The 57,671-nt window shown below is 35.0% G+C and carries 46 protein-coding genes, 4 tRNA genes and 5 rRNA genes (2 of these 55 running past the window's edge); 23 read left to right on the top strand and 32 right to left on the bottom strand.

Annotation, left to right across the window (positions count from 1 at the left end; genetic code table 11):
* The 7 genes from NAB20_RS08735 to rrf (NAB20_RS08765) all read left to right on the top strand — a co-directional run.
* Positions 1-2,465: ribosomal RNA gene (locus NAB20_RS08735) — 23S ribosomal RNA — on the top strand (it extends 441 nt beyond the left edge of the window).
* Between the two features lie 199 nt (positions 2,466-2,664).
* A 5S ribosomal RNA gene (gene rrf, locus NAB20_RS08740) occupies positions 2,665-2,773 on the top strand.
* 335 nt (positions 2,774-3,108) lie between these two features.
* A 16S ribosomal RNA gene (locus NAB20_RS08745) occupies positions 3,109-4,624 on the top strand.
* A 96-nt stretch (positions 4,625-4,720) separates the two neighbouring features.
* A tRNA-Ile gene (locus tag NAB20_RS08750) sits at positions 4,721-4,794 on the top strand.
* Between the two features lie 113 nt (positions 4,795-4,907).
* A tRNA-Ala gene (locus NAB20_RS08755) sits at positions 4,908-4,981 on the top strand.
* A gap of 207 nt (positions 4,982-5,188) precedes the next feature.
* Positions 5,189-8,099: ribosomal RNA gene (locus tag NAB20_RS08760) — 23S ribosomal RNA — on the top strand.
* Between the two features lie 201 nt (positions 8,100-8,300).
* A 5S ribosomal RNA gene (gene rrf / locus NAB20_RS08765) occupies positions 8,301-8,409 on the top strand.
* Together the 16S, 23S and 5S rRNA genes with 2 tRNA genes alongside form the textbook arrangement of a ribosomal RNA operon.
* Before the next feature lie 123 nt (positions 8,410-8,532).
* Here rrf (NAB20_RS08765) and NAB20_RS08770 read toward each other — a convergent pair.
* Positions 8,533-8,769: a transposase gene (locus NAB20_RS08770; protein ID WP_375604988.1), complete on the bottom strand. Its 237-nt coding sequence runs from the start codon at positions 8,767-8,769 to the stop codon at positions 8,533-8,535.
* A gap of 77 nt (positions 8,770-8,846) precedes the next feature.
* Between NAB20_RS08770 and NAB20_RS08775 the strand changes: the two genes are divergently transcribed.
* Positions 8,847-9,233: a hypothetical protein gene (locus NAB20_RS08775; RefSeq protein ID WP_088390055.1), complete on the top strand. Its 387-nt coding sequence runs from the start codon at positions 8,847-8,849 to the stop codon at positions 9,231-9,233.
* A gap of 58 nt (positions 9,234-9,291) precedes the next feature.
* The gene (locus tag NAB20_RS08780; protein ID WP_375604989.1) at positions 9,292-10,185 is read left to right on the top strand and encodes a transposase; all 894 of its coding nucleotides are present in this window, start codon (positions 9,292-9,294) and stop codon (positions 10,183-10,185) included.
* A gap of 45 nt (positions 10,186-10,230) precedes the next feature.
* Here the strand turns inward: NAB20_RS08780 and NAB20_RS08785 are convergent, their stop codons facing one another.
* Both NAB20_RS08785 and NAB20_RS08790 read right to left on the bottom strand, forming a co-directional pair.
* A complete protein-coding gene (locus tag NAB20_RS08785) occupies positions 10,231-10,539 on the bottom strand; it encodes a transposase (RefSeq protein WP_375605781.1) in 309 nt (102 codons plus the stop codon).
* A 358-nt stretch (positions 10,540-10,897) separates the two neighbouring features.
* Positions 10,898-13,588, bottom strand: a complete 2,691-nt coding sequence (locus NAB20_RS08790) for a TonB-dependent receptor (RefSeq protein ID WP_105195180.1) — start codon at positions 13,586-13,588, stop codon at positions 10,898-10,900.
* 165 nt (positions 13,589-13,753) lie between these two features.
* On the opposite strand from NAB20_RS08790, the gene NAB20_RS08795 reads away from it, so the two are divergent.
* The 3 genes from NAB20_RS08795 (at position 13,754) to NAB20_RS08805 (ending at position 18,961) form a co-directional block, all read left to right on the top strand.
* Positions 13,754-15,616 (top strand): DNA topoisomerase IV subunit B, encoded by a 1,863-nt coding sequence (locus NAB20_RS08795; protein WP_105195181.1) that lies wholly within the window; start codon positions 13,754-13,756, stop codon positions 15,614-15,616.
* A gap of 264 nt (positions 15,617-15,880) precedes the next feature.
* Positions 15,881-16,204: a GxxExxY protein gene (locus NAB20_RS08800; RefSeq protein ID WP_375604990.1), complete on the top strand. Its 324-nt coding sequence runs from the start codon at positions 15,881-15,883 to the stop codon at positions 16,202-16,204.
* Between the two features lie 51 nt (positions 16,205-16,255).
* Positions 16,256-18,961 carry a DNA gyrase/topoisomerase IV subunit A gene (locus NAB20_RS08805; RefSeq protein WP_375604991.1) on the top strand — a complete coding sequence of 902 codons (2,706 nt, stop codon included), beginning with the start codon at positions 16,256-16,258 and terminating at the stop codon, positions 18,959-18,961.
* Positions 18,962-19,246: 285 nt separating this feature from the next.
* Here the strand turns inward: NAB20_RS08805 and NAB20_RS08810 are convergent, their stop codons facing one another.
* From NAB20_RS08810 to nadA, 15 genes are all read right to left on the bottom strand, one after another.
* The gene (locus tag NAB20_RS08810; RefSeq protein ID WP_375604992.1) at positions 19,247-20,572 is read right to left on the bottom strand and encodes an IS110 family transposase; all 1,326 of its coding nucleotides are present in this window, start codon (positions 20,570-20,572) and stop codon (positions 19,247-19,249) included.
* Positions 20,573-20,956: 384 nt separating this feature from the next.
* Positions 20,957-21,697, bottom strand: a complete 741-nt coding sequence (locus tag NAB20_RS08815; RefSeq protein WP_127823255.1) for an acyl-[acyl-carrier-protein] thioesterase — start codon at positions 21,695-21,697, stop codon at positions 20,957-20,959.
* A 1-nt stretch (position 21,698) separates the two neighbouring features.
* The gene (miaA, locus tag NAB20_RS08820; RefSeq protein WP_375604993.1) at positions 21,699-22,628 is read right to left on the bottom strand and encodes a tRNA (adenosine(37)-N6)-dimethylallyltransferase MiaA; all 930 of its coding nucleotides are present in this window, start codon (positions 22,626-22,628) and stop codon (positions 21,699-21,701) included.
* A gap of 9 nt (positions 22,629-22,637) precedes the next feature.
* Positions 22,638-23,267, bottom strand: a complete 630-nt coding sequence (locus NAB20_RS08825) for a CatB-related O-acetyltransferase (RefSeq protein WP_375605782.1) — start codon at positions 23,265-23,267, stop codon at positions 22,638-22,640.
* 56 nt (positions 23,268-23,323) lie between these two features.
* Complete coding sequence (locus tag NAB20_RS08830) at positions 23,324-24,685, bottom strand: exonuclease domain-containing protein (RefSeq protein WP_375604994.1); 1,362 nt, start codon at positions 24,683-24,685, stop codon at positions 23,324-23,326.
* 793 nt (positions 24,686-25,478) lie between these two features.
* A complete protein-coding gene (locus NAB20_RS08835) occupies positions 25,479-25,847 on the bottom strand; it encodes a four helix bundle protein (protein WP_088392065.1) in 369 nt (122 codons plus the stop codon).
* A 36-nt stretch (positions 25,848-25,883) separates the two neighbouring features.
* Positions 25,884-26,546, bottom strand: a complete 663-nt coding sequence (locus NAB20_RS08840) for a YggS family pyridoxal phosphate-dependent enzyme (RefSeq protein ID WP_375604995.1) — start codon at positions 26,544-26,546, stop codon at positions 25,884-25,886.
* A 1-nt stretch (position 26,547) separates the two neighbouring features.
* The gene (locus NAB20_RS08845; RefSeq protein ID WP_105195190.1) at positions 26,548-27,603 is read right to left on the bottom strand and encodes an acyltransferase; all 1,056 of its coding nucleotides are present in this window, start codon (positions 27,601-27,603) and stop codon (positions 26,548-26,550) included.
* A gap of 94 nt (positions 27,604-27,697) precedes the next feature.
* On the bottom strand, positions 27,698-28,018 hold the full coding sequence (locus NAB20_RS08850) for a hypothetical protein (protein WP_105195191.1): 321 nt from the start codon (positions 28,016-28,018) through the stop codon (positions 27,698-27,700).
* A 27-nt stretch (positions 28,019-28,045) separates the two neighbouring features.
* Positions 28,046-29,278: a DUF1015 domain-containing protein gene (locus NAB20_RS08855; protein ID WP_105195192.1), complete on the bottom strand. Its 1,233-nt coding sequence runs from the start codon at positions 29,276-29,278 to the stop codon at positions 28,046-28,048.
* Positions 29,279-29,343: 65 nt separating this feature from the next.
* Positions 29,344-30,234, bottom strand: a complete 891-nt coding sequence (locus NAB20_RS08860) for a 3-hydroxyacyl-CoA dehydrogenase family protein (protein ID WP_105195193.1) — start codon at positions 30,232-30,234, stop codon at positions 29,344-29,346.
* Positions 30,235-30,288: 54 nt separating this feature from the next.
* Complete coding sequence (locus tag NAB20_RS08865; RefSeq protein ID WP_105195194.1) at positions 30,289-31,290, bottom strand: YhcG family protein; 1,002 nt, start codon at positions 31,288-31,290, stop codon at positions 30,289-30,291.
* Positions 31,291-31,332: 42 nt separating this feature from the next.
* On the bottom strand, positions 31,333-32,298 hold the full coding sequence (locus tag NAB20_RS08870; RefSeq protein WP_375604996.1) for a Gfo/Idh/MocA family protein: 966 nt from the start codon (positions 32,296-32,298) through the stop codon (positions 31,333-31,335).
* A gap of 49 nt (positions 32,299-32,347) precedes the next feature.
* Positions 32,348-33,922: an L-aspartate oxidase gene (gene nadB / locus NAB20_RS08875; protein WP_235878199.1), complete on the bottom strand. Its 1,575-nt coding sequence runs from the start codon at positions 33,920-33,922 to the stop codon at positions 32,348-32,350.
* On the bottom strand, positions 33,922-34,914 hold the full coding sequence (gene nadA / locus NAB20_RS08880) for a quinolinate synthase NadA (protein WP_375604997.1): 993 nt from the start codon (positions 34,912-34,914) through the stop codon (positions 33,922-33,924). The genes nadB and nadA overlap by 1 nt, the downstream gene beginning before the upstream one ends.
* A 120-nt stretch (positions 34,915-35,034) precedes the next feature.
* Between nadA and NAB20_RS08885 the strand changes: the two genes are divergently transcribed.
* Complete coding sequence (locus NAB20_RS08885) at positions 35,035-35,676, top strand: protein-L-isoaspartate(D-aspartate) O-methyltransferase (protein ID WP_105195198.1); 642 nt, start codon at positions 35,035-35,037, stop codon at positions 35,674-35,676.
* Between the two features lie 10 nt (positions 35,677-35,686).
* On the opposite strand, the gene smpB is transcribed toward NAB20_RS08885, so the two are convergent.
* Positions 35,687-36,142, bottom strand: coding sequence for an SsrA-binding protein SmpB (gene smpB, locus NAB20_RS08890; protein ID WP_375604998.1), 456 nt, complete (start codon positions 36,140-36,142; stop codon positions 35,687-35,689).
* Between the two features lie 120 nt (positions 36,143-36,262).
* Between smpB and NAB20_RS08895 the strand changes: the two genes are divergently transcribed.
* Together NAB20_RS08895 and NAB20_RS08900 are read left to right on the top strand one after the other, a co-directional pair.
* Positions 36,263-37,774 (top strand): S8/S53 family peptidase, encoded by a 1,512-nt coding sequence (locus NAB20_RS08895; protein WP_127823245.1) that lies wholly within the window; start codon positions 36,263-36,265, stop codon positions 37,772-37,774.
* A 137-nt stretch (positions 37,775-37,911) separates the two neighbouring features.
* On the top strand, positions 37,912-38,472 hold the full coding sequence (locus NAB20_RS08900; RefSeq protein WP_235878196.1) for a hypothetical protein: 561 nt from the start codon (positions 37,912-37,914) through the stop codon (positions 38,470-38,472).
* A gap of 130 nt (positions 38,473-38,602) precedes the next feature.
* Here NAB20_RS08900 and NAB20_RS08905 read toward each other — a convergent pair whose 3' ends face one another.
* A complete protein-coding gene (locus NAB20_RS08905; protein ID WP_375604999.1) occupies positions 38,603-40,054 on the bottom strand; it encodes an amino acid permease in 1,452 nt (483 codons plus the stop codon).
* Positions 40,055-40,629: 575 nt separating this feature from the next.
* Here NAB20_RS08905 and NAB20_RS08910 point away from each other — a divergent pair.
* From NAB20_RS08910 to NAB20_RS08945, 8 genes are all read left to right on the top strand, one after another.
* Entirely contained in the window at positions 40,630-42,021 is a 1,392-nt protein-coding gene (locus NAB20_RS08910) for an RtcB family protein (RefSeq protein WP_375605000.1), read from the top strand.
* A gap of 8 nt (positions 42,022-42,029) precedes the next feature.
* Complete coding sequence (locus tag NAB20_RS08915; protein WP_375605001.1) at positions 42,030-42,659, top strand: hypothetical protein; 630 nt, start codon at positions 42,030-42,032, stop codon at positions 42,657-42,659.
* Positions 42,644-43,396 carry a peptide chain release factor H gene (prfH, locus tag NAB20_RS08920; RefSeq protein WP_375605002.1) on the top strand — a complete coding sequence of 251 codons (753 nt, stop codon included), beginning with the start codon at positions 42,644-42,646 and terminating at the stop codon, positions 43,394-43,396. Before NAB20_RS08915 ends, prfH begins: the two co-directional genes overlap by 16 nt.
* A gap of 44 nt (positions 43,397-43,440) precedes the next feature.
* Complete coding sequence (locus NAB20_RS08925) at positions 43,441-43,971, top strand: hypothetical protein (RefSeq protein ID WP_375605003.1); 531 nt, start codon at positions 43,441-43,443, stop codon at positions 43,969-43,971.
* Between the two features lie 643 nt (positions 43,972-44,614).
* Positions 44,615-45,160 (top strand): exonuclease domain-containing protein, encoded by a 546-nt coding sequence (locus tag NAB20_RS08930; protein ID WP_375605004.1) that lies wholly within the window; start codon positions 44,615-44,617, stop codon positions 45,158-45,160.
* 97 nt (positions 45,161-45,257) lie between these two features.
* Entirely contained in the window at positions 45,258-46,202 is a 945-nt protein-coding gene (locus NAB20_RS08935; protein WP_375605005.1) for a peptidase, read from the top strand.
* A 110-nt stretch (positions 46,203-46,312) separates the two neighbouring features.
* Entirely contained in the window at positions 46,313-47,605 is a 1,293-nt protein-coding gene (locus tag NAB20_RS08940; protein ID WP_375605006.1) for an ATP/GTP-binding protein, read from the top strand.
* 18 nt (positions 47,606-47,623) lie between these two features.
* Positions 47,624-48,397, top strand: coding sequence for an RloB family protein (locus tag NAB20_RS08945; RefSeq protein ID WP_375605007.1), 774 nt, complete (start codon positions 47,624-47,626; stop codon positions 48,395-48,397).
* Positions 48,398-48,468: 71 nt separating this feature from the next.
* On the opposite strand, the gene NAB20_RS08950 is transcribed toward NAB20_RS08945, so the two are convergent.
* The 12 genes from NAB20_RS08950 to tpiA all read right to left on the bottom strand — a co-directional run.
* Entirely contained in the window at positions 48,469-48,774 is a 306-nt protein-coding gene (locus tag NAB20_RS08950) for a YfaP family protein (RefSeq protein ID WP_375605008.1), read from the bottom strand.
* 61 nt (positions 48,775-48,835) lie between these two features.
* Entirely contained in the window at positions 48,836-49,387 is a 552-nt protein-coding gene (locus NAB20_RS08955) for a transposase (RefSeq protein ID WP_375605009.1), read from the bottom strand.
* Between the two features lie 195 nt (positions 49,388-49,582).
* Positions 49,583-51,724 carry a methylmalonyl-CoA mutase gene (scpA, locus tag NAB20_RS08960; RefSeq protein WP_375605010.1) on the bottom strand — a complete coding sequence of 714 codons (2,142 nt, stop codon included), beginning with the start codon at positions 51,722-51,724 and terminating at the stop codon, positions 49,583-49,585.
* 93 nt (positions 51,725-51,817) lie between these two features.
* Positions 51,818-52,048, bottom strand: coding sequence for a hypothetical protein (locus NAB20_RS08965; RefSeq protein WP_088390454.1), 231 nt, complete (start codon positions 52,046-52,048; stop codon positions 51,818-51,820).
* A gap of 124 nt (positions 52,049-52,172) precedes the next feature.
* Entirely contained in the window at positions 52,173-52,463 is a 291-nt protein-coding gene (locus tag NAB20_RS08970) for a hypothetical protein (protein ID WP_375605011.1), read from the bottom strand.
* Positions 52,464-52,474: 11 nt separating this feature from the next.
* Positions 52,475-53,806 carry a methylmalonyl-CoA mutase subunit beta gene (locus NAB20_RS08975; protein ID WP_105196390.1) on the bottom strand — a complete coding sequence of 444 codons (1,332 nt, stop codon included), beginning with the start codon at positions 53,804-53,806 and terminating at the stop codon, positions 52,475-52,477.
* 177 nt (positions 53,807-53,983) lie between these two features.
* The gene (locus NAB20_RS08980) at positions 53,984-55,939 is read right to left on the bottom strand and encodes a S9 family peptidase (protein WP_105196391.1); all 1,956 of its coding nucleotides are present in this window, start codon (positions 55,937-55,939) and stop codon (positions 53,984-53,986) included.
* Between the two features lie 81 nt (positions 55,940-56,020).
* Positions 56,021-56,350, bottom strand: a complete 330-nt coding sequence (locus NAB20_RS08985; protein ID WP_105196392.1) for a septum formation initiator family protein — start codon at positions 56,348-56,350, stop codon at positions 56,021-56,023.
* 43 nt (positions 56,351-56,393) lie between these two features.
* Positions 56,394-57,002, bottom strand: a complete 609-nt coding sequence (gene udk / locus NAB20_RS08990) for a uridine kinase (protein ID WP_088390444.1) — start codon at positions 57,000-57,002, stop codon at positions 56,394-56,396.
* A 104-nt stretch (positions 57,003-57,106) separates the two neighbouring features.
* Positions 57,107-57,181, bottom strand: a tRNA-Pro gene (locus NAB20_RS08995).
* Positions 57,182-57,210: 29 nt separating this feature from the next.
* A tRNA-Pro gene (locus NAB20_RS09000) sits at positions 57,211-57,285 on the bottom strand.
* A 348-nt stretch (positions 57,286-57,633) separates the two neighbouring features.
* Positions 57,634-57,671, bottom strand: partial view of a triose-phosphate isomerase gene (gene tpiA, locus NAB20_RS09005; protein WP_088390442.1) — the 3' portion only. Its footprint extends 712 nt past the window's final position; 38 of the gene's 750 nt are visible here — the last part of the coding sequence; the start codon falls outside the window, past its right edge; its stop codon occupies positions 57,634-57,636.

A 57,671-nucleotide genomic window follows, 5' to 3' on the forward strand; every position in this document is an offset into this window, starting at 1 on the left:
GCTAAGGCTAAATACTCCTGAGAGACCGATAGTGAACCAGTACCGTGAGGGAAAGGTGAAAAGAACCGTGAATAACGGAGTGAAATAGAACCTGAAACCATACGCCTACAAGCGGTCGGAGCAGCATAAGCTGTGACGGCGTGCCTTTTGCATAATGAGCCTACGAGTTACCGTTGCTGGCAAGGTTAAGTGATTAAGTCACGGATCCGTAGCGAAAGCGAGTCTGAATAGGGCGCGATTCAATCTAAGGGATTGAAAGCGTATTTATACGCTTAAGTCAGTAGTGGTAGACGCGAAACCGTGTGATCTACCCATGGACAGGATGAAGCTTTGTTAACCCAAAGTGGAGGTCCGAACCCGTTGACGTTGAAAAGTCTTGGGATGATCTGTGGGTAGGGGTGAAAGGCCAATCAAACTCGGAAATAGCTCGTACTCCCCGAAATGCATTTAGGTGCAGCGCTCAAGTTAAGTTATATAGAGGTAGAGCTACTGATTGGATGCGGGGGCTTCACCGCCTACCAATTCCTGACAAACTCCGAATGCTATATAATATATTGAGCAGTGAGGGCTTGGGTGCTAAGGTCCAAGTCCGAGAGGGAAAGAACCCAGACCATCAGCTAAGGTCCCCAAATGTATGCTAAGTTGAACAAACGCGGTTTGATTGCATCGACAGCTAGGATGTTGGCTTGGAAGCAGCCATTCATTTAAAGAGTGCGTAACAGCTCACTAGTCGAGCGATCGAGCATGGATAATAATCGGGCATAAGTATACTACCGAAGCTATGGACAGAATATTCTGTGGTAGGGGAGCATTCTAACATCGCTGAAGGTGTCTCGTGAGGGATGCTGGAGAGGTTAGAAAAGAAAATGTAGGCATAAGTAACGATAAGGGGTGCGAGAAACACCCCCGCCGAAAAACTAAGGTTTCCGCAGCTATGCTAATCAGCTGCGGGTTAGTCGGGTCCTAAGGCAAATCCGAAAGGAGTAGTCGATGGCCAACGGGTTAATATTCCCGTACTAGTTATAATTGTGATGGAGTGACGCAGTGGTGAAAGTACCGCGAACTGACGGAATAGTTCGTTAAAGCACTTAGCTAAAGGCCCGGTAGGCAAATCCGCTGGGACTGGTGAAATGCGATAGTACTCGGATTCTTCGGATGAAGGGATAGTGTACCTAAAGGCTGCCAAGAAAACCTTCTAAACATAGATTATAAGTACCCGTACCGTAAACCGACACAGGTAGTTGAGGAGAGTATCCTAAGGCGCTCGAGAGATTCATGGCTAAGGAATTAGGCAAAATAGACCTGTAACTTCGGGAGAAAGGTCGCCAGCGCAAGCTGGCCGCAGTGAAAAGGTCCAGGCGACTGTTTATCAAAAACACAGGGCTCTGCAAAATCGTAAGATGACGTATAGGGCCTGACACCTGCCCGGTGCTGGAAGGTTAAGAGGAGATGTTATCTTCGGAGAAGCATTGAATTGAAGCCCCAGTAAACGGCGGCCGTAACTATAACGGTCCTAAGGTAGCGAAATTCCTTGTCGGGTAAGTTCCGACCTGCACGAATGGTGTAACGATCTGGACACTGTCTCAGCCATGAGCTCGGTGAAATTGTAGTATCGGTGAAGATGCCGATTACCCGCAGTGGGACGAAAAGACCCTGTGCACCTTTACTATAGCTTAGTATTGGTCTTGGATAAGTGATGTGTAGGATAGGTGGGAGACTGTGAAATGGCGTCGCCAGGCGTTGTGGAGTCATTGTTGAAATACCACCCTTTGCTTATCTGAGGTCTAACTCCTAAAAAAGGAGGACATTGCTTGGTGGGTAGTTTGACTGGGGTGGTCGCCTCCAAAAGAGTAACGGAGGCTTCTAAAGGTTCCCTCAGCACGCTTGGTAACCGTGCGTAGAGTGCAATGGCAAAAGGGAGCTTGACTGAGAGACATACAGGTCGATCAGGTACGAAAGTAGAGCATAGTGATCCGGTGGTTCCGCATGGAAGGGCCATCGCTCAAAGGATAAAAGGTACGCCGGGGATAACAGGCTGATCTCCCCCAAGAGCTCACATCGACGGGGGGGTTTGGCACCTCGATGTCGGCTCGTCACATCCTGGGGCTGGAGAAGGTCCCAAGGGTTGGGCTGTTCGCCCATTAAAGTGGCACGCGAGCTGGGTTCAGAACGTCGTGAGACAGTTCGGTCTCTATCTACTGTGGGCGTTAGAAATTTGAGTGGATCTGACTCTAGTACGAGAGGACCGAGTTGGACCAACCGCTGGTGTATCTGTTGTTCCGCCAGGAGCACCGCAGAGTAGCTACGTTGGGAAGGGATAAGCGCTGAAAGCATATAAGCGCGAAACCCACCACAAGATGAGATTTCTTTTAAGGGTCGTGGAAGATGACCACGTTGATAGGCTATAGATGTAAAGGCAGTAATGTCAGAGTCAAGTAGTACTAATAACCCGTAAGCTTATTGTAAGAGCCCCCTAACCCCCAAAGGGGGAACCACTGGGGGCTCGTAAATTCTTTCGATTCCTAAATAGGATTATAAACAAATTTGAATATTTATCTCAATATGTTAAAATATTAGCCATTAGGCAAAAGGCATAAGCCAAGAGTTTAATGGAAAAGCACAAACTAGTGGCTTATGGCTATTAGCTAATGCCTTTAAAAACCTTAAGGTGGTTATTGCGGCGGGGCTCACCTCTTCCCATTTCGAACAGAGAAGTTAAGCCCGCCAGCGTCGATGGTACTGCATATTGTGGGAGAGTAGATCGCTGCCTTTCTTTATTCCAAAATAGTTGGAATCGACATAAAATTCCCCTGTAGATCAGGGGATTTTTTATCCTCGCAAAGTACAAAAGTTCCTAAATAGATTGAAAACCAAGAATTTTAAAATTTTTGAAAAAAAATAAGAAAACCCTTGGAAATACTAAAAGAAACACTATCTTTGCACCCGCTAAGACGCTAAGTCAAAAGCGAAAAATAAGAATAAAAAGTTCATAGACATATTGGATTGACAGCACGTTTTAATAGAGATATTAAAACAATAAAATTTAAGAGAGTAAGAAAACTAGCATTCTTTGTCCACAATATTTAACCTTAGGGTTACAAAAGATATACGATGAAGAGTTTGATCCTGGCTCAGGATGAACGCTAGCGGCAGGCTTAACACATGCAAGTCGAGGGGTAGAAGGAGCTTGCTCCTTTGAGACCGGCGCACGGGTGCGTAACGCGTATGTAATCTACCTTGTACAGGGGGATAGCCCAGAGAAATTTGGATTAATACCCCATAGTATTATGATGTGGCCTCACATTATGATTAAAGTTCCAACGGTACAAGATGAGCATGCGTCCCATTAGCTAGATGGTAAGGTAACGGCTTACCATGGCCACGATGGGTAGGGGTCCTGAGAGGGAGATCCCCCACACTGGTACTGAGACACGGACCAGACTCCTACGGGAGGCAGCAGTGAGGAATATTGGGCAATGGTCGCAAGACTGACCCAGCCATGCCGCGTGCAGGATGACGCATCTATGGTGTGTAAACTGCTTTTGTACAGGAAGAAACACTCCCTTGCGAGGGAGCTTGACGGTACTGTAAGAATAAGGATCGGCTAACTCCGTGCCAGCAGCCGCGGTAATACGGAGGATCCAAGCGTTATCCGGAATCATTGGGTTTAAAGGGTCCGTAGGCGGTTTTATAAGTCAGTGGTGAAATCTGGTCGCTCAACGATCAAACGGCCATTGATACTGTAAGACTTGAATTACTTGGAAGTAACTAGAATATGTAGTGTAGCGGTGAAATGCTTAGAGATTACATGGAATACCAATTGCGAAGGCAGGTTACTACGAGTGTATTGACGCTGATGGACGAAAGCGTGGGGAGCGAACAGGATTAGATACCCTGGTAGTCCACGCCGTAAACGATGGATACTAGCTGTTTGGGGCAACCTGAGTGGCTAAGCGAAAGTGATAAGTATCCCACCTGGGGAGTACGCTCGCAAGAGTGAAACTCAAAGGAATTGACGGGGGCCCGCACAAGCGGAGGAGCATGTGGTTTAATTCGATGATACGCGAGGAACCTTACCAAGGCTTAAATGGGAAACGACAGATTTGGAAACAGATCTTTCTTCGGACGTTTTTCAAGGTGCTGCATGGTTGTCGTCAGCTCGTGCCGTGAGGTGTCAGGTTAAGTCCTATAACGAGCGCAACCCCTGTTGTTAGTTGCCATCGAGTAAGGTCGGGAACTCTAACAAGACTGCCGGTGCAAACCGTGAGGAAGGTGGGGATGACGTCAAATCATCACGGCCCTTACGCCTTGGGCTACACACGTGCTACAATGGACGGTACAGAGAGCAGCCACTACGCAAGTAGGCGCGAATCTAAAAAACCGTTCTCAGTTCGGATCGGAGTCTGCAACTCGACTCCGTGAAGCTGGATTCGCTAGTAATCGCAGATCAGCCATGCTGCGGTGAATACGTTCCCGGGCCTTGTACACACCGCCCGTCAAGCCATGGAAGCTGGGGGTACCTGAAGTCGGTGACCGCAAGGAGCTGCCTAGGGTAAAACTGGTAACTAGGGCTAAGTCGTAACAAGGTAGCCGTACCGGAAGGTGCGGCTGGAACACCTCCTTTCTAGAGACAAAAAAAAGGATGTGATTTAAAATTAAAATTAAATTAAAATCTTACTCTCGCTGTTAATTCAAAAAAAAGAAAAGGCTTAAAATACAGAGTCTCGTAGCTCAGCTGGTTAGAGTACTACACTGATAATGTAGGGGTCGGCAGTTCGAGTCTGCCCGGGACTACTATTTAAAGTTATAAAAAAGGAAATTCTAGAAGCGAATTTTGAATTATAAATTTTAAATGATGAATTTGAAAAATAATTCAAAAAAATAATTCAACATTCAAAATAGACAATGGGGGATTAGCTCAGCTGGCTAGAGCGCCTGCCTTGCACGTAGGAGGTCATCGGTTCGACTCCGATATTCTCCACAACAGCCCCTCCTAACCTCCCCAAAGGGGAGGAATATAGAGCAATCGGCTCTCCCCCTTCGGGGGAGCTGGAGGGGGCTCAAAGTTCATTGACATATTGAGATAAACATACAAACAAGTAGAAAGAACATCTTTAGTGATTAGTAAAAAAGCAATAGGCACTAGTGGCTTATGGCTATTGACTAATGGCTAAAATAATAAAGAAAACAATAAGCAAAATAAGGGCGTATGGGGAATGCCTAGGCTCTCAGAGGCGAAGAAGGACGTGATAAGCTGCGAAAAGCTGCGGGGATCGGCACATACGAATTGATCCGCAGATATCCCAATGGGGCAACCCACTATGTTGAAGACATAGTATCCGATAGGAGGCGAACCCGCTGAACTGAAACATCTAAGTAGGCGGAGGAGAAGAAAACAAAAGTGATTGCGTAAGTAGTGGCGAGCGAAAGCGCATTAGCCCAAACCGTTGTTGTTACGGCAATAACGGGGTTGTAGGACCACAATATTTCTTGTAAACTGAATTAGAATAACCTGGAAAGGTTAACCCAAGAGGGTGATAGTCCCGTATAAGTAAAGAATATAAAGAATAGTGTTATCCTGAGTAGGGCGGGGCACGTGAAACCCTGTCTGAATCTGGCGGGACCATCCGCTAAGGCTAAATACTCCTGAGAGACCGATAGTGAACCAGTACCGTGAGGGAAAGGTGAAAAGAACCGTGAATAACGGAGTGAAATAGAACCTGAAACCATACGCCTACAAGCGGTCGGAGCAGCATAATCTGTGACGGCGTGCCTTTTGCATAATGAGCCTACGAGTTACCGTTGCTGGCAAGGTTAAGTGATTAAGTCACGGATCCGTAGCGAAAGCGAGTCTGAATAGGGCGCGATTCAATCTAAGGGGTTGAAAGCGTATTTATACGCTTAAGTCAGTAGTGGTAGACGCGAAACCGTGTGATCTACCCATGGACAGGATGAAGCTTTGTTAACCCAAAGTGGAGGTCCGAACCCGTTGACGTTGAAAAGTCTTGGGATGATCTGTGGGTAGGGGTGAAAGGCCAATCAAACTCGGAAATAGCTCGTACTCCCCGAAATGCATTTAGGTGCAGCGCTCAAGTTAAGTTATATAGAGGTAGAGCTACTGATTGGATGCGGGGGCTTCACCGCCTACCAATTCCTGACAAACTCCGAATGCTATATAATATATTGAGCAGTGAGGGCTTGGGTGCTAAGGTCCAAGTCCGAGAGGGAAAGAACCCAGACCATCAGCTAAGGTCCCCAAATGTATGCTAAGTTGAACAAACGCGGTTTGATTGCATCGACAGCTAGGATGTTGGCTTGGAAGCAGCCATTCATTTAAAGAGTGCGTAACAGCTCACTAGTCGAGCGATCGAGCATGGATAATAATCGGGCATAAGCATACTACCGAAGCTATGGATTTGTACTAAGTACAAGTGGTAGGGGAGCATTCTAACATCGCCGAAGGTATCTTGTGAGAGGTGCTGGAGAGGTTAGAAAAGAAAATGTAGGCATAAGTAACGATAAGGGGTGCGAGAAACACCCCCGCCGAAAAACTAAGGTTTCCGCAGCTATGCTAATCAGCTGCGGGTTAGTCGGGTCCTAAGGCAAATCCGAAAGGAGTAGTCGATGGCCAACGGGTTAATATTCCCGTACTAGTTATAATTGTGATGGAGTGACGCAGTGGTGAAAGTACCGCGAACTGACGGAATAGTTCGTTAAAGCACTTAGCTAAAGGCCCGGTAGGCAAATCCGCTGGGACTGGTGAAATGCGATAGTACTCGGATTCTTCGGATGAAGGGATAGTGTACCTAAAGGCTGCCAAGAAAACCTTCTAAACATAGATTATAAGTACCCGTACCGTAAACCGACACAGGTAGTTGAGGAGAGTATCCTAAGGCGCTCGAGAGATTCATGGCTAAGGAATTAGGCAAAATAGACCTGTAACTTCGGGAGAAAGGTCGCCAGCGCAAGCTGGCCGCAGTGAAAAGGTCCAGGCGACTGTTTATCAAAAACACAGGGCTCTGCAAAATCGTAAGATGACGTATAGGGCCTGACACCTGCCCGGTGCTGGAAGGTTAAGAGGAGATGTTATCTTCGGAGAAGCATTGAATTGAAGCCCCAGTAAACGGCGGCCGTAACTATAACGGTCCTAAGGTAGCGAAATTCCTTGTCGGGTAAGTTCCGACCTGCACGAATGGTGTAACGATCTGGACACTGTCTCAGCCATGAGCTCGGTGAAATTGTAGTATCGGTGAAGATGCCGATTACCCGCAGTGGGACGAAAAGACCCTGTGCACCTTTACTATAGCTTAGTATTGGTCTTGGATAAGTGATGTGTAGGATAGGTGGGAGACTGTGAAATGGCGTCGCCAGGCGTTGTGGAGTCATTGTTGAAATACCACCCTTTGCTTATCTGAGGTCTAACTCCTAAAAAAGGAGGACATTGCTTGGTGGGTAGTTTGACTGGGGTGGTCGCCTCCAAAAGAGTAACGGAGGCTTCTAAAGGTTCCCTCAGCACGCTTGGTAACCGTGCGTAGAGTGCAATGGCAAAAGGGAGCTTGACTGAGAGACATACAGGTCGATCAGGTACGAAAGTAGAGCATAGTGATCCGGTGGTTCCGCATGGAAGGGCCATCGCTCAAAGGATAAAAGGTACGCCGGGGATAACAGGCTGATCTCCCCCAAGAGCTCACATCGACGGGGGGGTTTGGCACCTCGATGTCGGCTCGTCACATCCTGGGGCTGGAGAAGGTCCCAAGGGTTGGGCTGTTCGCCCATTAAAGTGGCACGCGAGCTGGGTTCAGAACGTCGTGAGACAGTTCGGTCTCTATCTACTGTGGGCGTTAGAAATTTGAGTGGATCTGACTCTAGTACGAGAGGACCGAGTTGGACCAACCGCTGGTGTATCTGTTGTTCCGCCAGGAGCACCGCAGAGTAGCTACGTTGGGAAGGGATAAGCGCTGAAAGCATATAAGCGCGAAACCCACCACAAGATGAGATTTCTTTTAAGGGTCGTGGAAGATGACCACGTTGATAGGCTATAGATGTAAAGGCAGTAATGTCAGAGTCAAGTAGTACTAATAACCCGTAAGCTTATTGTAGCCCCACCCAACCTCCCCAAAGGGGAGGAGTCAGGGTGGGGCGTAAAATTCTTTCTTTACCTAAAAAGGATTATAAACAAATTTGAATATTTATCTCAATATGTTAAAATATTAGCCATTAGGCAAAAGGCATAAGCCAAGAGTTTAATGGAAAAGCACAAACTAGTGGCTTATGGCTATTAGCTAATGCCTTTAAAATCTTAAGGTGGTTATTGCGGCGGGGCTCACCTCTTCCCATTTCGAACAGAGAAGTTAAGCCCGCCAGCGTCGATGGTACTGCATATTGTGGGAGAGTAGATCGCTGCCTTTCTTTAAAACCCTTCATCTATACGATGAGGGGTTTTTGTTTTATAGAAATTGCTAATGGAATACCGCAATCACCGCGTGAGCGGGCGTAGCAAGCTACCGTGGAATCAACAACAAAAGTTGGGAATTAGGCAAAAAGATTGGACAATCTGAATAAGGAAAAATCGATATTTCTTACCCCTTTAAACTGACTTCGAAAGGCTTTTATTTTTACATTAAAAAATTCAGCAGCTGCATTAGTACTTCTATTATCAAAATAGTTTAGTATTGATTGATAATTGACTGTTATTGTATTTAGAAGAATATTGAAGTTTTTAAATCCTGATTCTTCTACTTTTCTATACCAATGAGCTAATTTCAACATTGCAATATTTTTATGGGTCAGAGACATTTTCAGGGGATTTGATTAAATTTGTTTTTTAATTAATAGCAATCTAATCGATGGATTTGGAATTTATAAAGCATTTTTTACCTGAGGGTTTACTTGATTATTTTGATATTGTAGATTTTAAAGAGTTAGGCGATTTGTCAACTCAAAAAGAGTGTTTCTTTATTTATTTAGACGAAAAGAATACTCTACATTCAGTTGATAATCCTGTTCAATATGAATCAAAAGGTTTTAATGAGAGAACGCTAGTTCAAGATTTCCCTATTCGTGGAAAGGCAGTGTATTTAGGAATTCGAACCAGACGTTGGCGAGAAAAAGTGAATAAATCTAAAGAGGTGAAAAACGATTATTCTTTTGTAGCTGAGGGCTCAAAATTAACCACTGAACTCTCCGGTTTTTTAAAAGGTACAGGTCGAGACCCGAGAAGATACGATAAGTAATATAGCTAGCTACTATGGTGTAAAGAGCTACATTCTTCAACGACACTATAAGAAAAAAGTGAGCGGATTTAATGAATGGGAGCAAAAAAATCATGCTGAAGAGTATTTGATTTACCCTCAAAATATTGGTGAATATATCAGTATAGATGAAGTTAGTTTATCAAAAGGAGAACTCTATACTTACTTAACCAATAAAAAAGGAAGAGGTAAAAAAGGAACTCTTATTGCTTCGATATCAGGCACAAAAAGTCAGGATATTATAGATGTCATTCTTAAAATCCCATTAGAAAAAAGACAGTTAGTTAAGGAAATAACTTTGGATATGGCTAGTAATATGAATCTAGTTGCAAAAATCTTTTTTCCTAATGCCAATATCGTTACAGATCGTTTTCATGTGGTAAAATTAGTAACCCAAGCATTACAACACATTAGAATAGAGTATCGTTGGGAGGAAATAAAGAAAGAAAATCAAGCTATAAAAGAGGCGAAAGATAAAGGTGAAAAATACAAACCATTTACCTTTGAAAATGGAGATAGCCCAAAACAACTTTTGGCAAGAAGTAGGTATATAATAACCAAATTGCCAACAGACTGGACAAAAAATCAAAGAGCGAGAGCTAAGTTGTTATTTGAATCTTATCCAAAAATAGAAGAGGCTTACAAGCATTGTATGGAGTTTAGAGCGATATATGAAACAACTTCAAAAATCATAGCAAAGGAAAAAATAGAACAATGGATTGGAAAAACTAAATCACTGAATTTTACTCATTTTAATATTGCTTCAAATAGTATTAAAAACCATCTAGATACAATTATAAGCTTCTTTAACAACAGAAATACTAATGCAAATGCAGAATCTTTTAATTCTAAAATAAAACTCTTTAGAGCAAATCTTAGAGGTGTTACAGATATTAAATTTTTCTTATTTAGACTGGAAAAATTATTTGCTTAAATCAAACTAATCCCCAAAAAAAATATGTGAGCCAAAAGTTGGGAATTAGGCAAAAAGATTGGACAATCTGAATAAGGAAAAATCGATATTTCTTACCCCTTTAAACTGACTTCGAAAGGCTTTTATTTTTACATTAAAAAATTCAGCAGCTGCATTAGTACTTCTATTATCAAAATAGTTTAGTATTGATTGATAATTGACTGTTATTGTATTTAGAAGAATATTGAAGTTTTTAAATTCTGATTCTTCTACTTTTCTATACCAATGAGCTAATTTCAACATTGCAATATTTTTATCGTTATTGGTGTTGTAGATCCTTCTTAATTCTTGAGATAAAAGGTATGCTGTTTTTATCTCTGTATAAGTTCAAATAAAATTTCAGCTCTTTCTTGTTGATTTAGGGTCCATTTTCATGAGATTTATATAGTAAATACCTGCATCTAGCTAATAATTGCTTTAGAGAATCACCATTGGATAAAACTTGTGGAATATGTGTTTTGTGATTTAGCTTTTAGGATGGCTTGATTTTCCTTATCTATAGCTTCCCACCTGTGTTTGATTCTGATTTCTTGCAAGGCTTCTAATTTGTTCTAAAATTTTGGTATTTTTATGTTTTTATCACAGTAAAGTTTATTAAGCAATTGGTTTAATAAAATACCCCAAAATAGAATTTTAACTATTTTGGGGTAGGATTGTATTTAGAAGAGCTATTTTAGAATTTGTAATTAGCTGATAAATTAAACATGGTTCCTAATTGGCTAAAATGATATCCATCATAAGTCATTTGTGAATAACGTTGATTGAAAGTAATTAGATTGGATTGGTTTTTTACAAAATTAGGATCAGTTAATTTGGTTTGTCCTATTGCATTTTCAGCCTTAAATTCCCATTTTGGTAAAACATTTAATAAGTTATTAATGTTCAAAGCAAAGGTTAATTTGTTTGTGGCATTGAAATTTATCCCTAAATCGGTTACTACTTTTGGCTTGAATTCGGTTCTTAAATCGGAATCCAATCCAGTTTGTTTGAATATTGTTTTTCCAAACAAAGTATTGTTTAATGAAAAGCCAAATTTCCCAATGTCATAAGTTGTTCCTAATATCCATTTAGTTTTAGGGCGAGAAGTGAATAATAAATGTTGTTGGGTAGCATCTATAAGGTCTTTGCCAAATTTTACAGGAATTTTGTTAGTATTCCAGTTTTCAAATGTGTAATTTCCTGATAAATTAAAGCCTAAATCGCCTCTTCCTAGTTTAATATTTCGTATGCTGGCAACTACATCTAAACCTCTTGTTCTAGTGTCTAAAGCATTGGTAAAGAAGGATAATGTTCCTAAATTTTTTCCGTTAATGGTTACATCTTTAATTTCATCACTTAAAACAATTCTGTCGTATACGTTAATGTGATAATAATCAAGAGTTAATGTTATGTTTTTCGTTGGTTTAAAACCTAGTCCAATGGTGTAATTTTCAGATTTTTCAGCTTTTAATTTATCGATTCCCATTTGACGAGCTTGAGGAGATACATTGTTAACTAATCCGCTAACTAAGACTCCTTGTCCTGGAAAAAAGCTGTATTGTGATTTTTGGGTGTAAATTTGGTGTAAAGAAGGTGCTCTAAAACCAGATGATATAGATGCTCTTAGTGTTATTTTATCATCTAAAAATTTATATCTGGTACTTAATTTACCTATATAAGTAGAACCAAAATCGCTATAATTTTCACCACGTAAAGTGGCGTCTATTAAAAAATCCTTTGTGAAATCTATAGTTGTCGCTATGTATCCTCCAACATTATAACGGTTGAATTTACCTGAATTTTCAGGTCTGTTACCGGCAAATGAGTCTGCACCTAGTCCATCCCATGAAGCTTTGTCTCCTTCTAGAATGGTGAAGTTTTCTGTTCTGAATTCAGACCCTATAGCAAAACTGATTTTATCTGTTAAGTTTTTGTTTACATCTATATTTCCTACTATGTGGTCAAATTTGGATCCTCCAGGTTTGAATGAAATTGGACTGTTTTCTTTATAAATATTGGCTCCATTTCCATCTAAAATGCTTGAACGGTTGAAAGAGTTGTTGACGGTGTATTCTTGAGTGTTGCCTCCAAATGTTATACTTAAATCTGTATTCCATCCGTTTTTTGTGGATTTTAATCCTAAAGTTGCATTGTAGTCATTTAAGTCTCCTTCAAATGTAGGTACATAACCATCGTATCCATTTTTACCATTTCCAGGAAATAATTGATTTAAAAAAGGATATTCATTTAATGTTCTCCAGTATGGTGTTCTGTAGTTTGCGAATGAATTTACTTTTTTGTAAACATAAGCACCATTAAAATATAATTTTGAATTTTCAGTTACTTCTACACCTCCATTTATCTCAAATTTAGCAGTTGCTGTAGCGGGAGATCCATTAATATTACCTGCATCGGGATGTCTATTTAGAAAGTCTTGAACGTCCAGTATATTTGCAGAAAAATCTTTAGATTCTCCTTGCGCATCAACAGTGCCAGGTCTATTAGCTAATGTTACTTTTGAAAAATCTAAAGTGTAGTTAACAAATCCTTTTTCATTAAATGCCGTTGTTCCGTTATTAAGGCTTACACCGATCATTTTTCCATCTCCTTTTCCTGTTATTCCTGTTCTTATGGTGCCAGATCCTGAATTAGGATTGCTTTTTAAAATAATATTCATAACGCCTGCGATAGCGTCAGAACCATATTGGGCAGAAGCTCCGTCACGTAGTATTTCTACTCGTTCAATAGCATCTTGAGGAATTGCAGAAATATCGGCTCCTGTTTCGCCGCGCCCAGGAGAAGTTTGTGTGTATAGCAATGCACTCATGTTTTTACGTTTACCGTTTATTAATATTAAGGTACGGCTAGGTCCCATGTTTCGTATTTCATAGGGATCTAATAAAGAGGTGGCATCGTTTACAGGTGTTTGAACAGTATTGAAAGAAGGTATTCTGTATTGTAATGCTTTGTCAAACGTGGCTTGTCCTGTTGAAGCAAGTTCTTTGGAAGATAATAAATCTACAGGTAAAGGGGTGGTAGTGTTGCTTCGGGGAGCCGTTCTGGTACCTACTACTACTACTTCATCTAAGCTTTTGTTTTCTTCTTGTAGAACTATGTTTAATTCGATATTTTGATCTTTTATTTCAATTTCTTTGACTTCTGTTTTATAGCCCATATAATTGAATTTTAGAGTGTGTTTTCCTGGATTTAATTTAATAGAAAAACCACCATCGAAATCAGAAGTTGTAGCATTTGTACCACTAGTAGTGATATTAACTCCTGGAATTCCTAACCCTCCTGTATCTTTTATAGATCCTTTTACAAGATTCTGAGCGAATCCTGTCCAAGTTGTTATTAATAATAATAAGCAATGAATTTTTTTCATATTTATTTTTTTTAGGTTATTGTTTTATCAAATATCTAAAAAAAATGTTAAATATGAAATTATATCTGTATTTTTTTATTTTTCCTATTTGTTTTTATTGCTAATCTATTTTGTTTTTCTTTTACATAGTTTTAAAGTATCTTAGCACCCAATCGTTTTTTATATATGTTTGAACAAAATCAATACACCGAAGATAATATACGTTCTCTCGACTGGAGGGAGCATATCCGTATGCGTCCAGGGATGTATATTGGTAAGTTAGGGGATGGTTCATCTCCTGATGATGGTATTTATATTTTGGTAAAAGAAGTCCTAGATAACTGTATCGATGAGTTTGTGATGGGAGCAGGAAAGACTATAGAAGTTACCTTAAAGGATAAAATGGTTACCGTGCGTGACTATGGTCGTGGTATTCCTTTAGGGAAAGTAGTTGATGTGGTGTCTAAAATGAACACAGGAGGTAAATATGATTCGAAAGCCTTTAAAAAATCGGTAGGTCTAAATGGAGTAGGTACTAAGGCTGTAAATGCGCTTTCTACTTTTTTTAGGGTAGAGTCGGTACGTGATAATCAACAAAAAGCAGCAGAATTTTCGGCAGGGAGTCTTACTGTAGAAGAAGATGTAATTGAAACTACAAAACGTAAAGGAACCAAAGTTAGTTTTATTGCTGATGATACCATTTTTAAAAACTACAAATACCGTAACGAATATATTGTAAGAATGTTGAAAAATTATTGTTACCTAAATAAAGGTTTAACAATAGTTTATAATGGTGAAAAGTTTTTTTCAGAAAATGGGTTAAAAGATTTATTAGAAGAAACCATTACTACTGAAGATATGCAATATCCTATCATTCACTTAACAGGTGACGATATCGAAATTGCGATGACACATAGTAAAACACAGTATTCGGAAGAATATTATTCGTTTGTAAATGGGCAAAACACAACACAAGGGGGGACTCACTTGGGGGCTTTTCGAGAAGCCATTGTTCGCACTATAAAGGAGTTTTACAACAAACCGTTTGAGGCTTCAGATATTAGAAAATCAATAGTTTCAGCCATTTCAATTAAGGTTGAAGAACCCGTTTTTGAATCGCAAACCAAAACCAAACTTGGTTCGACTGATATTGGTCCTAATGGCCCTACAGTGCGTACGTTTGTAAATGATTTCATTAAAACGAATTTAGACAACTTTTTACATAAAAATCCAGAAGTAGCCGATTTGTTACTTCGAAAAATTTTGCAAGCCGAACGCGAGCGTAAGGAATTGTCAGGTATTCGTAAGTTGGCTAAAGAACGTGCCAAAAAAGCGAGTTTACACAACCGTAAACTGCGTGATTGTCGGGTGCACTTGACTGATGCTAAGAATGCTCGTAGTTTAGAAAGTACCTTGTTTATTACCGAGGGGGATTCAGCATCGGGGTCAATTACTAAATCACGTGATGTAAATACACAAGCAGTTTTTAGTTTGCGTGGTAAGCCTTTGAATACCTATGGCATGACCAAAAAGATTGTGTATGAAAATGAGGAATTCAACCTTCTTCAAGCCGCATTAAATATTGAGGAAAGTATGGAAGACTTGCGTTATAACAACATTGTTATTGCGACCGATGCCGATGTGGACGGGATGCACATTCGGTTGTTATTGATTACTTTCTTCTTACAGTTTTTTCCTGAAATTATTAAAGAAGGACATTTATATATTTTACAGACTCCGTTATTTCGTGTGCGTAATAAGAAAGAAACCATTTATTGTTATAGCGATGAAGAACGTAGGGATGCGATTGATAAATTAAAACCAAAACCTGAAATCACACGATTCAAGGGATTAGGTGAAATTTCACCTGACGAGTTTAAGCATTTTATTGGTGAAGACATACGTTTAGACCCTGTTATGCTGGATAAAGCCACTTCTATTGAAAAGTTATTGGAGTTTTATATGGGTAAAAACACCCCTGATCGTCAGGAGTTTATTATCAAGAATTTGAAGGTGGAGTTGGATACGGTGGAGGAGTTGACGTCGTAGCACAAAGTCACACCAAGTTTATCACAACGTCAAAGAAGTTTTTTAGGCTTTGTGAAACATTGTGAAGCACTTTGAGGAACTTTGTGTAACTAATTTCACATAGTCACTCCAAGTTTGTCACAACGTCAAAGAAGTTTTTAGGTTTAACTTTGTGATACATTGTGCAGAACTTTGAAAAACTTAGTGAAACAAAAAAATGATTATGCAAGAAGAAAACGATATCAGTAAAATAATTTTAGACTGTGCATACAAAGTGCATACAAAGTGCATACAAAATTAGGCTCAGGATTGTTGGAAAAAGTATATAGAGAATGCTTAGCTTATGAGTTAGAAAAATGCGGGCTGAATGTTAAACAAGAAAAAGGATTTCCAGTAGTTTATGAAGATATCAAATTTGATTGCGGCTACAGAGTAGATATAATAGTAAATGATAAAGTGATTATTGAGTTAAAAGTAGTTGAAGAATTTACAATTGAACACACAGCCCAATGTTTAACATATATGCGATTAGCAGATTGTAGATTGGGTTTACTTTTAAACTTTTATAAAAGATCATTAAAAGACGGAATAAAAAGATTGGTAATTTAAAACATTGTGGAACATAGTGTAAAACTTGGTGAAACATTGTGACCCTAAATTATGAGCGAAGAAAACGAAAATAGAGAAGACGATTTAACCCCTCAAGAAAAATCCACGGCTGATGAAAATCAGTTAGGAGAAACTAGCTTTGAAGGCGAACATTTTTACGAGCAAGATGAAAATCCAGAGGCTACCATTACCAAGGTAACGGGGATGTATAAGGATTGGTTCTTGGATTACGCTTCGTATGTAATCCTTGAACGTGCGGTGCCTGCTATTGAAGACGGATTTAAACCAGTACAGCGTCGTATCATGCACTCTATGAAGGAGTTGGATGATGGTCGTTACAATAAAGTTGCGAATGTGGTGGGTCACACCATGCAGTATCACCCTCACGGTGATGCCAGTATTGGTGATGCGATGGTGCAAATTGGTCAAAAAGATTTATTAATAGATACCCAAGGAAACTGGGGAAATATATTAACAGGCGACGGAGCAGCAGCATCCCGTTACATCGAGGCACGTTTAAGTAAGTTTGCCTTAGAGGTATTGTATTCTCCTAAAATTACCGATTGGGGATTGTCTTATGATGGGCGTCGTGCGGAACCTATTAATTTACCCGTAAAATTCCCTTTACTTTTAGCACAAGGAGGCGAAGGGATTGCCGTAGGTCTATCTACTAAGATTTTACCGCACAACTTTAACGAGTTGATTGATGCTTCTGTCAAAATTTTAAAAGGGAAACCCTTTACATTATATCCTGATTTTCCAACGGCTGGTATTGCCGATGTATCTAATTACAACGATGGGTTACGTGGTGGGCGTGTACGCGTGCGTGCTAAAGTTTCGCAATTGGATAAACAAACTTTGGTGATTACGCAAATTCCATTTTCTACCAATACGACTTCTTTGATTGATAGTATTTTGAAAGCCAATGATAAAGGTAAAATCAAAATCAAAAAAATTGAAGATAATACCGCAGCGGAAGTAGAAATCTTGATTCATCTGCCTCCAGGTGTTTCACCTGATAAAACCATAGATGCGCTTTATGCTTTCACGGCTTGTGAAACTTCTATTTCACCTTTAGGTTGTGTGATTGAAGATAATAAACCGTTGTTTATTGGGGTTTCAGAAATGTTACGCATTTCAACACATCGTACCGTCGATTTGTTACGTCAGGAGTTGGAAGTGCAATTGGCAGAATTGGAAACCAAATGGCATTTTTCTACATTGGAAAAAATCTTCATTCGTGAGGAAATGTATATCGACTTTAAGTTGTACAGCAATAAAGAAGCTTTATATACCTATATGTACGACCGTTTTGAGCCTTTCAAACATTTGTTATTACGCGATATTGTTGATGAAGATTTGCAAAAACTAACGCAAATTCCAATGATTCGTATCACACGTTTCGACTCGGACAAAGCGGATGAATCAATTGCGAAATTAGAAGATGAAATTGCACAAGTAAAGCACCATTTAGAGCATTTAACGCAGTTTGCTATTGACTTTTTTACACGATTGAAAGAAAAATATGGCAAAGGTCGTGAACGTCAAACGGAAATACGAAACTTTGAAAATATAGAAGCCACAAAGGTTGTTTTAAGAAATACGAAACTATATGTTAATAAAGAGGAAGGCTTCGTAGGAACTTCTTTGAAAAAAGATGAATATGTAGCCGATTGTAGTGATATTGATGATGTAATTTGTTTCCTTCGTAGCGGTAAAATGATTATTACCAAAGTAGATGAGAAAAAATTTATAGGCAAAGATATTATTCATATTGCAATATTTGATAAAAACGATAAACGAACCATTTATAATATGATTTATCGCGATGGTAAATCAGGTCCTTCTTTTATCAAGCGTTTTAGTGTTTCAGGTGTAACCCGAGATAAAGAATACGATTTAACACAAGAAAAAACAGGTTCGCAAGTGCTCTATTTTTCAGCTAATCCTAATGGTGAGGCAGAAACGGTTACTATTTTACTACGACAAGTAGGAAGTGTTAAAAAATTAAAATGGGATATTGATTTTGCCGATATTATGATAAAAGGAAGAGCTTCTAAAGGAAATACAGTAGCTAAATATCCTATTAAAAAAATTGAATTAAAAGAAAGAGGAATATCTACCTTACGACCTCGAAGAATATGGTTTGATGATACGGTACAACGTTTGAATGTAGATGGAAGAGGGGAGTTGTTAGGCGAGTTTAAACCGAATGATAGATTACTAATCATAGGACAAAACGGGAAATTAAAAACAGTGATACCTGAGCTAACTACCCATTTTGAAGATGATATGATTGTTCTAGAAAAATGGAATAATCAAAAACCTATTTCAGCCATTTATTACGATGGGGAAAAAGAGCGTTATTTTGTAAAACGCTTTTTAGTAGAACATGAAAATAAAGAAGAACTTTTTATTTCTGAACACGAAAGATCACAATTAGAAATTGTATCCACCGATTGGCGCCCTATGATAGAAGTTGTTTTTGCTAAAAAAGGAGGAGTTCAAAAAGAAAACTTAATTGTTAACTTAGAAGAATTTATTGCTGTAAAAGGAATTAAAGCTTTAGGTAATCAATTAACAACGGATAAAATTAAACAAATTAATAGGTTAGAACCACTTTTTTACGAAGAGCCACTTGAAGTAAAACCAGAAGAAAATTTAAGAAATGAAGCAGAATTAGAAGGAGAAAACGATACAAAGAATTATGATATTACGTTAGAAGATGATGGACAAATCACTTTGAGTTTGGATTAATCTCAGATTACACAAAAATCAAAGTTAAAGTCCTCTTTATTTTTAGATTTAGCCCTTTTTTAAGGCTTTTGCTTTAAACCCAGATTCCGCATTAGACTTGGTTGTGAAACAAAATTTTTCAATAAATTCAAGTGCTCACGGAAAATTTTAGAAGAAAAAATAGTGAACTATTTCGATGATTAAAATTTGAGTACGTGCTTGAATTTGAAGAAAAATAAAGTGGAATAGATTTACTTCGTCTATTCGCTACGCTCGGGTCTAATGCGTAATTCTATCTAACTTAATTTAAGGAATTGATAAAGAAGTAGTTTCGATTCCGTATTTTTTAATCATTTTTTTAATTTGTATCGTTTTTTTATTCTTCATTTCTTGAATATATTGGTCTGTATTTATTGGTATATAATGTTGTTTTTTGACTATCATATTCCAAATTATAACTGCTATTTTTCTTGCTGTTGCTGTAATTGCAGCACCTCTTCCTTTTTTAAAAGAAATCCTTTTAAAGAACATAACGAGGTAACCTTCTTTTTTTCTTTCAATTGTATTTGCCGCATTTCTTAATGTCAATGCAAATTTATTTTTCCCTTTTGGAGTTCTGCTACTCAAAACCTTACCTCCACTAATTTTATTATTTGGAGCTAACCTGAGCCAATTCACAAATTGCTTGGAGGTCTTGAATTTATATATATCGGTGCCTATTTCGGCTAAAAAACTAGTAACGGTTCCTGAGCAAACTGATTCTATAGCAAAGAGATCTACTCCAAAAAGTTTTAAACTATATTTCTGTACATCAAATTTGGGTTGGTTTTTCCCTTTATTCTGTTTCTTTACCAATTCGATATCTTCTGATAAAATAATTTCTCTGGTTTGATTTTTCAGCACTTGATCAATACGAGTATCGGTGTTTTTTATTTTATCTTGAATAAGTCTGTAAATATCATAACAATCGGAAAGCTCATGTAGGTATTCATTGTTTATTTTACCTTGCAAAGCGTCGGCTATTTCTTCTTTGCTTTTTTTAACTCGTTTGTCGCAATATTCAGCTAATTTTTCACCTGAAGTTTCACCTGATAGTATCATCTCAATTACTCTTATTCCAGAAACTCCTGTGATGTCACTTATCACAACGTCGAGTCTGAAGTTCATTAAACGTAATGCTTTTTGCATTTTGTTTACAAAGCTTGAACTTTGTTCAATCAAACTAGAACGATGTCTATGAAGTGTTCTTATCTGCAAAGTGGTTTCAGAGGGCAAAAAAGAACCTCGTAATAGCCCTAAAGAATGAAGTTTCTGTATCCATTGTGCATCTTTCACATCTGTCTTTGCTTTAAGGTTTTTTGTTTGAGTCCCTTGAACCAAAAGAACTTCAAAACCATTTCCCTGCAAGATCATAAACAAAGATTGCCAATAACTCCCTGTGGACTCCAAAGCAACACTACGAATCTTGTTCTCTTGAAGATAAGCTACCAAAGCGCATAATCCTGATTGATAAACATTAAATTCTCTAATTTGATTTTCATCCTGTCCTATGGCTACAAAATGAGAACGTGACCCAACATCAATTCCTGCAGCATTGGGATTTACAATTTGCATTTTTTCGAAACTTTTCATAAAATATCTTTTTATTAAAATGCGAGGAAATGTAATATCTTTGCTTAAATTATTCTATACGAGATAACATGGTGTTTCATCATTGATTGTCTCAAAGGGCTTCCAAATGGAAGCCTTTTTACATTTCAGCCAAAATCTGGGAGGGGATAAATTCACCATTTTATACATAGGCTTTGCTCGCAAGTGCAAGTTAGCTCTCATTTGTCAAAGAATAATACTTTCTTGAAATCTGGGTTAAAAAAGGGTGTTTGTTTTTATCTAGATTTCGTATTATAAAAAAGAACTTTATTTTTATTAAAAGACTATATGTACTGGTCAATTTGCTTTTTGACGTTGGAGTAAAAAGAATCACTTCTTTTATTTTTGGTACACTGTCTTTGTATTTTACGCTTTTAAATGAAGTTCTAAAGCATAGCAAGTTTTATTATTTTTTGTTATTGTAAATACGCTCGTTTGATTGTCTTTTTTGTTATTAATTTCAATTTGATCGTGAAGATTTACTTCTTGTAAAAAATTAATAGCAAAGGATTGAATTTTTTGCTCTAAAACAATTTCGGTCTCTATTTCATCTAGCGACCATTCTAGATATTTTACATTATTAGCATGGTTAACAATATCAATATCTGATAGTTTGACAATTTTATCCGTTAATTTTTTTGTATCTTCGGGAATATTGATTTTATGTGTTTTTATGTTAGTAGCATTATCAGCGAAAAAAGTAAAATGATCACAAGATATAGCTAAATTTTCAGGTTTTCGAGTAGTTGTATTAATGACAACCCAAAAGGTTTCACAGCCAATAATTTTTTCCCCGTTTAAATACATTTCAAGGCATCGGACAGATTGATAACCCTCTAGAGATTTGATCCAAGTTTTAATTGTTACCTCATCTTGCCATTTAGGTAAATCTGTAATTTCGACAATCATTCTACTTAAAACCCAAGCTTGATTAAAAATTTGCATATCATTATGACTAAATCCTCCTAATTCAGCATGAGAACTGGCTGTCAATTGAAAAAGATTGCACAGATCGGTATATTTAAGAATTCCATTAGGAGTACAATGCAAAAAATTGATTTTATGATTTTCTTCAAATAAGGATGAAAAATTAGGTGAAATAGGCATTTTATATAAAATTTATATTAATATGAGAAATGATTTTATGTAAATTGGTTTGGTAATTAAACCAGTTAATGTTTTCTGTTCTTTTAAACCAAGTCATTTGACGTTTGGCAAAACGACGCGTATTCATTTTAATTTGTTCAATGGCATCTTCTAAAGATGTTTTTCCTTCAAAATAATCAAATAATTCGCGATAGCCTACAGTTTGTAAGGCATTAAGATGTTTATGAGGTAAAAGGTTTTCAACCTCTTCTAATAAACCTTGTTGCATCATCAAATCGACTCTCAGATTGATGCGTTCATACATCAGGGTACGGTCAGCTTCTAAACCGATGATAATAGGAGTGAAGTTGCGCTTGTTTTTACGTTTACCCAAAAAACTAGAATAGGGTTGCCCTGAACCGATACAAACTTCCACAAAACGTTTCATACGTTGTGGGTTAACCAATGTTTGTGGGTTCTCCGTTGCTATTTTTTGATAATAATCGGGGTCTAATTTTTTTAAATTATCTTGTAGATAGGTTATGCCTAGTTCGTCATAATTACTGTTAATGGTTTCGCGTACCGATGCATCAATATCAGGAAATTCATCAAATCCTTTTAAAACCGCATCAACATACAAACCACTCCCACCAACAAGAACTTGGATGTTGTTTTTTTGAAATAATTTGTCCAATTTTTCTAGTGCTTCTACTTCAAAATCGCCCACGGAATAACTTTCAAAAATCGATTTGTTTTGAATAAAATGGTGAGTGGCTTGTGCTAATTCTTCTTGCGAAGGTACAGCAGTCCCGATACACATTTCTTTAAAAAACTGTCGGCTGTCACAAGAAATAATCTCGCATCCAAAATGCTTAGCCAACTGGATAGCTAAGGCGGTTTTACCAATGGCTGTAGGACCGATTACGGTGATTAAATAATTCGTTTTATCCAAAATATGTTTTTATAGCGATTTTAATTTTTCAATTTTATTGCTAGTTAGTAGCTGAACGTTTGCTGTAATTTTCTCAATATCCCAATCCCACCAAGCTAGATGCAGTAGTTCTTGGATTTTTTCTTCAGAAAAACGTTTGCGAATCAGTTGTGAAGGATTGCCTCCTACTATGCTATAAGGCGGTACGTCTTTAGTAACCGTGGCATTGGTGGCAATTATAGCACCATCACCAATTTTTACGCCTGCCATAATCGTGGCATTGTGTCCAATCCAAACATCGTTTCCGATAATGGTATCTCCTTTAGTGGGATAAGATTTTCCTTCCATAGCATGTTGCCAATCGTGCCCAAAAATAGCAAAAGGATAGGCAGAAATCGCCTCAGTCAGGTGATTAGCGCCATTCATAATGAATTTGACTCCTGAAGCAATCATACAAAATTTACCAATGATTAATTTGTCGCCTGTAAAATCAAAGTGATATTTGACGTTCTTTTCAAAATTTTCCACATCGTCAAAATCGTCATAATAGGTATAATCGCCTACAATGATGTTGGGGTTTTTGATGATGTTTTTTAAGAAACAAAGTTTGTTATATCCGTTTAATGGGAAAGGGTTGTCTTTGTTTGGAATATTAGGCATGTTTTGAAATTTGTTTGTGTTCAATTAAAATCGGAATGGTTTAGTTCAGAAAAATCTTAATACTTCACAATCTTCAACATCTTCTTTTTATTTATATAATGCTGAATAATATTACGACTATCCCTAGTGTTTTGCATAGGAATAAGTATGTTTTTAAGAATTTGAAGTGTATTAATTTGATGATTTAAATCGTAAAAACAATAGCCTTTGTAAATGCCATTTTCAATCACTACAGCACTTCTTTCTTCCAAAGTACGACCTCTATCTACAACAACCATAGTATTATTATGAAATTGATGATTGCTAATGAATTCGTTTACCCTTTTGTTGTAATCTTCAGGTGCTTCTTTTTGAATACAAGCACCAAAACATTGTTTGATGTCGTATTGGAAACAACTTTTTTTAGTATCGTATAAACCGTTTATTTTTTGACATAATTGGTACTTTTCAGTAATTTGAAACAAAGCAGTTTTACCTTCTTGCGGACTACTAAAAGAGGTGATTTCTTTTTTGCGTCCATCGGCTTTTAAAACTTTCAAAGCTAAATAGCCTTGTGTATCTTTTGCTGCATACAACGCCCAAGGAAATACTGTACGTCTTTGTGCGCGATTGTATATGGGGTTATTTATTTTTATTTCTTCGCTTTCTTTCAATAAAGCGATCAATTCGCTACCTGTTTCCTCAAAAGTTACGGCAAAGACTTCTTTTTGGATTTTTTTACTTTTCTTGGAAGTCCCTGTGAAATGTTGGTTAACTCTTTTTTGGATGTTTTTGCTTTTACCAATATAAATGAGTTCGCCTTTTTCATTATGGATATAATAAATTCCCGTTTTTGACGGTAAAGCTTCTACTATATCCATGAGTTTAGGTGTCATGCCCGATTTGATTTCGGTTTTAATAAAACTCTTTATAATGTTTTTTTCAATGTCTTTGGCTAAAAGTAATTTGAATAAACGAACGGTAGCCATTGCATCACCACTAGCACGATGTCTATCAGTTACAGGAATCCCTAAATTACGTACTAGTTTTCCTAAACTATAAGAGGTTTGATTAGGAATTAAAATTTTAGATAATTCGACTGTACAAAGGGATTGTTTTTCAAAATTGAAACCTAGACGTTTGAATTCGGTTTTAATGACTCTATAGTCAAAAGAGGCATTATGTGCTACAATAATACTGCCTTCTGTAATTTCGATAATGCGTTTAGCAATTTCGTAAAACTTGGGAGCACTGCGTAACATGGCATTGTTGATACCTGTTAGCTTAACCACAAAAGGCTGGATAGGAATTTCGGGATTGACCAAACTGATAAATTGGTCTACGACTTCATGACCATCAAATTTGTAGATGGCTATTTCGGTAATACCTTCTTCGTTGTATTGACCGCCTGTGGTTTCTATGTCTAGTATGCAGTACATTTTCAATGTCAATGACAATTGCAAAATTCAATCACAACTATAAAAAATTGAATTTGTGATTGATATTGTAATTGCAATTGAAAAATTATTTCTTGTTAATTATCATTTTTAAAGCAATTGCGATTAATTCTTCAACTTCTTTTAAGCGTAAATTTCTGAGTCGAGAATTGCGTACATTTTCAATGTCAATGACAATTGCAAAATTCAATCACAACTATAAAAAATTGAATTTGTGATTGATATTGTAATTGCAATTGAAAAATTATTTCTTGTTAATTATCATTTTTAAAGCAATTGCGATTAATTCTTTAACTTCTTTTAAGCGTAAATTTCTGAGTCGAGAATTACGTACATTTTCAATGTCAATGACAATTGCAAAATTCAATCACAACTATAAAAAATTGAATTTGTGATTGATATTGTAATTGCAATTGAAAAATTATTCCTTGTTAATTATCATTTTTAAAGCAATTGCGATTAATTCTTCAACTTCTTTTAAGCGTAAATTTCTGAGTCGAGAATTGCGTACATTTTCAATGTCAATGACAATTGCAAAATTCAATCACAACTATAAAAAATTGAATTTGTGATTGATATTGTAATTGCGATTGAAAAATTATTTCTTGTTAATTATCATTTTTAAAGCAATTGCGATTAATTCTTCAACTTCTTTTAAGCGTAAATTTCTGAGTCGAGAATTACGTACATTTTCAATGTCAATGACAATTGCAAAATTCAATCACAACTATAAAAAATTGAATTTGTGATTGATATTGTAATTGCGATTGAAAAATTATTTCTTGTTAATTATCATTTTTGAAGCAATTGCGATTAATTCTTCAACTTCTTTTAAGAGTAAATTTCTGATTTTTTCATCACCTTCTTTTATATAATTTAAAATTTTTAATGAATTTCTTGATTCTTTGAGTTCTTTTACTGCCAACCCAACTTTAAAAATAAAATCTTTATCTGTATTGGTTCCTTGCGCTTCTCCAAAATTTAATGATGAACTTCCAGATGATCTAATTAATTGATTTTTGTAATATTCATTTTCGTATGATTTATTTAAATTACGAGTAAAGAAGATACATTCACCAGCGAATCTAACTAATCGGTCTTCAAAATTGAAAATCTTTTCATCAAAAATATTATTTTCTCCCATTTAATATATTGAAGTTTTGAAATTGTTATTGCAATTTTATCTCGTTCCAAATATACTACTTCCAACTCGAATCATTGTACTTCCACATTCAATAGCTAATACATAATCACCACTCATGCCCATTGAAAGAGTTTCTAGTTTAAGATTAGCAGTTTCTATTTTTTTATAGGTATCAAATATAGATTTTAAATGTAAAAACTCTTTTTTGATTTGATTTTCATCATCGGTAAACGTTGCCATTCCCATTAAACCAACAATTTTGATATTTTGTAGGGAATTATCGTTTTGCAAGGTAAGAAGAATTTCTTCAAGTTCGTTTTCATCTAAACCAAATTTACTTTCTTCATCCGCTATGAAAATTTGGAGTAAACAGTTAATAACTCTATTGTTTTTTAAAGCTTGTTTGTTGATTTCTTGTAACAATTTCAAACTATCGACTCCATGAATCAAACTCACAAATGGCGCCATATATTTTACTTTGTTCGTTTGTACGTGACCTATCATGTGCCATTGAATATCTTTTGGCATTTGTTCCCATTTGTCGGTCATTTCTTGGATTTTATTTTCGCCAAAAATACGTTGACCCGCTTGATAAGCTTCCATCAAATCGGTCACAGGTTTGGTTTTAGAAACGGCTACCAGCGTAACGTGTGGCGGAAGGGATGATTTTATGTTGTTGAGGTTTTGTGGGATGGACATGTTACTGTTTTTTGAGCGTTAAAAATCTTTTTTCATAAAAATGATAAGAAAAATACGATATACTTATGGTTAGCAAAAATACGGATAGATTGAATAATATAATTGAAAAAAAAGTAGTAAATAGTACATGTAATTTCATTTTAATAAAAATATAGCCTATTAATTGAAAGGTTATAGCATGATACATATAGATACCGTATGAAATTTCACCTAGTGAAACAAGTATTTTATTTTGTAGAAAGGTTATTGGTTTTTGTGATAAAAAGTATAGGGTGAGTGAAAAACTACACATACATAGTAACTGGTAAATTTCGTTGTTTAAATATGTTTTAAAAAAATTTGATAAAAAAATAAACAAACTAATGATACTGGAAATAAAGGTTAAAAATAAAGGTATTTTAAAACGATTTGAATGAATAAATAAATAAGCAATTATTCCGCTGAAAGAAAAGTAAAAAAAAGTCATTCCATACTTGTTTAACAATGTACTTAGGGAACTAAAATTAAACATATAGAAATAAAATATTGTAAAAAGAGTTAAAAATAAAAAGGCTTTTATAGGTTTTAAAAAGTAAATTACGGGAGCAATAAATAGATAAAATTGTTCTTCTATACCAATAGACCATAATATTTCAATAATTCCTCCGGGATTATATTTTGCTAAAATATTAGGGAAACAAGTAAGACCTAATGTTAACGCTAAGAAAATATTATATTCGGGGTTGTGTGTAAAGCCAAAATGCGGAGCAATGAGATGATAAAAGATTAGTCCTATAAAAAAAATAAGATAATATAACGGTAAAATTCTTAAGGCTCTTCTTAAAAAGAAATTTTTTAAATGAGTTGTACCTTTGTTTTTTTCAATAAACACATTTCTAATAATTAAAAAACCACTTAACGAAAAGAAAAAATATACAGCTTCTGTGCCTTTGTTAAAAATAGGTAAGGCATCGTAATAGGGTAAACCTCTATTTTTACAAAAGGAAGGAATATGAAAAACAACCACAATGGAAGCCAAAAGGAAACGGATAGAGGTTAGGTTAGGTAGTTTTGCCATGAATATTAAAATAAAAGTTTCCTATGAGGGGATAAAAAAAGCGGTGATTTTGTGTCGCTGTTGGGGTTCTATTTTTTTAGAATTTAGGACTACTTTATGAATTATATAAATTCAATTTTGCATTCAATTTAATATCTTCAAAAATTTCTTTATCGGCTAAAGTAAATAAGAGTAATTCTAAATAAAATGGTTTGGAATTAATTCCGCAAATTGTTAAATGATTTTGTTTTATGAAATCACAAAGTATTTGTTTAAGAAGGATATTTTTTTCAAAAGAATTTTTACCTTTTGATAATAGTTCTTTTTCAGAAAAATTAAAAAGCCCATCATTAATATCAAATCCATATGACTGAGATCTTTCCGAGAGATTTATTTGTTGATTATACTCTATTAATTTTTCAATTACATTTTTCATTTTAGTTCATTTCTAATTTTCGATAGTTTACAATTCATACACCAAAAGGCCACTTCTAAATTTAGGTTCAATATAAGTCGATTTTGGAGGCATAATCAAGTTGTTATCGGCTAATAATTTGATTTCATTAATATCTGATGGATAGAGCATAAAACCAACTTCAAACTCACCATCGTCAATTAATTCCTTCATGTGTAAAAGGGCTTGCTTACCCGGAATATAATCTATGCGTTCATCATTACGAAGGTCGCCAATGCCTAAAATAGGTTGTAAGACATAATCGTATAAAATTTGCGCATCCAGATTTTTTAAAATTTGGTTTTTATCATTGCGATTATCCTTGTCGTTTTTTTTGTATTCTAAAGCATAAAAACGACCATCTAAATACATTCCAAATTCATATTTTTGTTGTGGCTGATATAACTCACTTTTTTTGTCTTTTATGATAAAGTTATTAGCTAATAGTTTGATGAATTCTTCTTTAGAGTGCCCGTTGAGGTCGTGAATAACACGATTAAATTCATAAATTTTAATATTACTTTCGGCAATTAAAAAACTCATGAAGTAATTCAAATTCGGATTTCCTGTGGCTTGATCTTGTTCATACAGCATTTCGGCTGATGCGGAACGATGATGTCCGTCAGCTATGTATAAATTAGGAATTGACTCGAAATGTAAAATTAAAGAATCTATATCCTCTTGGTTGTCAATTTTCCAAAGCGTATGTTTTTCTTTATTGGTGGTTGAAAATTCGTAAATAGGTTTACTATTTTTATGTAATGTTATAAAACGATCTATTTCTGCCTTATCTGGGTAGGTAATAAGTACGGGCTCAGTATTAAAACCAGTTTGATGTAAATATTCTTTAAATAACTCTACTCGATATTGTAGGGTGTCTTCGTGTTTTTTAATATGATTATTTTGATAATCTTCTATAGAGGTGCCTGCTACAATACCTGTAAAAACATTAGTTTTGGTTTGAATTTGATATAGATAAAAAATAGGCTTATCTTCCTGAATTAAGATGTTTTCCTTCTTAAAATCGTTGTATTTATGGGTTACCCCTCTAAAACGTTTGTCGGCTGTAATTTTTTGTGAATGGGTATAGGCAGGATTAATAATATGTAAGAAAGAGTATGGATTAAAATCTAACCAAGCCGCTAATTCGGCAGGCGAATATTCATCATAGGTTCTACAGGTTACTAATGCCACTTTATCTTGTGTGGGACGAACTGCTTTAAAAGGGGTTATTTTTGCCATTTTTTTTGTGATTAGTCAAAAGTCATTAGGCATTAGTGTAACTAACGGCTAATGGCTAGAGGCTTTTATTTACTGAATTGTTTCGAAACTTTTTCTGCTTTTTTGCTTTCGGAATAATCGTAAAAACCTTCGCCTGATTTTACACCTAATTTACCAGCCATAACCATATTAACTAATAAAGGGCATGGAGCATATTTTGGGTTTTTGAAACCATCGTACATTACATTTAGAATAGATAAGCAAACATCTAATCCAATAAAATCGGCTAATTGTAAAGGTCCCATAGGGTGTGCCATGCCTAATTTCATAACCGTATCAATTTCATATACACCACCTACACCATTGTATAAGGTTTCGATAGCTTCATTAATCATTGGCATTAAAATACGGTTAGCTACGAATCCTGGATAATCGTTAACTTCGGTAGGAACTTTACCTAATTTAACCGATAAATCCATGATGATTTTAGTTACTTCATCAGAGGTGTTGTACCCACGGATAATTTCTACCAGTTTCATGATAGGCACAGGGTTCATAAAGTGCATACCAATTACACGTTCTGGATGTACTACATTTGCAGCAATTTGTGTAATAGAAATGGAAGAAGTATTGGTCGCTAAAATAGTGTTATGGTCACAAACTTCGCTTAATTGTTTGAAGATGTTGAATTTTAACTGTACATTTTCGGTAGCTGCTTCAACAACTAAATCGCAACCTACTACACCGTCTTTAATATCGGTATAGGTAATGATGTTGCCAATAGTTTTGTGTTTGTCTTCTTCGGTAATAGAACCTTTAGCGACCATACGGTCAAGGTTATTAGCAATAGTAGCCATACCTTTTTCTAACGATTTTTCAGAAATATCAATCAATTTTACGGTAAACCCGCTTTGTGCAAAAGTATGAGCAATTCCGTTGCCCATAGTACCTGCGCCTATAACTGCTATTGTTTTCATTGTGTGAAGCCCCTATATTACTTAAATGTTTTTCCTACTAGGGGTAGGTAGGGATTAATGGTTTGGTTTATTATTAATTTCTTTTTTTATTTCATTTAATAATTGCTCTTCCGAGGGTAAAATCAATTCATATTGACTGGCTAATATGGTTTTGTTTTCTTCGGGTAATGAGAATTTAACGACAGCATTGTTTTTATCGGCACACAAAAGTACACCGATAGTGGGTTTTTCATGAGCCAATTTTTCAACTCGGTCAAAATAGTTGACATACATTTGCAATTGACCCAAGTCTTCATGCGTGAGTTTATGGGTTTTGATTTCAAAAATGACAAAAGATTGTAAGATTCGGTTGTAAAATACCAAATCGACAAAGAAATCATCACCATCTAAATGGATTCGTTTTTGACGGGCTACAAATGAAAAGCCATTACCTAATTCTAATAAAAAATCTTGTAAATGCGTAATGATGGCTTGTTCTAAGTCTTTCTCATAATAAGCTGATTCTCTTTTTAATCCAAGAAACTCTAAAACCATCGGGTCTTTGATGATTTCGTTTGGATGTACAGGAAGTGCTTCGTTTCGAGCAACGGCCAATACACTTTCTTTGTCATTACTTAATAATAGCCGTTCGTACAATTGACTATTGATTTGACGTTCCATTTGTCTAACCGACCAATTGTTTTTAGCGGTTTCGGCTATGTAATATTCTCTTTTGTCTTCGTTATCAATACGTATTAGTGTTCGATAATGAGTCCAACTCAATTGTGTACGCAGTGAGTTCACAATTGGGAAAGTTCTATAAAATTGTCTGTACCAATGTAGATTACGATAGGAAAAACCACTTCCGAACTCTGGTTGTAATTGCTCAGATATATACTTGATTAGGTATTCTCCGTAATCAGCTCTGTCTTTCCCTTGTTGCTCTTCGTTGAAAATACGTTCTCCAATATGCCAATATAATAAGGTGCGCTGGAAATCTACTGCTTTTATAGCAGTAGCTCTAGTGCTAGATATTAAGGATTTAATATCAGATATTATGTTGGGGTTGGATAACATTATGTGTTTTAAATATAAAATCTTTTCGGTTAGATTTTATGGTTACTTTTCAATACATTCTATAATTTGATAGGCTACTCGCAAGGCTTCTGTTCCATCTTCAAGGCTAACAATAGGAGTAGAATTGTTATTGATAGCATCGGCAAAAGATTCTAATTCATCTAAAATGGCATTGTTAGGATGCACTCCTGGATTGTCAAAATAAATTTGTTTTCTTACACCTTCAGCATTTTGTAAAATCATATCAAAATCGCCTGGGGTTTCGGGGGCGTCTTTCATACGAACCACTTCACAAACTTTATCCAAATAGTCAACAGATATATAGGCGTCTTTTTGAAAAAAACGTGATTTACGCATGTTTTTCATCGATATACGGCTTGATGTGATATTAGCCACACAACCGTTTTCAAACTCAATGCGAGCATTAGTAATATCGGGCGAATCAGATATAACAGCTACGCTACTGGCATTTATCGATTTTACTTTCGATTTTACTACGCTTAAAATGGCATCAATATCATGTATCATTAAGTCTAAAACAACAGGAACATCTGTCCCACGAGGATTAAATTCAGCTAAACGATGGGTTTCTATAAACATAGGATTGTTTATTTTATCTTTTATTGCCATAAAAGCGGGATTAAAACGTTCCACATGTCCTACTTGACCCTTTACGTTGTGTTTTTTAGCTAAAGCAATAATTGCTTCTGCTTCTGCCACGGTGGTAGCAATAGGTTTTTCAATAAAAATATGTTTGCCCGCTTTTATAGCTTGTTGGGCACATTCAAAATGTTGTAAGGTAGGGGTAACAATATCTACCACATCTACAGCGTGTATGAGCTCTGTAATGGTATCAAATTTTTTATATCCAAATTCGGTAGTTACCTTATTTGCATTATCGTTAGAAGGATCAAAAAAACCAACTAGTTCGTATTTTTTAGATTGTTGAAGTAATCGTAAATGTATTTTTCCAAGGTGTCCTGCACCTAAAACGCCTACTTTTAGCATAATTAAGAATTTGAACAAATGTAAATCATTTATTCGATTTATTCAAAAATCAATGTAAATCTAAATTGTAAAATGCGCCTTTGTTTTTACGGCTTTCTAACGAATGTTTAACAATTAAATAAGCGGTGGCATTAATATTTCGTAATTCGCATAGTTGAGGGGAGAGGGTTACTTTTTTAAATAACTTTTCAGTGTCCTCGTATAAATAATTTAAGTGGTCTAATGCGCGTTCTAATCGCTGGTTTGATCGTACAATGCCTACTAGGTCATTCATGATGTTTTGTACAGATTTTTTGTTATGCGAGATAAGAATCAATTCTTTAGGATCCACGGTTCCCTCTGAGTTCCATTGAGGGATTTTTGGGAAAGAAGTTTTTAAATTATGGCTGTTTGCTATAATATCCTCAGCTATTATATGACCCAATACTAATGCTTCTAATAGTGAGTTAGAAGCAAGTCTGTTAGCGCCATGAAGACCTGTTTTGGCTACTTCGCCATTTGCATATAAATTAAGGATAGAAGTACGGCCTAATTTGTTTACTTTTACTCCACCGCACATATAGTGCATTGCAGGCAGCACGGGTATGTAGTTTTTGGCTACATTTATCCCTATACTTTTACATTTTTCAACAATGTTAGGAAAGTGATTATAAAAAGCGATAGGGTCTAAATGGGTGCAGTCTAGATAGACACATTCATTTCCAGATATATTCATTTCCATATTAATAGCTCTTGATACAATATCACGTGAGGCAAGTTCTGCTCTTTGATCGTAACGTAGTATAAAGCGTTCACCCGATTGATTGCGTAAATAAGCACCAAAACCTCTTACTGCTTCAGAAATTAAGAAAGCGGGGCTTTTACCTGGTTCATATAATGCTGTAGGATGAAACTGTATGTATTGCATATCCTCAATTATTGCCTTTGCTCTAAAAGCCATACCTATACCATCTCCTGTAGCAATTATAGGGTTTGTAGTGGTAGCGTAAGTTTGTCCTGCACCTCCTGTAGCGAGTATGGTTTTGTGAGCTAAAAACGTGTGAATGGCGCCTGTTTTTTCGTTTAAAATATAGGCTCCATAGCAATGAATGTTTTTTTGCCCAATTTCTATTTTAATATCTGTAAAATGGTGTTCGGTTATTAATTCGATAGTAAAATGATGTGGTAAAAAGGTAATATTAGGTACGTTTTCGCTGTACTTAATAAGTGTTGTTTGAATTTCAAAACCTGTTATGTCTTTATGATGCAAAATTCTATTGGCAGAATGGCCTCCTTCTTTGCCTAAATCGTACTGATTGTTTCTGTTTAAATCAAATTCGGCCCCCCATTGTATAAGTTCTTGTAAACGGATGGGAGCATTTTTGATTACCAGTTTTACAATTTCTAAATCATTTTCATAATCGCCTGCTCTTAAGGTGTCTTCGATATGGCTTTCAAAAGAATCTTCTTCATCCCATACAGCGGCTATACCTCCTTGTGCGTACTTAGTGTTTGATTCTTCTTTAGTATTTTTTGTAACAATTGTTATTTTTTTGTTTGGAAAAGCTTTTGCTAATTTGATAGCTGTAGTAAGCCCTGCAACGCCTGAGCCTAGTATTAGAAAATCAGTTTTAAAGACACTCATTATTTAGAAATTTCTAGCATTGCATGTATTGATTTTACAGCTTTTTTTCTTAAATCTTCTTCAATTTCTATATTAGGTAATTCATATTTCATACACAAATATAGTTTTTCCAAGGTGTTTAATTTCATGTAGGCACATTCGCTACAATTGCAATTAGCCTCGTTAGCAGGAGCAGCAATAAAAGTTTTGTTAGGTACTTCTTGTTTCATTTTATGCAGAATACCCGCTTCGGTTGCAACAATAAAGGTGTTCGCATCAGCTGTTTTTACATAATTTAACAAGCCTGCCGTAGAGCCAATGTATTTTGCTACTTTTAAAATATGCTCTTGCGATTCAGGATGTGCAATAATTTCGGCGGTAGGGTTTTCTTTATATAATTGTAGAATTTTGTCAATTGAGAAGGCTTCATGTACTAAACAGGCTCCGTCCCAAAGGAGCATATCACGCCCTGTTTTTTTAATTAAGTAAGCTCCTAAATTTCTATCAGGGGCAAATATTATGGGTTTGTCAAGAGGGATAGCATTAATTATTTTTTCAGCATTAGATGAGGTGCATACAATATCTGTTAGAGCTTTAATACTAGCCGAGGTGTTAACATAAGATACCACAACATGATTAGGATGTTGTTTTACAAACCATTCAAAATCGGTAGTAGGGCAAGAATCAGCTAGAGAACAACCTGCATTTAGGTCAGGTAGAACAACTTTTTTGGTGGGGTTTAAAATTTTAGCGGTTTCGGCCATAAAATGAACCCCTGCAAAAACAATTAAATCAGCCGTTGTTTTGGCAGCTTGTTGTGCTAGTGCTAGGCTGTCACCTACAAAGTCGGCTATATCCTGAATTTCGGGGCGTTGATAGTAATGGGCTAAAATTACCGCATTTTTTTCTTTTCGAAGAGTGTTAATTTCTTCTATGTAATGAATGTTTTGTTCTTTTAGTTTTAAAAAGCCGTTTTTAGTCAAATTTTTTTTAGCAATTTCTAAATTGTTCATATCGAAAAAGTTTGGACAAAACTAGATAGTAGATCAAAATTAAAATATGATAATTGTTAGTTTTATTAGAATATCCAGTTTTGTTAAATGTTATTTTTATCTTAATTTTACCGAAGTATTATGAGAGATTTACCCAAACATCAAGGACTTAGAAATCAGTTAGTAAGCCTTTTAGAACAAAAAGGAATTACAGATCGAAATGTGTTAGAAGCTATTAGGAAAATTCCTAGGCATTTATTTTTAAACTCTAGTTTTGAGGATTTTGCTTATCAGGATAAGGCTTTTCCTATTGGGGCAGGTCAAACCATTTCGCAGCCCTATACGGTAGCTTTTCAATCAGAACTTTTACAGGTTAAAAAACATGATAAGATATTGGAAATAGGGACAGGAAGTGGTTATCAAACTGCTGTATTGTGCGCTATGGGGGCTAAAGTGTATTCTGTAGAAAGACAAAATGAATTGTATAGAACTACATCCTTATTATTACCTAAATTAGGGATATTGCCTAAACATTTAACTTTTGGCGATGGTTATAAAGGCTTGCCTAATTTTGCTCCATTTGATGGTATTATTGTTACAGCAGGGGCTCCATTTATACCCCAGCCTTTAATGGCACAACTAAAAATAGGTGGGCGATTAATTATTCCTGTGGGTGAAAATGTTCAAATAATGACGATGTTAATACGCAAAAATGAAACCCAGTTTGAAAAACATGAATTTGGTGATTTTCGATTTGTACCACTGTTAGAAGATAAAAATTAAGCCTATAAATTTATTTATAGGTTTTTTTTATTCGATCTAAATCACGCTTATTATCACGATCCTTTATAGTTTCTCGCTTGTCATAATTCTTTTTACCTCTACATAAAGCAATGTCTAATTTTGCAAGTCCTTTTTCGTTAGTAAATAAGCGCAATGGGATAATTGTTAACCCTTTGTTTTGAACGTCTTTTAAAAGACCTTTTAATTCTTTTTTATTTAAAAGGAGTTTTCGCTCACTTTTAGCTCTATGGTTATAATGTGTTCCAAAAGCATATTCTTCAATGTTGGAATTGATAACAAATAACTGGCTTCCGCTAAATTCACAAAAGCTTTCAGCAATAGAAGCTTTTCCTAATCGAATAGATTTAATTTCGGTACCCGTTAATACGATTCCAGCAGTATATCTGTCGATTATTTCGTAATCAAATTTAGCTCTTTTGTTGAGTATGTTGATTGTTTTTTGCATAGGATTGCAAATTTATAAAAAATATTATTTATAAAGATTATTTTATAAAAATGACTTATTTCTTTTTTTTGTTTTTAAAATTATTATATTCGTAATTCAAACTAAAAAAAATAATGAAAAATGAAAAAAAAAATAATTAAAATTTGCTTTTTATCACTTATAGTCTTTAATTCTTGTATTAATGATGATTCTTTGTCTAAGGAAGAACAAATTGTAATAGCCGAAAATCAAAAAGAACCGTTATCTAATAAAGAGATAAGTAATAAACTTCTTTTTCGTGTAAAAACTGGAGAAAAATTTAATTGGAACATGGCAACAGCGTATGAAGTCTGGAGTGCAATTCAAAATGGGAATAAAGTTTGTACAATAGGCTTCGGTAATAATAAAAATGAATTTGATAGAAAAAAAACAGCAAACCAAGAACAAATACAAAGTCAATTATTAAATATTATAGCCAAATACGAAGAAAAAGAAATAGAAAAAATACTCTTAAATAAAGATCCGTATCTTAATTTGATAGATGTTTATATTGAAAAACAAGAAACGATCATAGCCTTAAAAAGATTAGGTTATGTACGTTATATCGAACCAGGTGATTTTAAATTAGAAACAACACCAGATCCTAGAAGTAAGGACTCATCATCATCTTCAGGATGTGGATTAGAAAGCGAATTAATTAGCTCTACAGATTATACTACAATTACACCGAATGCTAAAGTTCCTTGGGCATTTTACAATCATAATATACCTTCAGCATGGCAATACAGTACAGGAAAAGGAATTACTTTAGCTATAGTAGACACAGGAGCTTCCACAGTTAATTCATTACTTAATGAAAATTTTAACAATGGCAATTCTACAGGAAGAACTATTCAAAAATATGGGGTTTATGTAAATTCTATCTGGCCTTGGTCTACAGGATATGATGGAGCAAATGATCAATGTGGTCATGGGACAAGTATGTCTTCTGTAGCTGCTTCTCCCCGTAATGACAAAGGACAACCTGTTGGAGTAGCGTATAATTGTAACCTAGTTACCTATAGAGCCGCTTCAAATGTAGTATTAGATGGTTATCAAGAATTAGAAGGAGTTAAAAAAGCTTTTACAGATTTAGGCAATAATCCATCTGTTCGGGTTATATCAATGTCAATGGGAAATATTATTTCCTCTAGTAAAATTGAAGATGGTATCAGATATGCTTACAGCAAAGGGAAATTAATTTTTTGTGCAGCTGGTACGTCTACCGATTTTACCTCTTCTTATGGTGTTATTTTTCCAGCTTGGATGGCTGAAACAGTTGCTGTTACAGGGCTAAAAGAATCAAGTAGCTACCAAGCATGTGATGTATGTCATTCAGGGAGTAAGGTTGAATTTGCTATCATGATGCAAAGAAATAATACAGGAAACAAAATACCTGTAAATAGTTATTACGATGGACAAGGTGATTATGTTGGAGGTTCTTCTGTGGCAACGGCAACAACAGCAGGTATAGCAACCTTAATATGGGCTAAAAATCCGACATGGACAAGAGATCAGGTTTTAAATAAATTGCGTCAATCTTCAGCGTTTTATGGAAATAAACACCCCGAGTTTGGTTATGGTATGCCAGATGCTTTAAAAGCTGTTCAATAAATTTGAAAAAGAATAATACAATATTAAAAGCTCGAAAAACAAAATTCGAGCTTTTTATTTATAATAAGAATAAACTAAACATTCTCTTGTGAAAATAAAAATATTAACTTCGTAAACTTTATTTTGATTATAAGACAATGGCTAAAATTATTATCCTTACTCCAATGGATATCGAATACAAAAAAGTAGCATCAGCATTATCCGAAATTAAAGATACCAAACATTCCTATCACATTGTTGTTTCTGGAATAGGGAGAGAAAGTACCGCAAAGACCCTGATGAATTTACCAGCACATGATCTTTGTGTATTAATGGGCTTTGCAGCAGTTGTAGGAAAAGAAAGCGAACTACCTCCTTATCTTGCTATGGGGAAACCTATCGAAATTACGAATGCCTCTTTGTATGGATACGAAGGAGGATTGTTTGAAAATGGAAAACCCATAGCGGTCAATCCTCAAACAAATTTACCGTGTTTGCATTCACTAACTTCAGATAAATTTGTTAGAACGACTAATCTAGCCCTTCAAACAGTGGTAAATATGGAGGATTACACTTTTATGTATTTAAAAAAGCCGCAGGATTTTATCATTCGAATTATCTCAGATTTTTTACCTCACGAAACCGAAATCGATTTTTTTGAAGAAGTAAAAGGAATACAATTTCTAGAAGCTGTAATGGAATTAGAAAAAATATGCTAGTTACCTAAGGTCAAAATCATCAGGTAAAATCAAATATATATTTTCTCATTAAAATTGAAAAGGCTCGTTTTTTATCCTAATATAGGAGTATAAAAAACGAACCTTTTGTTATGTTTTAGAAAGCAGAAAATTAATTGCTCGATGTTTTATCGTTTCGCAGCTTACTGTTTTTCTTGCCGTAAAAGAAATAAATTAATATGCCTATTGCCAGCCATGCAAAGAGCCTAATCCAAGTACCTAGAGGTAGAGAAAACATCATTAACAAACAAGTAGCTATACCTAAAATAGGCACAAGAGGAACTAACGGCGTCTTAAATGGTCTAGGTAAATTAGGTTCTTTTTTTCGTAAGATTAAAATACCTATACATACCATTACAAAAGCTAATAAAGTACCTATACTAGTCATCTCACCCACCACATGAATAGGAACTAATCCAGCAAACAAACTAATGAATACACATAACAAGATGTTTGATTTATAAGGAGTATGAAACGTAGGGTGCAATTGCGAAAACACCTTAGGCAACAAACCATCATTACTCATGGCATAAAATACGCGTGATTGTCCTAATAAGTCGACTAAAATAACAGAAGTATACCCAATTAGAATAGCCATAAGTACAGCCGTACCTAGCCATATATAAGGCGTTTTTGCAATAGCAATAGCCACAGGTGCGGCACTGTTTTTAAATTCAGTATAATGTGCTAAACCCGTCATTACATAACCAAAAGCGATGAATAAAATGGTACAAACAATTAATGACCCTAAAATCCCAATTGGCATATTTTTTTGTGGGTTTTTAGTTTCTTGCGCCATCGTAGCCACGATATCAAAGCCTATAAAAACAAAGAAAACAACTCCTGCACCACGTAGAATTCCAGAAACACCAAATTCTCCAAAAGTTCCTGTGTTAGCAGGGATAAACGGACTGTAGTTTGCTGGATTTATATATTGCCAACCTAAGCCTATAAATAACAATACAACCCCTACTTTAAGGGTTACAACAATAGCGTTAAATAAAGCAGATCCTTTGGTTCCTCTGATAATAACAGCTGTAATTAATGCAATGATTAATACGGCTGGAAGGTTAATGAAACCGCGAACAATTTCTCCATTTTGTCCTGTAGCAGTTTCAAATGGTGACATAATTAATTGGGGCGGGAGGTATATCCCAAATTTCTCTAAAAATTTGACCAAATATTGAGACCAACTGATACCTACTGTAGCTGCGCCTACAGAATATTCTAAGATCAAATCCCAACCAATAATCCAAGCAAATAACTCTCCTATGGTAGCATAAGCGTAAGTATAAGCACTACCAGAAACAGGTACCATCGAAGCAAATTCAGCATAACATAAGGCACTAAAAGCACAGCCTACCGCGGCAACAATAAAGGATAGGATAACTGCGGGTCCTGTATTGTTAGCTGCGGCAATTCCAGTTAAAGAAAATAGACCAGCGCCAATAATAACGCCTATCCCAATCATGATTAAATGGAAACCACCTAAGCTTCTTTTCAAACTATGAGTTCCCGTTGTGGCAGCCTCTTTTTGTAAGGCTTCTATAGATTTTTTTAGCATAAAAGTATATTTATAACAGCCCTTTGGACTGGATTTTTTAAAAACGAGACAAAGGTAAGCCAACTAATTTTTAGCGCTTTAGAAATCAACTGATGAATATTCTGGGGTAAAGTGCTATAGGTTAGTGTTTTTCATGCGACTCGCTCATTAGTTGATAATAAGTTTGTAAATACACCGCAACGTAATTTTTTTTACTAAAATGATGGTGTGAACAATATCAAAAAAATCAATACAATTGTATAGACTTCTTTAGACTGAATAAAAATTTTAAAAATCATTTGGAAATAAAAAAAAATAATTACAAAATTTGCGTCAGAAAATTATTAACAATTAAAACGAAGAAAAATGTTTGTATTCAATTTAGCAAATTACGGTTACGGATCAGCAGGAGCTGGTGTAACTTCTCTTCGTGGTTTTACTTTAAGTTAGATTCAAAAACTTCACTATATGATAAAACCCGAAGACAATTAGTTTCGGGTTTTTTTATGCACTAAATTTTCCCGTTACTGATAAATCAGAAACCAATCGAAAGTAATCGCTTTTGAAAGGTCAGTTTATTATTCAATTTTAAATTTATGGGAAATAAATTATCAGGAAAAGACCTTATTAAAATAGGTTTTCCAAAAAATAATGCCATCAATATTGCTTTAGGGCAAATTAATAGATATCGCAAAAGAGAAAAAAAAGAAAGTATTCTTAACGAAGCCAAAGAAGTTTTACTTTATCCTGAAAAGTTCAAAAATCACGGAACTTGGGGCAAAGTAGCCGAGGGATTAGTGAATCCAGTACAGGTAAAGTTCAACGAATTGCGAAACACAAGAGCACCTTTTTCGATTTTTGGAGAAAACGAAATCGAAGATCAAGCCAAGTTTCAATTGTATGATGCTTTGAAATTACCTGTTGCTGTACAAGGAGCCTTAATGCCTGATGCACATTCTGGTTACGGATTGCCTATAGGCGGTGTGTTAGCTACAGATAATGCAGTGATACCGTATGGAGTAGGAGTGGATATAGGTTGCCGAATGAGCTTGTCTATTTTCGATTTACCCGCTTCATATCTCAAAGGGAAAGAGCATCAATGGCGAAAAATACTGTTGGATAACACCAAGTTTGGAATGTACGAAACACACAAAATCAAATCCGATCACGAAGTGTTTTCTCATCCTGCTTTTTCAAATATTCCTTTGCTAAAACAATTGTTAGGTAAAGCATACAAGCAATTGGGTACTTCGGGTGGAGGAAACCATTTTGTCGAAATAGGGATCGTAAAAATCGATACCCCTATGAACGAATGGAAACTGGATGTAGGCGAATATGTAGCGGTTTTATCACATAGCGGTTCAAGAGGTTTGGGTGCCAATATCGCGAAACATTACACGTATTTGGCTACAAAACAATGTCCGTTACCTAAAAACGTCCAGCATTTAGCTTGGTTAGATATGAACACACACGACGGACAAGAATACTGGATGGCTATGAACTTAGCGGGCGAATATGCTAAGGCGTGTCACGAAGATATTCACAGGCGTGTTGCGAAAGCCATCGGGAAACGAGTGTTAGTAACCATCGAAAACCATCACAATTTTGCTTGGAAAGAAATGGTAAACGGACAAGAATGTATAGTGCATCGCAAAGGCGCAACACCTGCAGCCAAGGGCGAACTAGGAATTATTCCGGGTTCGATGACAGCACCTGGTTTTATTGTACGAGGCAAAGGAAATGAAAGCAGCCTGAATTCTGCTTCGCACGGTGCAGGACGATTGCATTCTAGAGCCAAGTGTAAAGCCAAGTTCACGCAAAGCGATATCAAAAAAGTTTTAAAAGACAAGGAAGTCGATTTGATTGGTGGTAGTATCGATGAAGCACCTATGGCGTATAAAGACATCCATAAAGTAATGGCGCTTCAAGAAGAATTAGTAGAAGTATTAGGAACATTCACCCCAAAATTTGTGCGAATGGATAAATAAGATCAATTATGAAACGATTTGAAGATGAAAATATTAGAGGGGTAAAATTCAATGATTTCATTGATGTTGTTTGTCCAAATTGTAATCAGAAAGCAGCTGTAAAAATCAAGAATGAATTAGAATCTTGTCCTAATTGTGGAAAACACAATTGCGAAAGCAAAAGGGTTTTTGAATGTAAACATTGCTATTATAGTCTGTCAAGAAGAAAAACAGTTTATGAGCCTTATGCTAAAGTTTATTGTTCAAGTTGTACAGAAAAATATGAAGTAAAAGGAGTTCAAACAACTAAACAGGTAAGCGAAATAAAAGTTAAATGTCCACATTGTAATCATAGCGAAACTGTGAAAGCAAAACTTAAAGAAATAGAGTTTGAATTTAAATTCGATATTGAAGGAGTAAGAGACCCTTTTTATAATTGTAGCTTATGGTACCAACAAGAATTTAAACAGAATGTTTTTTGGGCTTTAAATAATGATCACATTAATTACCTAGAAAGATATATTGAGGCTGATTTAAGAGAGCGCAACTCAAAATGCAATGGAGGTCAAACATTAGTTGCGCGATTACCAAAGTTTGTCAAAGAAGCAAAGAATAGAGACAAACTTTTAAAAATTATAGAAAAATGGAAGCAAAAATAAAATCAAATCAAGTCTCTAATAGCCCCTCCTTTGGAGGGGTTGGGGAGGCTATCATACAAATCACCTCAGGAAGAGGTCCAGCCGAATGCGATTGGGTAGTCGCACAAGTGCTCAAAAGAGTATTAGTCGAAGCTGATGAAATGAATCTGAAAGCAGAAGTGCTAAATCGAGTAGCAGGGCCTGAAAACGGAACGGTAGTTTCAGCACTAGTGACTATAAAAGGAGCAAATGCCAACGAATTTGTCCGTAGTTGGGCAGGCACCATTCAATGGATTGGGAAAAGTACGTTTCGAAAATTTCACAAACGTAAAAATTGGTTTATCGGAATTTTTGAAGTGCCTCTAACCATACTGCCATCGTTTTCAGAAAAAGATATTCAATATCAAGCAATGCGTAGTTCAGGAGCTGGAGGACAACACGTAAACAAAGTGAGTTCTGCTATTCGTGCCACACATCTTCCTACAGGAATAAGCGTAGTGAGTATGGATTCTCGTTCGCAGCACCAAAATAAAAAGTTGGCAACAGAACGATTATTAGCCAAACTAAAAGAAACGCAGTACGACCAACTCCAACAACAAGTGCAAAACCAATGGACCAATCAAATGGCAGTGCAAAGAGGAAACCCAATTCGCACTTTTGAAGGTTCCGATTTTAAAAAAGAAAAGAAAAGTAAAAACAACAAAAACGAACGACAAGAAGGAAAGAAGATAATTAACGATAGTTTATATGATGAGTAGTATCATCCATCATCCAAAACTTGTCACCCAACAAATTCAAAAAAATGAAAACAATAGATAAATATTTAGTACAAGCCTTGGATAATTACCCATATTGGTTAGAAGGTTCCTTAGAATCTTTAGGGTATGCGTTAGCGTATGATGACAAAAATGCCATGGCATTAGGGTTGTACGGACGATTCTTTGCAGAACAAATGCAGGACTATGAATCAGCGAAGCAGTATTTTGCCGAAGCTCTTGCTACCGATATTCACACCTTAGCCATATATCCATACTATGCTGAGGTATTATTGCAAAACGAAGATTATGACGAAGCAGCTAAGCTGATTGATTTTTCATTAACCATAAAAGGAATTGATAAATCCCAGATGCTTTTGTGTAAAATTCAACTTTTAGAAAGACAACACAATTGGAAAGAAGCGTTACAATTAATCAAAGAAGCAAAATTGAGTAATTTTTCTAACTCGTTATACACTATCGAAGAAGTGGAAAAACGAATCAAAGACAAAAAAGCGCTTTTAAAAGAAAAGAAGCCTAAAAAGAAGAAATCAGAGAAAAAGAAAAGTAATAAGTGATTAGTAATAAGTGTTCAGGACTTAGTATTCAGATATTTTAAGATAAAAATGCTGTGTGACTTTGTGCTAAACTTCGTGATACATTGTGATACATATTCAGTGTTCAGGTTTAGTATGCAGTATGCAGAAATCATTCATTATTAGTTATGCGGTTTGTTTGTCACTCCGACGTTAGGAGGAGTCACATAATCAAATTTTAAAACTAGCTTGTAAATTATAATCTGTGCATCTGTGGTTGCTAAAAGCATTTGTAAAAAAGAAAAGTAATCAGTGTTCAGAACTTAGTGTTCCGATATTTTAAACGAAAAACGTAGTGTGACTTTGTGCTAAACTTCGTAATATATTGTGAAACATATTCAGTGTTCAGAACTTAGTGTTCCGATATTTTAAACGAAAAACGTAGTGTGACTTTGTGCTAAACTTCGTAATATATTGTGAAACATATTCAGTGTTCAGAACTTAGTGTTCCGATATTTTAAACGAAAAACGTAGTGTGACTTTGTGCTAAACTTCGTGATACATTGTGAAACATATTCAGTGTTCAGAACTTAGTGTTCCGATATTTTAAACGAAAAACGTAGTGTGACTTTGTGCTAAACTTCGTGATACATTGTGAAACACTAAAACAAAAAAATAAAAAATTATGGCAAAATTATTAGATAAAATACTCGTAGTCGATATAGAAGCTACGTGTTGGGAAGGCAAACTTCCCGAAGGTATGATTAGTGATATTATAGAAATAGGCGTGTGCTTACTCGATGTACAAACAGGCGAAATAAGCGATAATCGGGGGATTTTAGTACACCCCGAACGCTCCACTATTAGTCCATTTTGCACTGAGTTGACCACCATTACACCCGAGTTAATCGAAAACGAAGGGATTTCGTTTTCAGAGGCATTGCGCATCCTAAAGAATGAGTATAAGAGTCAAAGTCGTGCTTGGGCAAGTTTTGGTGCTTACGATTTGAAGCAATTTCAAAAACAATGTCAAGCCTTAGAAAAAGGCTATCCATTTAGTCCGTCGCATATTAATGTCAAAACCCTGTTTGCATTAAAAAACAAACTCGGTCATGAATTAGGAATGGATGGAGCGCTTAAATTCTTAGATATTCCTTTGGAAGGTACACACCACAGAGGGGTGGATGATGCTAAAAATATCGCGAAGATTTTAAGGGAGATTTTGAAATGATTTCTATAAAAATCAATTTTAAAACTAAATTAGTAGTTATTATAATGTAAAACCTAACAGGTTGGAAAACCTGTTAGGTTTATAAAAAAGAAAAAAAATGTTTACAGCCGAAATAAAAAGTAGAATAGGAGAGGACATCTCCATTTTAATAAAACCCGAAAATTATTCGTATAACTTTATTTGCGAATGTGGCGACGCCAGTGATTTGACCGTAAAAGACTGTCAAAATACCGAAGCGATCTTCATCAGTCATACACATATTGATCATTTTATCAATTTTGATACGATACTCCGTCACCAAATTGGTATACAACGCCGGGTGGTGATTTGTGGACCAACAGGAATTACCCAACAAGTTCAGTCTAAGTTAAAAGGGTATCAGTGGAACTTGATTGCAGAAGATGCCATTGTGTATGAAGTACGAGAGATTCAAAACGAGGCTAAGATAACCTGTTCCGAAATTAAACCACCATTCTGGAACATTGAATCTATAGATAAAGAATTGGATTATGTGTACCAAAATGAAAAATGTACTGTCGAATTTGTTTTGTTGGATCATAAAACACCTTCTGTGGCTTATCTTTTTAAAGAACACGACACATTGAAAATCGATTTGGATAAAGGCCAATTTAAAGGAGGGGCTTGGGTTAATGCATTGAAAAATGCTTATGCCAACCAAGAGGATGATTTGCAAATCACGATCGAAGCAGTTACTTATCTTGCCAAAGATTTATATTACTTGCTTGAACTTAAAAAAGGCCACCGATTAGGAGTTATTATGGATCACGCCGCAAATACCGAAAATCACGATTTAATTTATAGTTTGTTTAAGGAATGTGACACAGTATATATAGAAAGTTTTTACAAAGCCGAAGATCAGGAACAAGCCCAACAAAATTACCATAGTTATTCCCGTGAATCTGCACGAATTATGAAAAAATGCCTAGTCAAAAATGCCTTTCCAGTGCATTTCTCTCGTAAATATAAAGAGGAGGATATCCAACTGATTTTACAGGAGTTTAGGGAGGTGTTTGAAGGATAAAATCAACTGAATGATGTTGTTTTTTTGTTTTAAAAGCTATTTCTGTTAAAAAATATGCAAAAACCTTTTTTAAGTATAAAAAAATATTACATTTGATTAAAATTTGAGATATGTTAGTTCAGTTTTCTGTTAGGAATTTTAAAACTTTTAAAGATAAAGTTACCTTAAGTATGGTAGCTTCAAATTATGATAAATCTGATTTAGAGGATTCAAATGTTTTTGAAATTAAAAATTATCCTCATAGGCTATTAAAAAGTGCTGTAGTTTATGGTGCGAATGCTAGTGGTAAAACAAATTTAGTTGATGCTTTAGCATTTATGCGTTGGTTTGTTGTTAATTCATCGACCAAGACTCAGAAAGGTGATCCTATTAACGTAGAAAATTTTAAATTTAATACAGCATCAGAAAACGATTCTTCCGAGTTTGAAATTATTTTTTTATTTGACAAAACACAATTTAGATATGGGTTTGAAGTAAATAAACAAGGTGTTGTAGCGGAATGGTTATTTCAAAAAAAGCTTAATCAAAAACCGAAAGAAGTAGAGTTGTTTTATAGGGATGAAGATAGTATAGATTTTCATACTTCATTTAAGAAATTTGAAATTTTGCAAAAGCAAGTTGATATTATTAGAGATAACGTTTTGATTTTATCTTTGGCAAATCAATTTAATGTGGGAGAAGCAAGTGTTATTGTCGATTATTTTAGGAAAATACATTTTTTCTTAGGAAATGAACCAGAAATTTATGAAGAGTTTTCTTTTGAAGAAATTTCGAAAAGATCAGATTTGGGTTTAAAGATTATTGAGACACTAAGAAGATTTGATATTGGTATATCTGATATTTATGTTAATGAAATTAATTTAGAGAATTTATCTAAAGAACAAAGTAGTAAATTATCTGAATTGTTTAAAAAAGAAAAAGGAATGGTTTTCATTGAAGCAAAATCAGTTCATAAAAAATATGATAATGATTATAATTTTGTAGCCTATGAACAAACTGACTTTAAGGAAATTGAATCGGCTGGTACTCAAAAATTATTAGCAGTATTAGGATTTGTTCTGTTTTCTTTAGAAACAGGTTGTCCTATGTTTATTGACGAATTAGATTCAAGATTACACCCTAATATTGTGTCATTTTTAATTGAATTGTTTAACTCAAAATCGACAAACCCGAATAATGCACAATTAATTTTTAATACACATAATACTAACTTATTGCACAAATCATTATTTAGAAGGGATCAAGTTTGGTTTATGCAAAAAAATAGATATGGTGAAGCTAAATTATTTTCATTAGCTGATTTCAAAGTAAGGAAAGAGGAAAATTTTGAAGAAAAGTATTTAGAAGGTAAATATGGAGGAATCCCATTTCTTGAAGATATTTCTGATTTGTTTAATAAATAGATTCTTTTGACAATGAAAATGCAAGATAAAAGATCTAAAGATCAATTAAACAAACTTACACATAAGGAATCAATTCAAAATGTTAAAAGAAAAAAAAGAGGAGAACCAATTCTTGAGAGACCTTTTGATATTAAGAAAGGTAACCCAGAAATTTTAATAGTTTGTGAAGGAAAAAATACTGAAAAAGATTATTTTGAAAAATTTAAAATACCTACATTAACATTAAGAGTAATTGGCGTTGGAGATAATACTTTGTCATTAGTAAAAAAAACAATACAAAAAAGGGATAGTAAACCTAAAGGTTATTACGAAGAAGTTTGGTGTGTTTTTGATGCTGATCCTAAGCCTGATAATCCCAAACAATTAATTAATTTTAATAATGCTATTTTTTTAGCACAGCAAAATAATATAAAGGTAGCTTATTCTCACCAAGCCTTCGAATACTGGTTATTATTACATTTTAATGATTATCAAGGTGAACCTATGGAAAGGAAGTTGTATAAAGATCGATTAAATAAATTTTTATCACCTTATGGTTTAAAATATGATGACAGTAGCGATGAGCGAGGAAAATCTATATCAAATGAACTTTTTGAAGTGCTGTTAGCATATGATAAAGGTAAAAGAAGAATTTGCCAGGCGATTAAGAGAGCAGAAAGAATTTATGAAAAATTGGAAAATAAAGAAAATCCATCAAAATGTGAATCTTCAACTACAGTCTTTCATCTTGTGAAACGAATTTTAGGGATTGAAGACGAAGAGGAATTATCTTGTGAAGAATTAGAGTTCTAAAAAAAAACACCAGTGTGAGCTGGTGTTTCTTGCAAGAAAAAATCATGCTATATAAAGAATTAGTTATACGATTACTCGATAGTGATTTCGGCTAGGTTTTGGTTTTCTTTTACTTTGCCAAGTTGGATGGTTTGTAGTTTGCGAACTATTTTACCAGTTTTGTCTTTCATATAGATTTCTACTAAAACGGTGTCTGGGTCTGTTTCGGTAAGTTTGGTTTCTCCAAAATAATTGGTTTTGATTTGGTATTTTCCTTTAATCGCATTACGTAATAAATACTGCTCGGGACCATAGCCTTGTGTGAAATCTTTTGAAAAACGAGCCCCTATTTCGGTGTCTTTATGAGCATAGTAGCATTCTTCATTAGTGGGTTCCATGATATGTAAATCGATATCTATTTAAAACCTGTCAGGCCTAAATACCTAATGACTCTTCTATCTAATAATAATTACATTTTTCCTGATGAGATTGTTTGAAATTTTCGATATCGTTAAATAGTTCAATTACTTCTTTTCTTTTCAGTTTTGTTGATCTGTCAGAATTACAACTTACATACGAACTCCACGGATATTGTATAGGATGGTCACAAATATTGTGATGTACAGGATTATTATGAATGTATATGATTGCATTTTGAAAATAGGTTCTGTTGTTAATTTGTTTTCGGCGAAAAGGTCTTTCAAATAAAGCACCATGCCGTTTTGTACTTTTATTGTATGCTTTTGTGTAAGCATTGAATAAGTTAGAAAAAGATTGAGAGGGTAAAATAATTTTATCCGTTGAAATTTCTGAAATTTCTTTTATCCTCACCACAAAGTGAAAATGATTTTTCATTAAACACCAAGCAAAAGTTTTGGCAATAGGATCAATGTGAAGGGAATAGAGAGTAAGGAAATACTCGTAATTTTCTTTATTATCAAAAAGTGTAACACTATTGATTCCACGATTGTAGATGTGGTAGTAATTTCCACGTTCTAAGGCTTGTATCATAACTATTTTGGCTTATATATAAAACAAATATAAGTAAAATGGTTTTAGATCTGACAGGTTTTAGTGTAATTAATTTGGAAGAAACTAAACTTAATTCAATTTACTCATGATTTAATTAGTAATAAGCCTAATTTGATTTTGTTTAAGTTTTCACACCTGACAGGTTTTTGAAACCTGTCTCAGGTGTAAAAAAAATTACTCCGCTATTAAAACCTCTAAAATCGTAATGGCAGCATCGCTAATTTTAGTACCAGGACCAAAAACGGCCACTGCTCCAGCATCAAACAAGAACTGATAATCCTGTGCAGGAATTACGCCGCCAACAATCACCATAATATCCTCACGTCCGTATTTTTTCAATTCTTCAATCACTTGGGGTACCAATGTTTTATGTCCCGCCGCTAACGAAGAAACGCCTAAAATATGCACGTCGTTTTCTACCGCTTGTTTAGCCGCTTCTTGTGGGGTTTGGAATAATGGTCCAATGTCCACGTCAAAACCTACATCGGCGTAGCCTGTTGCGACTACTTTAGCGCCACGATCGTGTCCGTCTTGCCCCATTTTGGCAATCATAATACGTGGGCGACGACCTTCTTTTTTAGCAAATTCATCGGCTAACTGACGTGCTTTTTCAAAGCTTTCGTCATTTTTTATTTCTTTACTATACACCCCACTAAAACTTCTAATTTGTGCTTTGTATCTTCCAAAAATGCTCTCTAAGGCATCACTAATTTCTCCTAAAGTCGCTCGGTTACGTGCCGCATTTACGGCTAAATCTAATAAGTTGCCGTTTCCTGTTTTAGCACATTCGGTTAGTTTGGCTAAACAGTCTGCTACTTTTGCAGTATCACGGGTCGCTTTAATTTGCTCCAAACGTTCTATTTGTTGTTTACGAACGGTTTGGTTATCTACTTCAAGGATATGTAACGGATCTTCTTTTTCTAAACGGTATTTGTTTACGCCTACAATTATGTCTTGTCCGCTGTCAATACGCGCTTGTTTACGAGCTGCCGCTTCTTCAATGCGAAGTTTCGGAATTCCTGCTTCAATCGCTTTGGTCATTCCGCCTAGTTCTTCTACTTCTTGGATTAATGCCCACGCTTTTTCGGCAATTTCAGCGGTTAAACTTTCTACATAATAACTTCCCGCCCAAGGATCGACCGTTTTACAAATTTTGGTTTCCTCTTGTAAATAAATTTGGGTATTACGTGCAATACGCGCTGAGAAGTCAGTGGGTAAAGCAATGGCTTCGTCTAAGGCATTGGTATGTAACGATTGAGTTCCGCCAAAGGCTGCCGCAGCCGCTTCAATAGCCGTTCGCGCCACATTATTAAAAGGATCTTGCTCGGTTAAACTCCAACCTGATGTTTGACAGTGTGTACGTAAAGCTAGTGATTTTTCATCTTTTGGATCAAACTGTTTTAAGAGTTTTGCCCAAAGCATACGCCCAGCGCGCATTTTAGCAATTTCCATAAAATGGTTCATTCCTATTGCCCAGAAAAACGAAAGGCGAGGGGCGAACTCATCTATATTCATTCCCGCTGCTAAACCCGTACGAATGTATTCTAAACCATCGGCTAGGGTATAGGCTAATTCAATATCTGCTGTAGCTCCTGCTTCTTGCATGTGATACCCCGAAATGGAAATCGAATTGAACTTTGGCATATTTTTGCTGGTATAGTCAAAAATATCGGCAATGATTTTCATTGATGGAGTAGGTGGATAAATATAGGTATTACGCACCATAAATTCTTTTAGGATGTCATTTTGAATCGTTCCCGAAAGTAGGTTAGGTGCTACGCCTTGTTCTTCGGCTGCTACTATATAAAATGCCATAATAGGCAATACGGCACCATTCATGGTCATGGAAACTGACATTTCACCAAGTGGAATTTGGTCGAAAAGCACTTTCATATCTTCCACCGAGTCAATCGCTACACCTGCTTTTCCTACGTCACCTACTACACGCTCGTGATCAGAGTCATAACCACGATGTGTAGCCAAGTCGAATGCTACCGATAAACCTTTTTGACCTGCGGCTAGATTACGACGGTAAAAAGCGTTACTTTCTTCGGCAGTAGAGAATCCTGCATATTGACGAATCGTCCATGGACGACGCACATACATAGTGGCATAAGGACCACGTAGGTTAGGTGCAAAGCCTGCGCCAAACTCTAAGTGTTCTAGATCTTCTATATCTGACTTAGAGTAGTTTGATTTTACCTCGATGCCTTCGGCAGTGGTGAAATGATTCGAAGCGGGAAGTTGGATATTGGAAGTATGTTCTAACTTCTGATTTCCAACTTCTAATTTAATATCTTGAATGTTTTTTCTCATTCTAAATTTATTTAGGGTACTTTCTTGTACTTTTTGATGTATGAAAGCACGATAAAATTTTTATGTTATTTGTGTTTTTTAGTAACAATTACCTTAAAATCCATATTTAGCTTTTATACTATCTAAAGATTCTTTTGATGAAATGTATTCAGATTCAGGTTCATTTAGCCTGTTTTCTGGAGTTTCTTTCATTTCGTTAGTAAGATAGAAATCATTTTCTTTTGCCAAAATAATAACTTCAACTTCATCTGTTAAGAAATTATCAGGTAAAGTTATTTTTATTTGATGATTTTTAACTTTTACAAATTGTCTTATAGCTTCCATTACTCTATAATTTTATAAGTGTAATTACGATAAACTAAATTTTTATTTTTTACTAACGCGCCTACAATGGCAGTTCCATTTTTGGCTAATCCAGCAACCCCAGAACTAACGATTAGTCCTCCTCTTACACCAAAAAGGATTTTTTAGCTTTTGTATCTCCTTTAGGATAATATTTTATGCTGCCTAAATTGGTTAATTTAACTTTATTGTTGTCTACTGTAAACGTATCAGCATCTTTAAATGAAATCGCACCTACATATTTAGGACGATCTAGAGTGATGACTTTTACGCGCATTCCTTCTTCGAAAATGACACTTTTGCCAGTTTGATTATTGGTAGTAGCTTCTGTTTTTTTTGATTGTGCAAAAAAGAGAAAAGAAATGATTAGTACTAAGGTTACAAAAAGATTCTTCATTTGTATAGGTTTTAAGCCTCAGCTTGTAATCGTTCTTGTTCTAATTTTTCGGCTAATCGTCGTTCAATAATTGGGCTAATTAGTGTTTTTCTTGGATTTTGTTTAACAAAAGGATATAGTTCTAAATCATTTTTCATGTAATCATTTTTATTAGGATATTTGTTTGTTCCTAATAAAATTTCTTTTCCATTATTAAACAGTTCTTGTTCTTTATCAGCACTTTCTTTAATTTTTCTTTGGATAGTTCCTTCTATTAATTGGGTAATAAATCCGCCACCTTTTTCAATATCTTTAAATAATATTAAGGCTTTTTCGGCTAATTGTTGAGTTAATTCTTCTATATAGTACGAACCATCGGCAGGATTGTTTACCTTATCAAAATAACTTTCGTGTTTTAAAACTAATAATTGATTACGTGAAATTCGATCGCCAAATTCGTTGTCTTTGTGATAAATGGCATCATAAGCAAGGTTGGCAACTGCATTAGCTCCACCTAAAATGGCACTCATACACTCAGTGGTAGTACGAAGCATATTAACATTATAATCATATAAAGTTTTGTTACGCTTGGTAGGAGTAGCTATAATATGACAGTCAGAATTGTAATTATATTCTTTGGCTAGAGTATTGAATAATAATCGTAAAGCACGGAGTTTTGCGATTTCAAAAAAGTAATTACTTCCAACAGCTACGTTAATAATAATAGTAGAGGTTAGGTTTTTAATTCTATTGAAATACTCATTACAATGGGCTAAGGTGTAAGCTAATTGTTGGACAATATTGGCTCCTGCATTTTGATAGGTTTCAGCATTAATATTTAAAGAAGTTTTGGACTGATTTAAAATTAAAAAGTCATTTTCTAAATTGGTAAACCAATTGCCTTCTTTAGCTAATTGACCAATTGGATCAATTTCTAAAATAATTGTAGGTCTAAGAGCGTGTATTTTTGTTATGAAATCACTACTAAGAAAAAGCGGCTTAATATATACTTGAATTTCTTGAGGAATTGTATTTAATAGTTTTTCTAATTCTAAAGATTCATTTTCTAGCGTAAATCGAATACTTTCGGCTCCTCTTGATAACGTTTCATAGGTTCTGTTGATAGATTTTTCTAGATCATGTACAAAGATATTTTGAACGATTTTAAAAGTATTTTTGATAGAGTTTACTTCTAAAGGATTATAGCTTTCATCTATGTGATAAAAGGGTTTAACTTTTATACCTTCAGGGCTTTCCCAAACGAGAGTTTCGTTATAATCAGCTCCTTTTAGTTCATACTGAATCTGTTGCTTCCATTGTTTGGAAGGAACGGAATTGAATTCATTGAAAAGTTTTTCTTTCATGTTGTGTAGAAACAAACTATTTTAAAAATGAAATAGTTGATTGATTTTTCACAAATTTAAAAAAATAACGTTTAAGAATAGAATCTTGTATTAAAATGATTATAAAATGTTGTAAAAAAAGACAAGGAGATAGTTTTTAAGCTATCTCCTTGTAATTGTATTGTAATTAAATATTAATTACCAAACGATTTTTTTAGTTTCGTAGTCTCCGTTTGAATAAGTTACTTTTGTAATGATTACACTATTAGTTTTAGGTAAGTTTTTAGTAAAGTTTTTGATGTTACTAACGTTTTCTTGTAAAAGGATTTTACCTTGTACATCAGTTATTAAAATAGCATTAAAGTCTTTACTTGATTTTAGTGTTATTTGATCATTTTCAGTTAATAGTGTTAATTGATCTTTTAACTCCATTGATTTACGTAATACTTCGGTGTTTAAAGAAACGGTAGGAGCTACTAATTCTAATGTATATTGGTCCGTATTAAGTTCTGAATAATCAATTGTTATATCTTCGTTTTTGTTGAAATTTTTGGTTTGAACTAAATTGTTTTTTTGATCAAAGATATAGATAGTAATGGTTTCATTTTCAAGTCCTTGTCTGTTAATAGTCCAATTGCCTTCTTTGTTTTCAGTTACTAATTCTTTTGTAGTTACTTTTATAGAATTTTCTTTTAGATAAGCAACTTTGTAAGTTTGATTATCATGTTTCATTTCTACAATATATGCACCTTCTTTTAAATCTTCTAGTTTTTTACTAGCAATTCTGTTACTAGTTAAATTTTGGTCAAAACCATAGATATTGGTGATTTCGAAATTAGAATTTTTATTTTTTGTTGCAATGAGAGGATGTAATTGTGATTTGTTAAACTCTAATTTAGATTCTTGACTTGTTCTGTCTGATGACATAGCAGTCCAGTTTAATAGTCCACCTGTTCTATGCCAGTTAAATTTAGCAATAGAAGCTATTAACCAAGGAAAAACACCTCCTGCATGTCCAAAAGGACCTAGATTCGTAGCATTAATTTTGTATTTAGATAAATCGAAAAAAGAATAGTAGCTTCTTTGAACTTTCTCCGTTTTTAAAGCGTTTAGAAAAGGAATTTCAGCATCTGCTGTAGTATATGACATGGTTGTAGGAGTTGTGTTATGAAAATCATACACATCACTTTTCTTTAAGAAATCTCTTAAAGGGTTGTTAGGGCTAGAAGCTGTTTTAATGTATTCTTTTGTAAATAGTGTTTTCCATTTCAGAGGTCCCCAATCAAGTCCACCTTCTTCGTTAAGAACATGTTTTTTGTAAGTTTCTTGAAATTCAGGAGAAATCATTTCTGTAAAGTTTTTTTGATACTGTTTGTATCCTAAACTATGCGCTCCATTTACAATGTAAGCAATAAAAGCAGAAGAAGGATAATCTTCGTTGGCTAATACACGATCTTCGTAAGTAGTTTTAGATAAATCGTATGGTCCTGCTCCAGCATATACTTGTTTAAAATTGAAACGTTTGTATTTTTCTGTATTGTATTTTAATACAGCCATAGTTGAATGTCCTCCTTGTGAATAACCAGAAAGAAAATATTCGTTGTATCTTTTTACTCCTTTTTGGTTTAAGAATGTGTCAGCAGCTGTAAGCATATCTATACTAGCAGAAGCTTCTGTTTTTGCATCGGCATAAGGGTGTACTCCTTCTGAGTCACCTAGTCCTAAATAATCAGGAGATACAACGTAATAACCGTTAAGAGCATAAAGCATATCAAGAACAAAACCTCCTTCACGTGTGCCTTTTAAATTAGATGGAATGTTAACTCTTTTGTCAGCTGTTGGATGTTCTAACAAAACGGTTGAAAGAGGGTAGTCAACTTTAGGGAACATAACTAGACCGTGTGCTTTTACCAGTTGGTCATGATGGTTTGTGGTCCAGTAAGTTACTTTGTATCCTTCTAAACCTTTAACAAGGAATTGGAAAAGTTGTGCTACGGCATTAGGTAGTTTGATTTTTCCGAAACCAGCCATTCTTTGGAGTACTTGTGGGGCTGAATCGTCCATTTTTTTTTCTACACTAATCAAATCGCCTGGTTGCTGAGCAAAGTTTGATAGTGAGAAAATAAGAGATAATACTAGTAAAGTTTTTTTCATAAAAGGTTAAATTATCATTAATATAAATGCAAACTTAACCTTTTTTTAAATATGATTGTGGTATTTTTTCTTTTTTGTGTTTTATTTTAACGTATCATTTTCGAATTCTATGATATAAATGTCTTCGTTTTCACGTTTCATATAGTACTTTTCACGAGCATATTTTTCAATTTCATTTGCACTTTTTAATTTCTTAATTTGTTCTAGGTCTTTTGCAATTTCTTCTTTGTAATATTTTTTGTTATCTTCTAGTTCTTCAATCTCTTTATTTAAGACTTGATGGTCTAAATAAGAATAATTATCTAGAAAAAGCATCCATGTTAAAAAGAAAGCACTAACTAAAAAGTACTTATTACTGATGGTTTTAAACCAATATTTTCTTTTTAAGAAGTTTTTAAAAGATTGAAACATATTTTGAAGGAATTCTTGAATAGTGAATTTAAAAAAGCTTATTTTAAGAAATACGTTGATTAATGACTGCTCTGACTACATCAATGGCAACGGTATTGTATTTGTCATTTGGTATGATTATGTCAGCAAATGCTTTAGTAGGTTCTATGAATTGTTCGTGCATTGGTTTTAATGTTGTTTGGTAGCGATTTAGTACTTCTTCCATATCGCGTCCTCTTTCGGCAATATCACGTTTTAATCGTCTAATTAATCTTTCGTCTGAGTCAGCATGAACAAAAATTTTGATATCAAACATGTCACGAAGTTCAGGGTTTGTTAAGATTAGTATGCCTTCAACAATCATTACTTTACGTGGTAAGGTATGGATTGTGTCTCCAGTGCGATTGTGTTTAACGAAAGAGTAAACAGGTTGGTCGATTGCTTTTCCTGCTTTAAGGTCTTTTAGATGTTCAACTAATAAACTGAAATCAATTGAACGAGGGTGGTCAAAATTAATTTTTGTTCTTTCCTCTAGGCTTAAATCGCTTGTTTCTCTGTAATAATGATCTTGAGAAATAATGCCTACTTCTGTTTCGGGTAATTCATTCATGATTTGATGAACTACCGTTGTTTTTCCTGAGCCTGTGCCGCCTGCAATACCTATAATTAACATATTTTTGTGGGGTTTAAAAATGCAAAAGTAGGATTTTTTGAAGTTCTATCAAATTTAGTTTAGTAGAGATAATAAAAAAAACCTTTCTATAAAGAAAGGTTTTGTCGGGGTGGCAGGATTCGAACCTGCGACCTCCTGGTCCCAAACCAGGCGCGATAACCGGGCTACGCTACACCCCGAAGGTAATAAGATATTTTAAAAGCTTTCGTCGGGGTGGCAGGATTCGAACCTGCGACCTCCTGGTCCCAAACCAGGCGCGATGACCGGGCTACGCTACACCCCGAAAGCGGTTGCAAATATAAATGTATTTTTGGTTGATTTGCAAGTTTTTTGTAAAAATTTTATTGTTTTTGGAGGCTGTTTTTTTAATTTGTTGAATATTAGCTTTTTTGCACTGTTTAGAAGAAGGGAGAGGCTATTTTTATTTTGACTCAGATTATAGAATCATTATATTGTAAGACTCATTTACAAAAAGGGGAGCTAAAAGGGAGTAATTTTGTTGTTTCGACTAAAAGAGAGACTCGAACGAGTGAATAGGTGAAACAAATTATATAGTATTGAAATTTGATTTCTCCTGTCGTTGGAGTGAAAAATTAGACGTTAGGTTACTGCGTTTTAGCTCCTTGTTTTTTTAGATTCCTTTGATAATGCCTACAAAATCAGTTGTAG

It is taken from the genome of Flavobacterium davisii, assembly GCF_042182265.1.
Classification (GTDB): Bacteria; Bacteroidota; Bacteroidia; order Flavobacteriales; family Flavobacteriaceae; genus Flavobacterium; species Flavobacterium davisii.

What these genes read in the sequence shown, in the direction of transcription:
- NAB20_RS08770 (WP_375604988.1), bottom strand. Translation starts at nt 8,769, where the DNA reads ATGTTGAAATTAGCTCATTGGTATAGAAAAGTAGAAGAATCAGGATTT.
- NAB20_RS08775 (WP_088390055.1), top strand. Translation starts at nt 8,847, where the DNA reads ATGGATTTGGAATTTATAAAGCATTTTTTACCTGAGGGTTTACTTGAT.
- NAB20_RS08790 (WP_105195180.1), bottom strand. Translation starts at nt 13,588, where the DNA reads ATGAAAAAAATTCATTGCTTATTATTATTAATAACAACTTGGACAGGA.
- NAB20_RS08795 (WP_105195181.1), top strand. Translation starts at nt 13,754, where the DNA reads ATGTTTGAACAAAATCAATACACCGAAGATAATATACGTTCTCTCGAC.
- NAB20_RS08805 (WP_375604991.1), top strand. Translation starts at nt 16,256, where the DNA reads ATGAGCGAAGAAAACGAAAATAGAGAAGACGATTTAACCCCTCAAGAA.
- NAB20_RS08810 (WP_375604992.1), bottom strand. Translation starts at nt 20,572, where the DNA reads ATGAAAAGTTTCGAAAAAATGCAAATTGTAAATCCCAATGCTGCAGGA.
- NAB20_RS08815 (WP_127823255.1), bottom strand. Translation starts at nt 21,697, where the DNA reads ATGCCTATTTCACCTAATTTTTCATCCTTATTTGAAGAAAATCATAAA.
- NAB20_RS08825 (WP_375605782.1), bottom strand. Translation starts at nt 23,267, where the DNA reads ATGCCTAATATTCCAAACAAAGACAACCCTTTCCCATTAAACGGATAT.
- NAB20_RS08830 (WP_375604994.1), bottom strand. Translation starts at nt 24,685, where the DNA reads ATGTACTGCATACTAGACATAGAAACCACAGGCGGTCAATACAACGAA.
- NAB20_RS08835 (WP_088392065.1), bottom strand. Translation starts at nt 25,847, where the DNA reads ATGGGAGAAAATAATATTTTTGATGAAAAGATTTTCAATTTTGAAGAC.
- NAB20_RS08840 (WP_375604995.1), bottom strand. Translation starts at nt 26,546, where the DNA reads ATGTCCATCCCACAAAACCTCAACAACATAAAATCATCCCTTCCGCCA.
- NAB20_RS08845 (WP_105195190.1), bottom strand. Translation starts at nt 27,603, where the DNA reads ATGGCAAAACTACCTAACCTAACCTCTATCCGTTTCCTTTTGGCTTCC.
- NAB20_RS08850 (WP_105195191.1), bottom strand. Translation starts at nt 28,018, where the DNA reads ATGAAAAATGTAATTGAAAAATTAATAGAGTATAATCAACAAATAAAT.
- NAB20_RS08855 (WP_105195192.1), bottom strand. Translation starts at nt 29,278, where the DNA reads ATGGCAAAAATAACCCCTTTTAAAGCAGTTCGTCCCACACAAGATAAA.
- NAB20_RS08860 (WP_105195193.1), bottom strand. Translation starts at nt 30,234, where the DNA reads ATGAAAACAATAGCAGTTATAGGCGCAGGTACTATGGGCAACGGAATT.
- NAB20_RS08865 (WP_105195194.1), bottom strand. Translation starts at nt 31,290, where the DNA reads ATGTTATCCAACCCCAACATAATATCTGATATTAAATCCTTAATATCT.
- NAB20_RS08870 (WP_375604996.1), bottom strand. Translation starts at nt 32,298, where the DNA reads ATGCTAAAAGTAGGCGTTTTAGGTGCAGGACACCTTGGAAAAATACAT.
- nadB (WP_235878199.1), bottom strand. Translation starts at nt 33,922, where the DNA reads ATGAGTGTCTTTAAAACTGATTTTCTAATACTAGGCTCAGGCGTTGCA.
- nadA (WP_375604997.1), bottom strand. Translation starts at nt 34,914, where the DNA reads ATGAACAATTTAGAAATTGCTAAAAAAAATTTGACTAAAAACGGCTTT.
- NAB20_RS08885 (WP_105195198.1), top strand. Translation starts at nt 35,035, where the DNA reads ATGAGAGATTTACCCAAACATCAAGGACTTAGAAATCAGTTAGTAAGC.
- smpB (WP_375604998.1), bottom strand. Translation starts at nt 36,142, where the DNA reads ATGCAAAAAACAATCAACATACTCAACAAAAGAGCTAAATTTGATTAC.
- NAB20_RS08895 (WP_127823245.1), top strand. Translation starts at nt 36,263, where the DNA reads ATGAAAAAAAAAATAATTAAAATTTGCTTTTTATCACTTATAGTCTTT.
- NAB20_RS08900 (WP_235878196.1), top strand. Translation starts at nt 37,912, where the DNA reads ATGGCTAAAATTATTATCCTTACTCCAATGGATATCGAATACAAAAAA.
- NAB20_RS08905 (WP_375604999.1), bottom strand. Translation starts at nt 40,054, where the DNA reads ATGCTAAAAAAATCTATAGAAGCCTTACAAAAAGAGGCTGCCACAACG.
- NAB20_RS08910 (WP_375605000.1), top strand. Translation starts at nt 40,630, where the DNA reads ATGGGAAATAAATTATCAGGAAAAGACCTTATTAAAATAGGTTTTCCA.
- NAB20_RS08915 (WP_375605001.1), top strand. Translation starts at nt 42,030, where the DNA reads ATGAAACGATTTGAAGATGAAAATATTAGAGGGGTAAAATTCAATGAT.
- prfH (WP_375605002.1), top strand. Translation starts at nt 42,644, where the DNA reads ATGGAAGCAAAAATAAAATCAAATCAAGTCTCTAATAGCCCCTCCTTT.
- NAB20_RS08925 (WP_375605003.1), top strand. Translation starts at nt 43,441, where the DNA reads ATGAAAACAATAGATAAATATTTAGTACAAGCCTTGGATAATTACCCA.
- NAB20_RS08930 (WP_375605004.1), top strand. Translation starts at nt 44,615, where the DNA reads ATGGCAAAATTATTAGATAAAATACTCGTAGTCGATATAGAAGCTACG.
- NAB20_RS08935 (WP_375605005.1), top strand. Translation starts at nt 45,258, where the DNA reads ATGTTTACAGCCGAAATAAAAAGTAGAATAGGAGAGGACATCTCCATT.
- NAB20_RS08940 (WP_375605006.1), top strand. Translation starts at nt 46,313, where the DNA reads ATGTTAGTTCAGTTTTCTGTTAGGAATTTTAAAACTTTTAAAGATAAA.
- NAB20_RS08945 (WP_375605007.1), top strand. Translation starts at nt 47,624, where the DNA reads ATGCAAGATAAAAGATCTAAAGATCAATTAAACAAACTTACACATAAG.
- NAB20_RS08950 (WP_375605008.1), bottom strand. Translation starts at nt 48,774, where the DNA reads ATGGAACCCACTAATGAAGAATGCTACTATGCTCATAAAGACACCGAA.
- NAB20_RS08955 (WP_375605009.1), bottom strand. Translation starts at nt 49,387, where the DNA reads ATGATACAAGCCTTAGAACGTGGAAATTACTACCACATCTACAATCGT.
- scpA (WP_375605010.1), bottom strand. Translation starts at nt 51,724, where the DNA reads ATGAGAAAAAACATTCAAGATATTAAATTAGAAGTTGGAAATCAGAAG.
- NAB20_RS08965 (WP_088390454.1), bottom strand. Translation starts at nt 52,048, where the DNA reads ATGGAAGCTATAAGACAATTTGTAAAAGTTAAAAATCATCAAATAAAA.
- NAB20_RS08970 (WP_375605011.1), bottom strand. Translation starts at nt 52,463, where the DNA reads ATGAAGAATCTTTTTGTAACCTTAGTACTAATCATTTCTTTTCTCTTT.
- NAB20_RS08975 (WP_105196390.1), bottom strand. Translation starts at nt 53,806, where the DNA reads ATGAAAGAAAAACTTTTCAATGAATTCAATTCCGTTCCTTCCAAACAA.
- NAB20_RS08980 (WP_105196391.1), bottom strand. Translation starts at nt 55,939, where the DNA reads ATGAAAAAAACTTTACTAGTATTATCTCTTATTTTCTCACTATCAAAC.
- NAB20_RS08985 (WP_105196392.1), bottom strand. Translation starts at nt 56,350, where the DNA reads ATGTTTCAATCTTTTAAAAACTTCTTAAAAAGAAAATATTGGTTTAAA.
- udk (WP_088390444.1), bottom strand. Translation starts at nt 57,002, where the DNA reads ATGTTAATTATAGGTATTGCAGGCGGCACAGGCTCAGGAAAAACAACG.